56 protein-coding genes and 1 tRNA gene (1 of these 57 only partly in view) are annotated in these 55,295 nt (G+C 72.2%); 25 read left to right on the forward strand and 32 right to left on the reverse strand.

Features of this window, described 5'->3' with window-relative positions; all coding sequences use genetic code 11:
• Positions 1–195: 195 nt before the first annotated feature.
• Complete coding sequence (gene uraD, locus HAV39_RS24575; protein ID WP_191841519.1) at positions 196–693, reverse strand: 2-oxo-4-hydroxy-4-carboxy-5-ureidoimidazoline decarboxylase; 498 nt, start codon at positions 691–693, stop codon at positions 196–198.
• 105 nt (positions 694–798) lie between these two features.
• Here uraD and HAV39_RS24580 point away from each other — a divergent pair, with 105 nt between their 5' ends.
• The gene (locus HAV39_RS24580; RefSeq protein WP_191841520.1) at positions 799–2,352 is read left to right on the forward strand and encodes a PucR family transcriptional regulator; all 1,554 of its coding nucleotides are present in this window, start codon (positions 799–801) and stop codon (positions 2,350–2,352) included.
• Positions 2,353–2,496: 144 nt separating this feature from the next.
• Here HAV39_RS24580 and HAV39_RS24585 read toward each other — a convergent pair whose 3' ends face one another.
• Positions 2,497–3,483, reverse strand: a complete 987-nt coding sequence (locus HAV39_RS24585; RefSeq protein WP_191841521.1) for an LLM class flavin-dependent oxidoreductase — start codon at positions 3,481–3,483, stop codon at positions 2,497–2,499.
• A 174-nt stretch (positions 3,484–3,657) separates the two neighbouring features.
• Here HAV39_RS24585 and HAV39_RS24590 point away from each other — a divergent pair, with 174 nt between their 5' ends.
• Positions 3,658–4,263: a TetR/AcrR family transcriptional regulator gene (locus HAV39_RS24590; protein ID WP_191841522.1), complete on the forward strand. Its 606-nt coding sequence runs from the start codon at positions 3,658–3,660 to the stop codon at positions 4,261–4,263.
• 7 nt (positions 4,264–4,270) lie between these two features.
• Here the strand turns inward: HAV39_RS24590 and HAV39_RS24595 are convergent, their stop codons facing one another.
• The 4 genes from HAV39_RS24595 to HAV39_RS24610 form a co-directional block, all read right to left on the reverse strand.
• Entirely contained in the window at positions 4,271–4,963 is a 693-nt protein-coding gene (locus HAV39_RS24595; RefSeq protein ID WP_191841657.1) for an MSMEG_4193 family putative phosphomutase, read from the reverse strand.
• A gap of 1 nt (position 4,964) precedes the next feature.
• A complete protein-coding gene (locus HAV39_RS24600; protein ID WP_191841656.1) occupies positions 4,965–5,795 on the reverse strand; it encodes an undecaprenyl-diphosphate phosphatase in 831 nt (276 codons plus the stop codon).
• Positions 5,796–5,801: 6 nt separating this feature from the next.
• Complete coding sequence (locus HAV39_RS24605) at positions 5,802–6,854, reverse strand: LLM class F420-dependent oxidoreductase (protein WP_191841523.1); 1,053 nt, start codon at positions 6,852–6,854, stop codon at positions 5,802–5,804.
• Between the two features lie 85 nt (positions 6,855–6,939).
• Entirely contained in the window at positions 6,940–8,028 is a 1,089-nt protein-coding gene (locus HAV39_RS24610) for an acyltransferase family protein (RefSeq protein WP_191841524.1), read from the reverse strand.
• A 168-nt stretch (positions 8,029–8,196) separates the two neighbouring features.
• Between HAV39_RS24610 and HAV39_RS24615 the strand changes: the two genes are divergently transcribed.
• Both HAV39_RS24615 and HAV39_RS24620 read left to right on the forward strand, forming a co-directional pair.
• A complete protein-coding gene (locus HAV39_RS24615; protein ID WP_191841525.1) occupies positions 8,197–9,165 on the forward strand; it encodes an aldo/keto reductase in 969 nt (322 codons plus the stop codon).
• Positions 9,166–9,386: 221 nt separating this feature from the next.
• On the forward strand, positions 9,387–9,578 hold the full coding sequence (locus HAV39_RS24620; protein ID WP_120315679.1) for a DUF5703 family protein: 192 nt from the start codon (positions 9,387–9,389) through the stop codon (positions 9,576–9,578).
• Between the two features lie 173 nt (positions 9,579–9,751).
• On the opposite strand, the gene HAV39_RS24625 is transcribed toward HAV39_RS24620, so the two are convergent.
• Together HAV39_RS24625 and HAV39_RS24630 are read right to left on the reverse strand one after the other, a co-directional pair.
• Positions 9,752–10,402: a hypothetical protein gene (locus tag HAV39_RS24625; RefSeq protein WP_120315680.1), complete on the reverse strand. Its 651-nt coding sequence runs from the start codon at positions 10,400–10,402 to the stop codon at positions 9,752–9,754.
• A 59-nt stretch (positions 10,403–10,461) separates the two neighbouring features.
• Positions 10,462–11,784: a M20/M25/M40 family metallo-hydrolase gene (locus HAV39_RS24630; RefSeq protein ID WP_191841526.1), complete on the reverse strand. Its 1,323-nt coding sequence runs from the start codon at positions 11,782–11,784 to the stop codon at positions 10,462–10,464.
• 111 nt (positions 11,785–11,895) lie between these two features.
• Between HAV39_RS24630 and HAV39_RS24635 the strand changes: the two genes are divergently transcribed.
• From HAV39_RS24635 to HAV39_RS24660, 6 genes are all read left to right on the forward strand, one after another.
• Positions 11,896–12,561: a DUF3159 domain-containing protein gene (locus tag HAV39_RS24635; RefSeq protein WP_191841527.1), complete on the forward strand. Its 666-nt coding sequence runs from the start codon at positions 11,896–11,898 to the stop codon at positions 12,559–12,561.
• A gap of 9 nt (positions 12,562–12,570) precedes the next feature.
• On the forward strand, positions 12,571–13,305 hold the full coding sequence (locus tag HAV39_RS24640) for a GNAT family N-acetyltransferase (protein ID WP_239120684.1): 735 nt from the start codon (positions 12,571–12,573) through the stop codon (positions 13,303–13,305).
• Between the two features lie 252 nt (positions 13,306–13,557).
• Entirely contained in the window at positions 13,558–14,514 is a 957-nt protein-coding gene (locus tag HAV39_RS24645) for a phosphotransferase family protein (RefSeq protein WP_239120683.1), read from the forward strand.
• A gap of 51 nt (positions 14,515–14,565) precedes the next feature.
• A complete protein-coding gene (locus tag HAV39_RS24650; protein ID WP_191841529.1) occupies positions 14,566–15,264 on the forward strand; it encodes a hypothetical protein in 699 nt (232 codons plus the stop codon).
• A 70-nt stretch (positions 15,265–15,334) separates the two neighbouring features.
• Positions 15,335–16,510 (forward strand): MFS transporter, encoded by a 1,176-nt coding sequence (locus tag HAV39_RS24655; RefSeq protein WP_191841530.1) that lies wholly within the window; start codon positions 15,335–15,337, stop codon positions 16,508–16,510.
• A 102-nt stretch (positions 16,511–16,612) separates the two neighbouring features.
• A complete protein-coding gene (locus HAV39_RS24660; protein ID WP_191841531.1) occupies positions 16,613–17,641 on the forward strand; it encodes a DNA polymerase IV in 1,029 nt (342 codons plus the stop codon).
• A 14-nt stretch (positions 17,642–17,655) separates the two neighbouring features.
• Here HAV39_RS24660 and HAV39_RS24665 read toward each other — a convergent pair whose 3' ends face one another.
• A complete protein-coding gene (locus HAV39_RS24665) occupies positions 17,656–17,841 on the reverse strand; it encodes a hypothetical protein (RefSeq protein ID WP_191841672.1) in 186 nt (61 codons plus the stop codon).
• A gap of 29 nt (positions 17,842–17,870) precedes the next feature.
• Positions 17,871–18,800 carry a nucleoside hydrolase gene (locus tag HAV39_RS24670; RefSeq protein WP_191841532.1) on the reverse strand — a complete coding sequence of 310 codons (930 nt, stop codon included), beginning with the start codon at positions 18,798–18,800 and terminating at the stop codon, positions 17,871–17,873.
• Positions 18,801–18,911: 111 nt separating this feature from the next.
• Here HAV39_RS24670 and HAV39_RS24675 point away from each other — a divergent pair, with 111 nt between their 5' ends.
• Complete coding sequence (locus tag HAV39_RS24675) at positions 18,912–21,260, forward strand: hypothetical protein (RefSeq protein ID WP_191841533.1); 2,349 nt, start codon at positions 18,912–18,914, stop codon at positions 21,258–21,260.
• Between the two features lie 79 nt (positions 21,261–21,339).
• On the opposite strand, the gene HAV39_RS24680 is transcribed toward HAV39_RS24675, so the two are convergent.
• Together HAV39_RS24680 and HAV39_RS24685 are read right to left on the reverse strand one after the other, a co-directional pair.
• Positions 21,340–21,675 carry a cupin domain-containing protein gene (locus HAV39_RS24680; protein ID WP_191841534.1) on the reverse strand — a complete coding sequence of 112 codons (336 nt, stop codon included), beginning with the start codon at positions 21,673–21,675 and terminating at the stop codon, positions 21,340–21,342.
• A gap of 92 nt (positions 21,676–21,767) precedes the next feature.
• Complete coding sequence (locus tag HAV39_RS24685; protein ID WP_191841535.1) at positions 21,768–22,310, reverse strand: hypothetical protein; 543 nt, start codon at positions 22,308–22,310, stop codon at positions 21,768–21,770.
• A 312-nt stretch (positions 22,311–22,622) separates the two neighbouring features.
• Between HAV39_RS24685 and HAV39_RS24690 the strand changes: the two genes are divergently transcribed.
• On the forward strand, positions 22,623–23,426 hold the full coding sequence (locus tag HAV39_RS24690) for an SGNH/GDSL hydrolase family protein (RefSeq protein ID WP_191841536.1): 804 nt from the start codon (positions 22,623–22,625) through the stop codon (positions 23,424–23,426).
• Positions 23,427–23,827: 401 nt separating this feature from the next.
• On the opposite strand, the gene HAV39_RS24695 is transcribed toward HAV39_RS24690, so the two are convergent.
• The 7 genes from HAV39_RS24695 to HAV39_RS24725 all read right to left on the reverse strand — a co-directional run bounded on the left by HAV39_RS24695 (position 23,828) and on the right by HAV39_RS24725 (position 32,009).
• Positions 23,828–24,124 carry a tetratricopeptide repeat protein gene (locus HAV39_RS24695; protein ID WP_342355588.1) on the reverse strand — a complete coding sequence of 99 codons (297 nt, stop codon included), beginning with the start codon at positions 24,122–24,124 and terminating at the stop codon, positions 23,828–23,830.
• Positions 24,099–25,337: an HEXXH motif domain-containing protein gene (locus HAV39_RS24700; protein WP_191841538.1), complete on the reverse strand. Its 1,239-nt coding sequence runs from the start codon at positions 25,335–25,337 to the stop codon at positions 24,099–24,101. Before HAV39_RS24700 ends, HAV39_RS24695 begins: the two co-directional genes overlap by 26 nt.
• 36 nt (positions 25,338–25,373) lie before the next feature.
• Positions 25,374–27,530, reverse strand: coding sequence for an ATP-binding protein (locus tag HAV39_RS24705; protein WP_191841539.1), 2,157 nt, complete (start codon positions 27,528–27,530; stop codon positions 25,374–25,376).
• Entirely contained in the window at positions 27,523–27,942 is a 420-nt protein-coding gene (locus HAV39_RS24710) for a hypothetical protein (RefSeq protein ID WP_191841540.1), read from the reverse strand. Before HAV39_RS24710 ends, HAV39_RS24705 begins: the two co-directional genes overlap by 8 nt.
• A 37-nt stretch (positions 27,943–27,979) precedes the next feature.
• Positions 27,980–29,224 carry a radical SAM protein gene (locus tag HAV39_RS24715; protein ID WP_191841541.1) on the reverse strand — a complete coding sequence of 415 codons (1,245 nt, stop codon included), beginning with the start codon at positions 29,222–29,224 and terminating at the stop codon, positions 27,980–27,982.
• Positions 29,225–29,664: 440 nt separating this feature from the next.
• Positions 29,665–30,516: an AAC(3) family N-acetyltransferase gene (locus HAV39_RS24720; RefSeq protein WP_191841542.1), complete on the reverse strand. Its 852-nt coding sequence runs from the start codon at positions 30,514–30,516 to the stop codon at positions 29,665–29,667.
• 425 nt (positions 30,517–30,941) lie between these two features.
• Entirely contained in the window at positions 30,942–32,009 is a 1,068-nt protein-coding gene (locus HAV39_RS24725; RefSeq protein ID WP_373311802.1) for a LacI family DNA-binding transcriptional regulator, read from the reverse strand.
• Positions 32,010–32,102: 93 nt separating this feature from the next.
• Between HAV39_RS24725 and HAV39_RS24730 the strand changes: the two genes are divergently transcribed.
• On the forward strand, positions 32,103–33,071 hold the full coding sequence (locus HAV39_RS24730) for an ROK family protein (RefSeq protein WP_191841543.1): 969 nt from the start codon (positions 32,103–32,105) through the stop codon (positions 33,069–33,071).
• 49 nt (positions 33,072–33,120) lie between these two features.
• Here the strand turns inward: HAV39_RS24730 and HAV39_RS24735 are convergent, their stop codons facing one another.
• The 6 genes from HAV39_RS24735 to HAV39_RS24760 form a co-directional block, all read right to left on the reverse strand.
• Positions 33,121–34,251, reverse strand: coding sequence for a sigma factor (locus HAV39_RS24735; RefSeq protein ID WP_191841544.1), 1,131 nt, complete (start codon positions 34,249–34,251; stop codon positions 33,121–33,123).
• A gap of 93 nt (positions 34,252–34,344) precedes the next feature.
• Complete coding sequence (gene lexA, locus HAV39_RS24740; RefSeq protein ID WP_191841545.1) at positions 34,345–34,974, reverse strand: transcriptional repressor LexA; 630 nt, start codon at positions 34,972–34,974, stop codon at positions 34,345–34,347.
• A gap of 172 nt (positions 34,975–35,146) precedes the next feature.
• Complete coding sequence (locus HAV39_RS24745) at positions 35,147–35,758, reverse strand: nucleoside/nucleotide kinase family protein (protein WP_191841546.1); 612 nt, start codon at positions 35,756–35,758, stop codon at positions 35,147–35,149.
• 13 nt (positions 35,759–35,771) lie between these two features.
• The gene (locus HAV39_RS24750) at positions 35,772–36,884 is read right to left on the reverse strand and encodes a threonine aldolase family protein (RefSeq protein ID WP_191841547.1); all 1,113 of its coding nucleotides are present in this window, start codon (positions 36,882–36,884) and stop codon (positions 35,772–35,774) included.
• Between the two features lie 60 nt (positions 36,885–36,944).
• Positions 36,945–37,169, reverse strand: coding sequence for a helix-turn-helix transcriptional regulator (locus HAV39_RS24755; RefSeq protein WP_120315708.1), 225 nt, complete (start codon positions 37,167–37,169; stop codon positions 36,945–36,947).
• Positions 37,162–37,635 carry a hypothetical protein gene (locus HAV39_RS24760; RefSeq protein WP_191841548.1) on the reverse strand — a complete coding sequence of 158 codons (474 nt, stop codon included), beginning with the start codon at positions 37,633–37,635 and terminating at the stop codon, positions 37,162–37,164. The genes HAV39_RS24755 and HAV39_RS24760 overlap by 8 nt, the downstream gene beginning before the upstream one ends.
• 380 nt (positions 37,636–38,015) lie before the next feature.
• Here HAV39_RS24760 and HAV39_RS24765 point away from each other — a divergent pair, with 380 nt between their 5' ends.
• The 5 genes from HAV39_RS24765 (at position 38,016) to HAV39_RS24785 (ending at position 41,948) form a co-directional block, all read left to right on the forward strand.
• Positions 38,016–38,267 (forward strand): dsRBD fold-containing protein, encoded by a 252-nt coding sequence (locus tag HAV39_RS24765; protein ID WP_191841549.1) that lies wholly within the window; start codon positions 38,016–38,018, stop codon positions 38,265–38,267.
• The gene (locus HAV39_RS24770; RefSeq protein ID WP_203736334.1) at positions 38,264–38,923 is read left to right on the forward strand and encodes a flavodoxin domain-containing protein; all 660 of its coding nucleotides are present in this window, start codon (positions 38,264–38,266) and stop codon (positions 38,921–38,923) included. The genes HAV39_RS24765 and HAV39_RS24770 overlap by 4 nt, the downstream gene beginning before the upstream one ends.
• Positions 38,924–39,049: 126 nt before the next feature.
• Positions 39,050–39,964, forward strand: coding sequence for a serine hydrolase (locus HAV39_RS24775; RefSeq protein ID WP_191841550.1), 915 nt, complete (start codon positions 39,050–39,052; stop codon positions 39,962–39,964).
• A 90-nt stretch (positions 39,965–40,054) separates the two neighbouring features.
• Positions 40,055–41,293: a serine/threonine-protein kinase gene (locus HAV39_RS24780; protein ID WP_191841551.1), complete on the forward strand. Its 1,239-nt coding sequence runs from the start codon at positions 40,055–40,057 to the stop codon at positions 41,291–41,293.
• 202 nt (positions 41,294–41,495) lie between these two features.
• Entirely contained in the window at positions 41,496–41,948 is a 453-nt protein-coding gene (locus HAV39_RS24785; RefSeq protein WP_191841552.1) for a hypothetical protein, read from the forward strand.
• An 18-nt stretch (positions 41,949–41,966) separates the two neighbouring features.
• On the opposite strand, the gene HAV39_RS24790 is transcribed toward HAV39_RS24785, so the two are convergent.
• Positions 41,967–43,196 carry an aminotransferase class V-fold PLP-dependent enzyme gene (locus tag HAV39_RS24790; RefSeq protein ID WP_191841553.1) on the reverse strand — a complete coding sequence of 410 codons (1,230 nt, stop codon included), beginning with the start codon at positions 43,194–43,196 and terminating at the stop codon, positions 41,967–41,969.
• On the opposite strand from HAV39_RS24790, the gene HAV39_RS24795 reads away from it, so the two are divergent.
• The 3 genes from HAV39_RS24795 to HAV39_RS24805 all read left to right on the forward strand — a co-directional run bounded on the left by HAV39_RS24795 (position 43,195) and on the right by HAV39_RS24805 (position 48,521).
• Complete coding sequence (locus HAV39_RS24795; protein WP_191841554.1) at positions 43,195–44,586, forward strand: aminotransferase-like domain-containing protein; 1,392 nt, start codon at positions 43,195–43,197, stop codon at positions 44,584–44,586. The two genes, HAV39_RS24790 and HAV39_RS24795, sit on opposite strands and share 2 nt — an antisense overlap.
• Positions 44,587–44,688: 102 nt before the next feature.
• Positions 44,689–46,479 carry an HSP90 family protein gene (locus HAV39_RS24800; protein WP_191841555.1) on the forward strand — a complete coding sequence of 597 codons (1,791 nt, stop codon included), beginning with the start codon at positions 44,689–44,691 and terminating at the stop codon, positions 46,477–46,479.
• Complete coding sequence (locus tag HAV39_RS24805) at positions 46,476–48,521, forward strand: hypothetical protein (RefSeq protein WP_191841556.1); 2,046 nt, start codon at positions 46,476–46,478, stop codon at positions 48,519–48,521. The genes HAV39_RS24800 and HAV39_RS24805 overlap by 4 nt, the downstream gene beginning before the upstream one ends.
• Here HAV39_RS24805 and HAV39_RS24810 read toward each other — a convergent pair.
• From HAV39_RS24810 to HAV39_RS24820, 3 genes are all read right to left on the reverse strand, one after another.
• Positions 48,491–49,537: a LacI family DNA-binding transcriptional regulator gene (locus HAV39_RS24810; RefSeq protein ID WP_191841557.1), complete on the reverse strand. Its 1,047-nt coding sequence runs from the start codon at positions 49,535–49,537 to the stop codon at positions 48,491–48,493. The genes HAV39_RS24805 and HAV39_RS24810 overlap by 31 nt on opposite strands.
• A gap of 216 nt (positions 49,538–49,753) precedes the next feature.
• On the reverse strand, positions 49,754–51,052 hold the full coding sequence (locus HAV39_RS24815; protein ID WP_191841558.1) for an ankyrin repeat domain-containing protein: 1,299 nt from the start codon (positions 51,050–51,052) through the stop codon (positions 49,754–49,756).
• A 34-nt stretch (positions 51,053–51,086) separates the two neighbouring features.
• Positions 51,087–51,159, reverse strand: a tRNA-Val gene (locus HAV39_RS24820).
• 162 nt (positions 51,160–51,321) lie between these two features.
• On the opposite strand from HAV39_RS24820, the gene HAV39_RS24825 reads away from it, so the two are divergent.
• On the forward strand, positions 51,322–51,846 hold the full coding sequence (locus tag HAV39_RS24825) for a DUF4142 domain-containing protein (protein WP_191841559.1): 525 nt from the start codon (positions 51,322–51,324) through the stop codon (positions 51,844–51,846).
• Positions 51,847–51,956: 110 nt separating this feature from the next.
• Entirely contained in the window at positions 51,957–52,097 is a 141-nt protein-coding gene (locus tag HAV39_RS24830; protein ID WP_170212946.1) for a hypothetical protein, read from the forward strand.
• 41 nt (positions 52,098–52,138) lie between these two features.
• Here HAV39_RS24830 and HAV39_RS24835 read toward each other — a convergent pair whose 3' ends face one another.
• Complete coding sequence (locus HAV39_RS24835) at positions 52,139–52,615, reverse strand: cupin domain-containing protein (RefSeq protein WP_191841560.1); 477 nt, start codon at positions 52,613–52,615, stop codon at positions 52,139–52,141.
• 74 nt (positions 52,616–52,689) lie between these two features.
• Here HAV39_RS24835 and HAV39_RS24840 point away from each other — a divergent pair, with 74 nt between their 5' ends.
• On the forward strand, positions 52,690–53,184 hold the full coding sequence (locus HAV39_RS24840; RefSeq protein WP_203736333.1) for a MarR family winged helix-turn-helix transcriptional regulator: 495 nt from the start codon (positions 52,690–52,692) through the stop codon (positions 53,182–53,184).
• Between the two features lie 6 nt (positions 53,185–53,190).
• Here the strand turns inward: HAV39_RS24840 and HAV39_RS24845 are convergent, their stop codons facing one another.
• Both HAV39_RS24845 and HAV39_RS24850 read right to left on the reverse strand, forming a co-directional pair.
• Complete coding sequence (locus HAV39_RS24845) at positions 53,191–53,568, reverse strand: VOC family protein (RefSeq protein WP_191841562.1); 378 nt, start codon at positions 53,566–53,568, stop codon at positions 53,191–53,193.
• 67 nt (positions 53,569–53,635) lie between these two features.
• Positions 53,636–54,310 carry a hypothetical protein gene (locus HAV39_RS24850; protein ID WP_191841563.1) on the reverse strand — a complete coding sequence of 225 codons (675 nt, stop codon included), beginning with the start codon at positions 54,308–54,310 and terminating at the stop codon, positions 53,636–53,638.
• Between the two features lie 244 nt (positions 54,311–54,554).
• Between HAV39_RS24850 and HAV39_RS24855 the strand changes: the two genes are divergently transcribed.
• Positions 54,555–55,295: the 5' portion of a glycosyltransferase family 4 protein gene (locus HAV39_RS24855; RefSeq protein WP_203736332.1), read on the forward strand. 417 nt of this gene lie beyond the right edge of the window; 741 of the gene's 1,158 nt are visible here — the first part of the coding sequence; its start codon is at positions 54,555–54,557; its stop codon lies off the right edge, out of view.

The following is a 55,295-nucleotide window of genomic DNA, read 5'->3' on the forward strand; positions in this document are numbered from 1 at the left end:
CTCGCTACGCTCGTCGGCGGCATGAGACCTGCGACATGATTCGCTCGCTGCGCTCGTTCACGCCTTCTCCTCGCTACGCTCGTCGGCGGCATGAGACCTGCGACATGATTCGCTCGCTGCGCTCGTTCACGCCTTCTCCTCGCTACGCTCGTCGGCGGCATGAGACCTGCGACATGATTCGCTCGCTGCGCTCGTTCATGTCCCGAACAACCGATCGAGCCGCAACAAGGTGATCGCCGTGAGCTCGTCGCGTACCACCTCGCGCTCGGCGGCCTCGTCGTTGGCCAGCCGCTGCCGCGCCGCGGCGAGCATCTGTCCGGCCGATCTGCCACTGGCGAAGATCAGGAACACGTGGCCGAAGCGGTCCTCGTACGCCCTGTTGGCCTCGACCAGCGCGGCCGCGGTCTGCTCGTCGGCGGACGCGGCCCCGGACTGCTCGCGCCGCGACCAGGCCGCCTCGCGGCTCGTGCCCGCGGCCCGCTCGCCGATGCGCGGGTGGGCGTCCAGGGCCTGCCGCACGTCCGGCCAGGACAGTGCGGCGACCGCCCCGGCGGCGACCTCGCGCAGTTCGGCAAGGTCGGCGTAGGGCCGCGCGGCCGTCACCGCCCGCGCCCACGCACTCGACGCGTTGCAGGTCAGCAACTCGCGTTCGGCGTCGGGGGCGGGCAGAGCGTTGAACTCGGCCGGCGACATGGAATGAGTCAACTGCCCCGCCCTCTGGCGCTGAAGGGTGAGAAGGACCGAAACTGCAACAAAGCCTGGCTAGGCTCTTTGGAGGTTACGACAAAGGCGGTGCGCATGCGGCTACGTGACGTGCTGGAACAGCCGGGTGTCCGGCTGCCGGTGCTCGCCGGGGAGGGCGAGCTCGACCGTCCCGCCCACCTCGCCTACACGACCGACCTGCTCGACCCGGCGCGTTATCTGGCGGGCGGCGAGGTCGTGCTGACCGGGATGATGTGGCGGCGCGAGCCCGCCGACTCCGAGCTGTTCGTCGCCGCGCTGGCCGGGGCCGGGGTGGCCGCCCTCGGCGCGGGCGAGGCCCTGCTCGGCCCGGTCCCCGCCGACCTGGTGGAAGCCTGCCGGCGACACCGGCTGCCGCTGTTCGCGGTGCCCGCCGAGGTGTCGTTCCGCGAGGTGACCGAGCGGATCAACACGGTGCTCTGGGCCGAGCGCGAAGCCGGGGCGCTGGCCGCCCGCAGCCGCCGCCGGGGCCGGGTCGCCACCCTCGCCGCCGGAGCCGACCTGTCCGAGGTGTGGCCCGGCACGGGCGCCTGGGTGCTCACCAGCACCGGCCGCGTCATCGTCGGCGACCCCGACGGCACGCCGCACGACCTCGCCGTCGGGCGGCGGCTCGCCACGGCGTTCCTGCGGGCGGACACGCTGCCGACCCGCTGCCGGATCGGCGACCGCGAGTTCCATCTCGACGCGCCCGCCCCGGCCGCGACGCCGGGCACCCGCTTCATCGCGTGCGCCGACCCCGCGCTGCTCGAAGAACTCGTCGAACTGGCCGCCCTGGACGCGGCCCGTTCCGAACGCGCCCGCCGCATCGAACGCCGCCTGGCCGCCCAGCTCGCCGACGTCCTCACCACCGCCGCCGACCCGCCCGAACTAGCCGCCGCCCTCCACGCCTGCGGCCTACCCACCACCGGCCCCTACACCATCCTCGTCGCCTCCCTCCCCACCCCGCCGGTCTCCGGCTCCGGCAGTTTCGGGGAAACTGCACGAAACGGGTTGGCGGAACGTGCAGGTTCCCCGAAACTGCACGACGCGGACGGCGCTGCCGTCGCGGTGGTGGAGGAGATGGTGCCGGGGGCGGTTGTCGCGAGTGTGCGGGGCGAGGTTGTCGCGGTGGTGGCGGGGTCCGGTGGGGTCGGAGGGCTGCGGGAGGCGGCCCGGCATCTGACCGCGGCGGCCCGCGGGACGCGGTTCGTGGCCGGGCTGAGTGAGCCCGCGACGGACGTCGCCGCGCTGCCCGGGGCGTTGGCCCAGGCCCGGCACGCCCACCGGTACGCCCTCGAACGGCAGGACCGGGTGTCCGTCATCGGCAGCGACGAGCTGGCCTCGCATGATCTGCTGCTGGCGAGCGTGCCCCGAGCGACGCGGCAGGCGTTCGCCGACCGGCTGCTCGCGCCGCTGCGCGCCTACGACGCCGACCACCACGCCGACCTGGTCCGCACCCTGCAGACCTTCCTGGCCTGCGACGGCTCCTGGACCCGCTGCGCGAGCGCGATGCACCTGCACGTCAACACGCTGCGCTACCGCGTACGCCGCATCGCCGACCTCACCGGCCGCGACCTGGACCGCTTCACCGACCGCGTCGACCTCTACCTCGCTCTACGCCTCGACACCTGATCCCGCAGCCCGCGGACCGCGGACCGCCGCCATGATCGCTCGACTTGCCAGGCACCTGGGCGAATGGACGCTCAAGATACGCACGAGTGCCCGGCAAGTCGGACGATCATCGGCGGGCGACCGGGTGGGCAGGGCGGGATCTGGTCAGGCGTGGGCCGGGGACATCGCCTCGGCGAGCAGGGCGACCGAGCGCAGGCGGGCCTCGCCGGTGGCGTGGTGGGCGACGATCAGCTCGTCCGCGCCCGCGTGCCGGACGAACGCGTCGAGGTAGTCGCGCACCTCGGCGGGCGTGCCGAGCGCGGAGTACTGCAGCATCTGGTCGACGTGCGCGCCCGCGCCCTGCGCCAGGAGCTGGTCGGCCTGCTCGTCGGTGAAGGTCTGCCCGCGCCCGAACAGCCCCGTGGCGAACGCCCGCCGGGTGCCCTGGAACTGCTCCCGAGCGGCGGCGGCGGTGTCCGCGGCGACGACGTTGACCCCGACGATCACGTGCGGCCGGTCGAGCTGCTCGGAGGGCCGGAACTCCCGCCGGTACGCGGCCACCGCGGCCTCCAGGGCCTGCGGCGCGAAGTGCGAGGCGAACGCGTACGGCAGGCCGAGCGCGGCGGCCAGCGTCGCGCCGAACATGGACGAGCCCAGGATGTACAGCGGGACCTGGGAGCCCTTGCCCGGCACCGCGTCCACGCCGGGGATCCGCGACTTGCCGGCCAGGTAGGCCTGCAGTTCCAGCACGTCGTTCGGGAAGCCCTCGGCCGACTGGGCGTCGCGGCGCAGCGCGCGCATGGTGTTCTGGTCCGAGCCGGGAGCCCGGCCCAGGCCCAGGTCGATGCGCCCCGGATACATCGCGTCGAGCGTGCCGTACTGCTCGGCGATGGTCAGCGGCGTGTGGTTGGGCAGCATGACGCCGCCCGCGCCGAGCCGGATCTCGCGGGTGAACGTGCCGACGTGCGCGATCAGCACGGCCGGGGCCGAGGACGCGATCGTGGGCATGTTGTGGTGCTCGGCGTACCAGACGCGCCGGTAGCCGTGCTCCTCCGCGGTGCGGGCGAGGTCGACGCTGGCCGCGATGCTCTCGTGCGCGGTCTCGCCGGGGCCGATGCGGGCCAGGTCGAGGATGGAGAGCGGGATCGTCATACGGCTGTCCTTCTGGCTCGAACGGGCACCGGCGGGCCGGTCGGCCCGCGAGACCTGGCACGGTCTCACGGGCCGCGGCAGTGTCGCCGGTCCGGCGTGAAACGGAGCACTTGCTCCGCCTGCTTCCCGACCGTAGCACTGAACCGGAGCAGCCGCTCCGGTAGGGTGTTGTGCATGACGTCACCTCCGGCCGCCGCATCCTCGGCGACCACGCGCAGCGACGCCGCCCGCAACCGCGGCCGGCTGCTCGACGCCGCCGCCGGGCTGATCGCCGAGCGCGGCAGCGACGTCGACGTACGCGAGATCGCGCGCCGGGCCGAGGTCGGCATGGGCACCCTCTACCGCCACTTCCCCACCAAGGAAGCGCTGCTGGACGCGGCTCTCGAACACGTGTTCACGTCGTGGGCCGCGTCGGCGACGGCCTCGCTGACCGGCCGGGCCTGGCCCGACCTGAGCCGGTTCCTCGCCGACGCGCTGACCCGGCAGACGGCGTCCCCGGGACTGCTCGACGCCTACTGCCAGGCGCTGCCCGGCCAGGCCGGCAACACCGCCCGCCAGCACTGCCGCCAGCAGGTCGGCCCGCTGATCGCGGAGCTGGTGCGGGCCGCCCACGAGTCCGGTGAACTACGCCCCGACATCACCGCTGAGGACGTCTCCCTGCTGCTCGTCGCGCTCGGCCGGATCGCCCCGGTCGTGCCGGCACCCGCCTGGCGCCGCATCCTGCACGTCTCCCTCGACGGCCTGCGCGCGACCGCGGCCACGCCCCTGCCGGGCCCTTGACGGCCGGTCAGGCGCCGCCGCCGAGAACGGCGTCGCTCTCGGCGGTCTCCTCGGCGGGCGGACGGTGCTTGTGCAGCAGCGCGGAGACCGGGGTGCCGGTGTCGTTGACGCGGAGCACGAACGGGCGCTGCGGGGTGTAGCGGATCGCGGTCACCGACGACGGCTCGACCGAGATGCGCTGGAACAGGTCCAGGTGCATGCCCAGCGCGTCCGCCACGATCGCCTTGATCACGTCACCGTGGCTGCAGGCCAGCCACACCGCGTCGGGGCCGTGCGACTCGGTGATCCGGGCGTCCCAGGCGCGTACGGCGGTGACGGCACGGTTGGCCATGGCCGCCATCGCCTCTCCGCCCGGGAACACGACCGCCGCCGGATGGTGCTGCACGGTGGACCACAGCGGGTTGTCCGCGAGTTCCTTGAGCGAGCGCCCCGACCACTCGCCGTAGCCGCATTCGCGCAGCCCCTCCTCGGCCACCGGCACGACGCCGGGCAGGGCGAGTTCGAGGGTCTGCTTGCAGCGGACGAGCGGGCTGCTCACGACGACGGCCAGCGGCAGCCCGGCCAGCCGTCCCCGGGCCTGCTCGGCCTGAGCGACGCCCACCTCGTCCAGCGCGACGGGCAGGTCCCCGGCGAGGATGCCGTCGGCGTTGGCGGTGGTGCGTCCGTGCCGCAGCAGCAGTAGCGTGGCCACGATCGCCAGCCTAGGTGGCGGAGATGGTGTTCGTGGCGAGCAATGCGATGATCGCGCCGCCCAGGATCACGCGATACCACACGAAGGCCATCAGCGAGTGGTGTGCGACGAACTTGAGCAGCCAGGCGATCGAGGCGTACGCCACGAGGAAGCTGACGACCGTGCCGACGATCAGCGACGTGGCGGTCACGGTGGGGCTGCCCAGCGCCTCGGGCAGCTCGTAGATGCCGGCCGCGACGAGCGCGGGCACGCCGAGGAAGAACGACAGCCGGGTGGCGGTGACCCGGTCGATGTCGCGCAGCAGACCGGTGGTGATCGTGGCACCCGACCGGGACACGCCCGGGATCAGGGCCAGGCACTGCGCGAAGCCGATGACGATCGTGTCGGTGAGGCGCAGCTGCTTCTCACCGCGGACCTGGGTGGCGGCGTACTCGGCGAAGGCCATCACGCCGCTCCACACGATCAGCGACCCGGCCACGAACCACATGCTGCGCAGCGGGCCGGTGATGAGGTCTTTGGCCGCGAAGCCGACGATGCCGATCGGGATCGAGCCGGCGATGACGTACCAGGCGAACTTGTAGTCGAAGATCTGGCGCGCCTCGGCGGAGAACAGGCCCTTGAACCAGGCCCCGGCCAGGCGGGTGATGTCCTTGAAGAAGTACACCAGCACCGCCGCGATCGCTCCGATCTGGATCACGGCGGTGAAGGCGGTGACTGCGGGATCGTCGATCGGCAGGCCCATCAACTTCTCGGTGATGGTCAGGTGGCCCGTCGAGGAGATCGGGAGGAACTCGGTGATCCCCTCCACGATGCCCAGCACGATCGCCTGCCAGATCTCGATTTCCACTTAGTCTCCCAGTCCGCTCTCCGCGTACGCTTCGGCCACCGTACGCAAGGTCTCCTTGCCGGAGTCGGCGTCTGCCACGAACAGCGCCAGCGACAGCGTAGTCACGCCCGAATCGGCGAAGTCACGCAGGCGTCGTGCGATGCGGTCCTTGGGACCCAGCAATGACGTGCGGTCGATGAACTCCATCGGGACGGCCTCGGCGGCGTCGCGATGCCGCTTGGCGAGGTACAGCTCCTGGACCTGCGCGGCGGCCTCGCCGTAGCCCATGCGGACGGCGAGATCGTTGTAGAAGTTCTGCTGGCGGCTGCCCATGCCGCCGACGTAGAGCGCCGCGTAGGCGCGCACGAGTTCGGCGCACATCTCGACGTCGTCGCCCACGACGACGGGCACGCTGGGCACGACGTCGAACCCGTCCATGGTCTTGCCCGCCTTGGCCCGGCCCGCGGCGATCTGGCCCAGTTGCTCTTGCGCGAACTCGGGCGTGTAGAACACGGCGAGCCAGCCGTCCGCGATCTCGCCGGCCAGTTCGAGGTTCTTCGGGCCGACCGCGGCCAGGTAGACCGGAATCTCGGTGCGCTGCGGGTGGAAGTTCAGGCGCAGCGCCTTGCCGGGGCCGTCGGGCAGCGGCAGGGTGTGGAACTCGCCGTCGTAGGTGACCTGCTTGCGGGACAGGGCGAGCTTGACGATGTCGACGTACTCGCGCGTGCGGGCCAGGGGCTTGGCGAAGCGCACGCCGTGCCAGCCCTCGGAGACCTGCGGGCCGGACACGCCCAGGCCGAGGCGGAAACGGCCGCCGGACAGCGTGTCGAGGGTGGCGGCGGTCATCGCGGTGGCGGCCGGGGTGCGGCCGGGGATCTGCATGACGGCGCTGCCGATGTCGATGCGCTCGGTCTGCGCGGCGATCCAGGCGAGCAGGGTCGGCGAGTCCGAGCCGTACGACTCGGCCGCCCAGACCACCGAGAAGCCGAGCCGGTCGGCCTCCTGGGCCAGCGCCAGCAGGCTTTCAGGTGTGGACCACGGCGTCAGGTAGCCGATGTTGAGACCGAGTCGCATGGTGACCTCCGTTGGCCGGGCCGCGTCGGCGGCGGTGGGCCAAGGTTACCGAGTAGTAAGAATCTTGGGAAGGACGACCCCGGTCTCAGGCCGCGGTGGCGCGCGACGGCGTCTGGGCACCTTCCGCGGTAGGACGGCGCGGCGCGGGAACGGTCGGCACCAGCGCCGGCGGCCGCTTCGCGGCGAGGTCCTCGACCCAGCCGAAGCACAGCACCGCGCAGGCCGTCAGCACCGCCGCGACCGCCACCGTGAGCGCGGGCGGCCCGGCCAGCCCGCCGAGCAGCCAGGTGCCGAGCGCCACCATCGGCAGCTGCCAGACGTAGACGGTCACCGCCCGCGCGTTGAGCAGCGCGACCGCCCGGCGCAGTGGTGCCGCCGCGGCGAGCCAGGCCAGCCGCGGGCGGGCCCGCAGCGCCACCAGCACCACCGCGGTGCCCCACAGCACCAGCGCCAGCTGATCCTGCAGCCCTTCCGGATCGGCGGCGGCGCGCAGCAGCGCGGCCAGGCCCAGCGCCCCCGCCACGGCCAGGCAGGCGGGCCAGGCCAGCCGGTCCAGCAGGCCGGACTCGCGGGCGTAGCCGAGCACCCAGGCCGTGCCGTACGCGGCGGTGCTCCAGATCACGTCGGTGACCCGGGAACCCGGCAGCGTGAGCACGGTCGACAGGAGCACGGCCGCCCCGAGCGGGGTCAGCAGCGTGGCCACCGGCGCGCGCTGGAACAGCCACCACAGCAGCGGCGAGAGCAGCACGAACCACAGGTAGACGCGCAGGTACCACAGCGTGATGACGAAGGCCGCGCCCCACTCGCTGCCCGGCGGGTTCACCAGCGGGAACACCCACGGGATGAGGTCGCTCCAGGTGAACGGGTGCCAGCCGTGCAGCAGCATCAGCGGCACGGCGATCGCGCCCAGCATCCACAGCGGCGGCAGCAGGCGGCGCAGCCGCGAGCGCACGGTGCGCCCCGGACCGCCCCGCCGCAGCGACACCGCGGTCAGGTAGCCGGCGAGGCCGAACATGACCCACATCGCGGGCAGCAGCGCGGTCAGCGCACCCAACGGCACCGTGTGCTGCAGGAACACCCGGACTATCGCGGCGGCGCGCAGGACGTCGACGTAGGGACTGCGGGGGCGGACGGTGGCCGGCTCAGCCGGACCGCCGCCGGCCGTGATGGTCATGATGGTTCGGCGCTCCTGGGGGCTGGGGGTCGACCGTACACCTCGACCAAAGCCCACTTCCCTCAAAGCCGGCTCGGTAAACCGCTCCGGCGCCTGCTTCTCGCCCGCGCGTGGCGCGCGCCACCCACCGATCGCCGCCGCGGTGTCAAGCCGAATACAGTTCACCCCATGCAGCAACGACCGCTCGGCCGTAGCGGGCTGGTGGTCTCCCGCCTCGCCCTGGGCACCATGACCTGGGGTCTGGACACCGATCCGGATGACGCGGGCGCGCAGCTCAAGGCTTATGTGGACGCCGGCGGCACGCTGCTCGACACCGCCGACGTGTACGCCGACGGCGAGGCAGAAGCGGTGCTGGGCACGCTGCTGGACGCCATGGTGTCGCGCGACGACGTGCTGATCGTAGCCAAGGCGGGGCTGCGGGCGCGAGCCGGCCGCCGCCACGACGGCTCCCGCGGGCACCTGCTGCGCACGCTCGACACCACCCTGCGCCGCCTCGGCGTGTCCTATGTGGACCTGTGGCAGGTGCACGGACAGGACCCGGACACCCCGTGGGAGGAGACGCTGGCCGCGCTCGACCACGCGGTCAGCTCGGGCAAGGCGCGCTACGCCGGTGTGTCGAACTTCTCAGGCTGGCAGACCGCCCGCGCCGCGACCTGGCAGCGGGCCTGGCCGGGCCGGGCCCCGATCACGGCCACCCAGATGGAGTACTCGCTGCTCCAGCGCGGCATCGAGCGGGAGGTGCTGCCCGCGTGCGCGGCGCTGGGCCTGGGCGTGCTGCCGTGGTCGCCGCTGGGCCGCGGCGTGCTCACCGGCAAGTACCGCCACGGCCGCCCGGCCGACTCGCGGGCGGCCTCGCCGCACTTCGAGCGCTCGGTGCTGCCCTACCTGCAGCCGCGCTGCTCGGCGATCGTGGAGGCGGTGGCGACCGCCGCCGACGGCCTGGGCGTGTCCGCGGCCGAGGTCGCGCTGGCCTGGGTGCGCGACCGCCCCGGTGTCACCGCGCCGATCCTCGGCGCCCGCAACGTCGGCCAGCTGGTGGCCGCGCTGCAGGTCGAGGAGATCGAACTCCCCCTGGAGATCTCCCGCGCCCTCGACGACGTCTCCGCGATCACCGTCGGCTACCCCGAACTCGACTAGCCCGGCCGACCCGTCCTGCCGAGATCGCTCGATTGCCTGGCAGACGTGCGTATCTTGACCCGCCTTTCGCCTGGCTGCCTGGCAAGTCGAGCGATCAAGCGCGTGGCCGGGGTCATGGAACGGGATGATCTGCCGCAATCAGCACTCGAACGGGCTTAATACCGCCAGATGGGATCCCCACCCTGCTTGCCTGACCTGGGACGTAGGTGCACCATCGCTCTATGGACTACGAATACGCACCGCTGCGGTTACCTCCGGATGTCGATCGGTTGACCGCCGCGGTGCGGCTCGCGATCCAGGCTGAGTACGGCGGCTGGGAGCTGGCCCGCGTGCAGCTGATGAAGGACGGCACTCGCAAGGTGCTCCTCCGTCGGCCGCTGCGGGCCTTCCCCCTGCCCGGCCTCTCCGTCTGACGCCGCGGACCAGGCACGCCCGCCCGGTCTGCGGCGGGGCGGAGCCGGCGTGCGATTCGAGCGCACCGCCGGCCACCGGAACGCGCGTCCCTGCGCCCCCGGCCTGACGCCGGCGAAACGCAGGCGGCGCGCACCCTGTCCGGGTACGCGCCGCAGCCGTTGGATCGCCGACGTCAGTCCTGGTCCTCCATGATGTCGCCGTTGAGGTGCTCGTCCAGGCGGGCCACCAGCTTGTCGGAGGCGCCCAGGGTGAACGGGCCGTTGGCGTCGGTCTCCTCGAAGTCGTCGGGCTCCAGGGACTTGTCCACCTCGGCGACCGTGACGATGCCGTCCAGCGGCTCCAGCTCCGGGATGTCCAGCGCGGCGAGCGAGCCGTCGGAGCTCTGCAGCAGCTCCAGCACCGCGTCGGCGACCGAGGCCACCGGCTCGGAGTCGGCGTCGCTGAGACCGGCCTCACGGCGGGCCAGCTCGGCGGCGCTGATCAGCGCGGACACGCTCGGGATCAGGTAGTCGCGGCGCTGCCGGACCGAGATCACCTTCGGGTGCGGGTCGGTCGGGGCCTGCTCGGCGGCGACGAGGTCGGCCATGAACCGGTCGGCCTTCTCCAGGTCGATCGGCTCCACCTCCCAGGGCAGCGGCTCGCCGTACGTCTCCGAGAGGGCGTCGTCATAGGTGACGGCGGCGTTGTTGAACGCCACGTAGGCACGCCAGACGTCATCGCTGTCGACCTCACCCTTGGCGTCGCGTACAGCGGCCAGGTGCGCCCGGGCGGCGGTGATCATCTCTTCCAGCGCGGCCTCGACGGCGGCGTGGTTGTCGCTCATTACTCGGTTACTCCTTCATACGACGAGACAGGCCGGTTCCCGGCCGCGCACGACCGGGCCTAACTCTGCCGCAGGAACCTGTCCAGTACCCGCACGCCGAACTGTAGTCCCTCCACCGGCACGCGCTCGTCGATGCCATGGAACAACGCGGAGAAGTTCAGGTCGGGCGGCAGGCGCAGCGGGGCGAAACCGAAGCAGCGGATACCGAGCCGGGCGAACGACTTGGCGTCGGTGCCACCCGAAAGCATGTATGGGACGGCGTGTGCGCCCGGGTCCTCGGCCTTGAGCGCCAGCGCCATCGCATCCACCAGCGCCCCGTCGAACCCGGTCTCCAGCGCGGGCTGGCGGTGTATCGACTCTATCTCCAGATCCGGGCCGAGCACCTCCACCAGCTGCTCGCGGAACAGCTCGAACTGCCCCGGCAGGGTCCGGCAGTCGATCGTGGCGCTTGCCCGGCCCGGGATGACGTTGTCCTTGTATCCGGCGTTCAGGCGGGTCGGGTTGGCGGTGTTGCGGATCGTCGCGCCGATCATGGTGGCGATCGGGCCGAGCTTGGCGATGGCCGCCTCGGGGTCCTCCGGGTCGATCTCGATCTGCAGCGCCTCGCCGACCTCCTCCAGGAAGGCCCGCACGGTCGGGGTCACCACGACCGGGAAGCGGTGGCGGCCGACCCGGGCGACGGCCTCGGACAGCGCCGTCACGGCGTTGTCGTCGTGCACGAAGGAGCCGTGGCCCGGGCGGCCGGTGGCGTGCACGCGCAGCCAGTCGATGCCCTTCTCGGCCGTCTGGATCATGTAAAGGCGCAGGTCGTTGCTGACCGTGTAGGAGAAGCCGCCGACCTCGCCGATCGCCTCGGTGCAGCCCTCGAACAGGTCCCGGTGCTCGTCGACGAGGAACGCCGCGCCGTAGTCGCTGCCGGCCTCCTCGTCGGCGGTGTAGGCGAGCACGATGTCGCGCGGCGGCACGTAGCCGGTGCGCTGCCAGTCACGCACCACGGCCAGCGACATGGCGTCGAAGTCCTTCATGTCGACCGCGCCGCGGCCCCAGATACTGGGCCCACTGGAACCATCGTCCTTGATCTCCCCGGAGAACGGGTGCACCGACCACTCGCTCGCGTCGGCCGGCACCACGTCCAGGTGCCCGTGCACCAGCAGCGCCCCGCGCGAGGAGTCCGCGCCCGGGATGCGGGTGACCACGCTGGCCCGGCCCGGCCGGCTCTCCAGCAGCTGCGGGTCGAGGCCGACCTCGCTGAGCTTGGTCGCGACGTACTCGGCGGCGCCCCGCTCCCCGGCGCTGGTGGCCAGATCACCCGTGTTGGTGGTGTCGATGCGGATCAGGTCGCGGCAGAGGTCGATAACCTCGTCAGTGGCGGGCGTACGCATAAGGATCTTCCTACCAGGTCGGGGCGGAATGTCCCAGCGCAGGACGCGGCCGCTTCCCGCCCGATACAGAACAGGCTAGGCTCACCTAACCCGACGACCGCTGGAGCACACGTGACCGCCACCCGGCCCGACCCCGCCGGTGAGAGCTTCGCCGAACTGCTCGGCGGACGCCGCGCCGCGCTGGACGCCACGCTCGGCCCGCTGGCCTTCGGCATCGCCTTCGTGGCCGGCGACCGCTCGATCGAGTGGGGGGTGGGCGCGGCGATCGCGGTCACCGTGGCCATCGGGGTGTGGCGAGTGCTGCGCGGCGACAAGCTCAGCGCGGTGCTGGTCGGCCTGCTCGGCGTCGTCGTCGCCGCGCTGATCGCGCTGCGCACCAACCGCCCGGAGGACTTCTTCTTCATCCGCATCGCCACCAACGCCGCCAGCGCGCTGGCCTGGGCGGTCAGCATCATGCTGCGGTGGCCGCTGCTCGGCGTGGTCGTCGGCGCCGTGCTCGGCCAGCGCGGCTCCTGGCGGCGCGACCCGGCGCTGCTGCATGCGTACAGCCGGGCGAGCTGGGTGTGGGTGATGCAGTACGTCGTGCGGCTCGCGGTGTGGCTGCCACTGTTCTGGGCGGGCCAGACCGAGGCACTGGTGGTCAGCACGATCGCATTGACCTGGCCGGTGGTCGCGGCATGCCTGGCCGTCAGCTGGTACGTGATGCGCCGGTCGCTGCCCAAGAGCCACCCCGGCCTGCGCCACCCCGTGCTCGACACCGCGCCCGCCGGCGTCTAGCCTCGCCCGGTGAATTTCACCGCGGAGCCCATGCACGCCCGTCCCCGCCCGCAGGAGCAGCTCGAACGGCTGTTCGCGGGCGGCTGGCCGGAGTTCATCTTCCACGACCAGGAGACCAAGCTGCACATCGGACGCGTCCGCGAGCTGTTCGCCGACCTGGAGCTGGTGCTGCTGGACGGTGACGAGCCGGTGGCCGCGGGCTGGGCCGTGCCGCTGTGCTGGAACGGCGAGGTCGACGACCTGCCCGCCGGGTACAACGACAGCCTCGCCCGCGCCCTGGCGGCGTACGACGCCGGGCGGACGCCGGACACGCATGCCGTGCTCGCCGCCCAGGTGCACCCCGACCGGCAGGGCACCGGGCTGGCGGCGAAGCTGCTCACCGCGCTGTGCGAGGACGCCGCGCGGCTCGGCCGCACCCGAGTGATCTGCCCGGTCCGTCCCACGCACAAGTCCCGCTACCCGCTCGCCCCGATCGAGCGCTACCAGACGTGGACCCGGCCGGACGGGCTGCCGCAGGACCCGTGGCTGCGCACGCACGTCCGGATGGGCGCGCGGGTGCTCGCCGCCGCGCCGCGCTCGCAGGTCATCGCCGGTTCGGTCGCCGAGTGGGAGAGCTGGACCGGCATGCCCCTGCCCGACTCGGGCGACTACGTCATCCCCGACGGGCTGAGCACCCTGCGCGTCGACCGCGCGGCGGGCTCCGCCGTCTACACCGAACCCAACGTCTGGGTCCGCCACCGCTGATGCGATTACCTTCTGCCATCGACCCATAACACAACGTTCATATAACATCCACGCGGATGCATGCGCGATCTCGCATATTGCGTGCTTCACTGGACTTTGTGGACGTCGAGCCGACTGCGCCGGCTGCCCCTCCGCCGTCGGCAGTCACTCCGGACGGCGCACCCGGCTCGGCACGCGTGTTGCGCAACGCGCTGGTCGGCTCGACGTTCCACGGCACACCCCGATGCTCGGCCCCGTGGCACAATCTCGCGGGTGCGCAGCCCCACGCAGCCCGAACTAACCCCTGACGACGTCATCGCCAAGGTGCGGGCGGCCTTCGGGCCCGACCTGACCGTCGCGGGTTGCGCGGAGCTGTCCGGCGGCGGGTTCGCGGCGGTGTGGCGGGTACGCCTGTCCGACGGTCGCGAGGTCGTGCTCAAGGTCGGCCCGTCCCCCGAGGTCCCGCTGCTCACCTACGAGCAAGGCATGATCGCCTGCGAGGCGGCGTACTTCCGGCTGGTCGCCGGCCAGGTGCCCGACGTGCCCACCCCGCGCGTGCTGCACCACGGCGACGGCTGGCTGTTCACCACGCTCCTGCCCGGTGTGCCGCTCAGCGCCGACCGCGACGGCGACCACGACGCGGTACGCGCACAGCTCGGCGCGGCCGTGGCCCGCGTGCACACGGTCACCGGCGACCACTTCGGTTACCCCGGCCCGCGGCCGCAGGCGGCCACCTGGCACACGGCGTTCACCGCGATGGTCGAGGCGATGCTCGCCGACGCGGCCGCCTGGCAGGTGGCCCTGCCCGCGCCCGCCGACGTGATCCGCCGCGTGGTCGCGGACAGTCCCGAGCTGGCCGAGGTCGAGCGGCCCGCCCTGGTCCACTTCGACCTGTGGGACGGCAACGTGCTCGCCGCGGACGGCCGGCTCACCGGCCTGGTCGACGGCGAGCGCTACCTGTACGGCGACCCGCTCGTCGACTTCGTGTCGCCGCTGCTGCTGCGCCGGGTCGAGGACGAGCCGGCCCATCCGTTCGTGCGCGGCTACGCCGCCGCGACCGGCGCGCCGGTGGTCTTCGACGCCGCGGCCCGGCGCCGGCTCGCGCTGTACCGCCTCTACCTCTACCTGCTCATGACGGTGGAGGTGCCCAGCCGCGGCATCACCGACCGGTGGCGGCAGACCGGCCTGGCGCGACTGCTGACCGAAGAGGTGGAGCTGCTCGGCCGCTGACGTGTCAACACGGCGTTGACACCACCCTGGTCAACCCGCGACCATGGCGCCGTGACCCCCTCCTCCACCGACGACCTCGGCCCGCACCGTTCCGGCTCGCCTCCGTCCGTCGGCGACCTGGACCGGCTCCGTCGCGGCAGGCCGGCTCCGAGCGGAGACCCGCATCGCCGTCACGCCGGCACGGTCGGCCTGGACCAGCACCGGCGCGTGCTGGCGGCCGTGCGCGGCGACGCGCAGGAGATCGTCGGCGCGCTGGCGGAGCTGCGCGACCTGCGCGCCGCGATCGACGACGCGGAGCGCGACCTGCTGGCCGCCGCCCGCCGCAAAGGCGTGAGCTGGGGGCGGGTCGCGGCGGCGCTCGGCCTGCGTTCCCGCCAGGCCGCCGAGCAGCGTGCGGCCCGGCTCGCCGAGCAGGCCGCCGCCACGGACCATCACGATTGTCAACACTGCGTTGACACCGAGCCGGTCGCCGCACTGCGCGCCGCGGCCCGTTCCGCGGCGGAGCAGATGGCCGCAGACCCGTCCTGGGACGGCACGCGACCGCGCGCCGCGCTGGCTCGGACGGGTCTCACCGAGGCCGCCGACGCCCCGGCCGGGGCCCTGTATTCGCTGGTCGAGCACGCTGTGGAGGATCTGGCCACGGTCGACCTGGACGGTCGTCCGGTGCTGCTGCGGGTGGCCGTGACCGAGCTGCGCCGGGCCTACCGCGAGGCCACGCCGGGTGCCGCAGCCGGGAACCGCGCCCGCTGACGTCCACATTGACAGCCCATCGCGGGCCGCCCATGATGAGCCGCTCAGACTCAACTATGGGGAGGAACTCATGGGCGGCGGACCGACGGCGGTGCTCGGCGACCGGAACGCCAGGCTTTTTCTCGGGGTCACCCTCGCTTCGGGATTCGGCAGCACGGCCATGTCGCTGGCCGCGTCGGTGTGGGTGCTCACGCTGACCGGATCGGCGGGCCTCGCCGCGCTGTGCGGCCTGTGCGTCTACCTGCCGTCCCTGGCCGGTCCGGTGCTGGGCGCCCTGGTCGACCGGCTGCCCCGGCAGCGGCTGCTGGTGACGACCAGCATCGCCATGGCCGCCCTCCTGCTGACCCTGCTCGCCGTACGCGGACCCGCCCAGACCTGGCTGATCTTCGCCGTGATGCTCGGGTACGGCGTCAGCTTCGTGCTGCTCGACGCGGGCGAGGCCGTGATCCTCCAGGCGGCCGTGCCCGCCGACCGGCTCGGCGGGGTGAACAGCCTGCGGATGAGCGTGCAGGAGGGCCTGAAACTGGTCGCACCGCTGGCCGGCGCGGCGCTGTTCACGCTGCACGGCGGCCCGTCGGTGGCCGTGCTCGCCGCGCTGACGCTGGGCCTGGCCGCCGCCTGCTACGCCGCCATCCGGCCCGGCACGCTGCCCGCGACCAGGCCCGGCACGGGCTCGCTGCTGCGGCACACCCGCGAGGGCATGGGCTTCCTGTGGCGGCATCCGGAACTGCGGGCGCTGGTGGCGACCGGTTCGGCGGCGGTGGCGATGTCGGGGCTGTCCAACGCGGCGGCCTACCTGGTCATCCTCGACGACCTGGGGCGGGCGCCCGAGTTCGCCGGAGTGCTGGCCGCCGCGCAGGGCGCCGGGTCGGTCGCGGGCGGGCTGCTGTGCGGGCGGCTGCTGGACCGCCGCGGCGAGCCCGCCGCGGCCTGGTGGGGCGCCGCACTGTCCGCCCTGGGCCTGGTGCTGCAGTGCGTGCCGTCGACACCGGTCGTCGCCCTGGGCCGGGTGCTGCTCGGGGTGGGTCTGCCGTGGACGGTCGTCGCCGCGATGACGGCCGTGCAGCGGCACACGCCCGCGGAGCTGATCGGCCGGGTCGCCGCCACGGCCGGCACCGCCGTGTTCGCGCCGACGGCGCTGACCATCGCCGTCGGCGCGGGCGCGGTCGAACTGCTCGACCACCGCGCCGTGCTCGACATCGCCGCGGCCGTCACCTTCCTCGCCGCGACGACGCTGCGTCGTTGACGCCGGGCCAGGTTGGCGGCCAGGATCGTGCCGAGGGTCCTGCCTGCACCGAAATCAGCCGGTTCGCCGCGCTCGGCACCCCGGCCGGGCGACGATGGGGCGGTGAGCGGCTGGGTGCTGCACGTGGACCTGGACCAGTTCGTGGCCGCGGTCGAGGTGCTGCGCCGGCCGGAGCTGCGCGGGCGGCCGGTGGTCGTGGGGGGCGACGGCGACCCGACCAAGCGCGGCGTGGTCAGCACCGCCTCGTACGAGGCCCGGGAGTTCGGCGTGCACTCGGGGCAGCCGTTGCGCGTCGCCGCCCGCAAGTGCCCGGACGCGGTGTTCCTGCCCGTCGACTCCGCCGCGTACGAGCAGGCGTCGGCGCTGGTCATGGCGGCGTTGCGGGACAACGGGGCGGTGGTGGAGGTGCTCGGCTGGGACGAGGCGTTCCTCGCCCTGGACACCGGCGACCCGGAGGCCGCCGCCCGCGACGTCCAGCGGCGGGTCCGGGACGCGACCGGCCTCGACTGCACCGTCGGCATCGGCGACAACCGGCTACGCGCCAAGCTCGCCACCGGGTTCGGCAAGCCCGCCGGGGTGTTCCGGCTGACCCGGGCGAACTGGGGCGAGGTGATGGACGCCCGGCCCACCGACGCGCTGTGGGGCGTCGGCGCGAAGACCGCGAAACGGCTGGCCGCGCGGGGCCTGCACACCGTCGCCGAGCTGGCCGCCGCCGACCCGCAGGAACTGGCCGCCGGGCTCGGCCCGGCCACCGGCCCGTGGCTGGTGCGGCTCGCGCACGGCGAGGACGACACGCCGGTCACGGGAGCGCCGTACGTCGCGCGGTCGCTGAGCAAGGAGACGACGTTCCAGGCCGACCTCGACGACTGGGCCGAGGTGCGCCAGGAGGTGCTGGTGCTGGCCGCACGGGTCGCCGACGCGGTGGCGGCGCAGGAACGCCGGGTGGGGCGGGTGGTGGTGAAGGTGCGCTACGCCCCGTTCATCACCCGCACCCACGGCCACACTCTGGACGCGCCCACCACGGATCCGGCGGCCGTCGAACGGGCCGCCCTGGCCGCCCTCGCCGCCTTCCCCACCGACCGCCCGGTCCGCCTCCTCGGCGTGCGTGCCGAGTTCGCGACGGAGACCTGACGCGGCAGCGGGTGCTACTCCGCGGCCTCCTGCGAGGTGCGGCGTTCCGTGTAGAGGTCGGGGCCGTGCGCCGCGCGCAGGGTGCGGATGTCCGACTCGGCCAGGATCGCCTCCGCCTGGGCCTGGGGATCGTCGCTGCCGACGGCCAGCTCCTCGGGCAGCAGCTTCTCGGCTCGTGAGGTGGTGCGGTCCTCGTCCATGACTGACGGCTACCTCGCCGGAGCCGTCCCTAAACCCGCCGGTCGAGGCTGGTCACCCGATCGAGCAGGGCGTCGACCACGGCGCGGTGGTCGGCGTCGACGACCACGTCGACGGTCGGTCCGGTGCCGGGGTGCAGGTCGATCACCGTGTTGCCGCGGCTGGGGCCGTCGCCCGCGTCGACCTGAATCCGGGCGGGCCGCGTGGTCATCAGCTCCGGGTGCAGCAGGGCCAGCACCGCGACCGCGTCGTGCACGGGGGTGACCGCGCCGAGGCCGTGGCGGTAGCCGCCCAGCGCCCGCGCGGTCAGCCCGCCGATCCGGCCGGACCCGGCGAGCGCGGCGAGATCGGCGTCGCCGAGGCCGGTGCGGCGGGTGACGTCGAGCGGCACCAGGGTGGTCGGCACGGGCACGCCCGGGTCGGTCAGCACCCGGTGCGCGGCCTCCGGGTCGAACCACACGTTGAACTCCGCCGCCGGGGTCATGTTGCCCTCGCCGATCGACCCGCCCATCACCACGAGCCGTTCGAGCCTGGCCGCGACCTGCGGATACATCGCGTAGAACAGGGCCACGTCGGTGAGCGGCCCGACCGCGAACAGGGTGACCGGCTCGGCGGAGGCGGCCACCGTCGCGGCGAGGAACTCGGCCGCGGGCCGGGGGTCGGGCGCGCCGGGCGCCTCGGGCAGGGTGATGCCGCCGAGCCCGTCGTCGCCGTGGGCGCCCTTCTTCTCGGTGACGGGTACGCGTACCAGCGAGCGGGCCGCGCCCGCGGCGACCGGGACGTCGCCGCGCCCGGCCAGGGCGAGCACGGATCTGGCGTTGCGGGTGGTCAGCTCGATGCCGACGTTGCCGCCGACGGTGGTGACGCCGCGCAGGTCGAGTTCGGGGCTGGCGCAGATGGTGAGCAGCGCCATCATGTCGTCGATACCCGGATCACAGTCGATCATCACAGCGCGCGCCATGCCGCCATCCTCCCCCATCGGGTGATCGGTCGCCGTCCTGTCGCGCTCGCGACCCCCGGTATGCCGATTCGGACGGTTGCCAGACCCGTTGCCCGGCAACAGGGTGTCCCCATGCCCGTGCCCCGCTACGACTCCGCGCCGGTGGACCGCCCGTCCGGCCTGATCCCTCCTCCTGTCGACCTGTCCGGGGTGACCGAGCTGCGCCTGCACGGCGTCGGCGGCACCACCGCGGAGGACCTGCTCGGCGACCTCGCCCCGCAGCAGGTCTCCGGCGACCGCATCGCCGGCTTCTACCGCACCGCCGACCTGCCCGCCCGCCACGTCGAGGCGTACTCGTGGGGCGGCCTCACCTCCCGCAGCGGCTCGCGCGTGCTGTGGCTGCTGCTGCTGCCGTTCGCGATGGCCAACCTGGCCGGGTGGATGTGCACGCCGAAGACCCACGGCTCCGGCTGGCGGTTCCGCCTGCACCGCACCTTCGTGCGCTGGACCGCGCTGGGCATCACCGTGAACGTGGTGCTGGTCATGGCGATGGGCACCATGGAGCTGCTGGCCTACCAGTGCGGCGGGCGTGACGACTGCGCCGGTGACAACTGGCTGCTGAGCTGGCTGCGCGGCCCGCTGCTGGCCGAGCACGCCGGGCGGCGGCTGCTGATCGGCGCGCTGGTGCCGGTGCTGTTCGTGGCCTTCCTGGCGGTGCTGACCCTGCGCAGCATCAACCGGTACGAGGAGGTCGACCCGCCGTACCAGGTGGGCGACAAGCCGCCGCGCGCCGCGACCAGCGCCGCCCAGCCCAAGCTGACGCTGGCCGACCGCACCTTCTGGGACGGCCGCCGCAGCGCCTTCGACCTGGGCTGCGCGCACGTCGCCGCGGCGCTGGCCTTCATCGCCCTGGCCCTGGCCTACACGGGCCACGGCATGGTGTCCGGCAGCGACCTGCCCGGCCCGGCCGCCCGCTGGGCGCTGCTCGCCGCGCTCGGCCTCGGCGGCGCGGCGGTGCTCGGCGCGCTGATCGTGACCGCGCTGGACGCCTGCCGCCGGTGGGCGGCCGGGCTGCTGATCGCCCTGGCCGTCGCCGCGCTGGCCGCCGCGGCCGTGTTCCTGCTGGCCCAGCCCGAGCTGGGGCACCCGTGGGGCTACCTGCCGAACATGCGGTACACCATCAACATCGCCTTCGGCGGCATCTTCGGCGCGCTGGGACTGACGCTGGTCTCCACACTGCTCGGCGGCTGGAAGCGGGGCATCTTCTTCATCTTCGGCCCGTTCGTGGTGCTCGCGGTCAGCATCGCGCTGCTCAACGCGGTGATGCTGGGTGCGATGCTGCGCATCACCGACCTGTTCGGCGAGGTGAACTCGCTGTCGCTGGTGCCGGTTGTGCCGGCCGCGCCCGGCGAGCTGTACGTCTACCCGATCATCACCACGCTGCACCAGTACCTGACCCTGGTCCCGCTGGCTCTGATCCTGCTGTTCGGCGTCTTCGAGCTGATCGCGTACTGGCGCGCCGGTGCGAGCCGCAAGGCCCGCGCGCAGGCCGAGAGGTTCTACGCCGTCGACCGCTACCCCCAGCCCGACGGCGAGCCGCACTGGTACGACAACGCGGCCGCGCAGCGGCGCTGGATCGCCGGCGTGGTGCGGGCCCGGGTGGTCGCGCAGATGCCGCGCCACATCGATCGCCTGCTGACCTCGATGGCGGTGGCCGGTGTGGTCCTGCTGATCGCGATCCAGATCCGCTACTGGGTGTTCCACCAGCTGCCCTGGGGCACGGCGTGGACGGTCACCGCGGGCAGCTACCTCACCGCGGCGCTGCCGATCCTGGTGGTGCTGCTGCTGCGGCGCGGCTGGACCAACCTGGCCAGCCGCCGCCGCATCGGCGTGATCTGGGACGTGTGCACGTTCTGGCCGCGGGCGTTCCACCCGCTCGCGCCGCCGTCCTACGCCGAGCGGGCGGTGCCCGAGGTGCAGCGGCGGCTGTGGCGGCTGCACAGCAGCGGCGGCAAGGTCGTCGTAGCGGCGCACAGCCAGGGCAGCGTCATCGCCGCGGCCGCCCTGCTGCAGCGGGACAACCTGCCCGCCGACGGCCGGTACGCCCTGGTCACCTTCGGCTCGCCGCTGCGCACGCTGTACGGGTGGGCGTTCCCGGCCTACTTCACCGACAAAGTGCTGCGCTCGCTGGAGCCGCGGCTGCACGCGTGGCGCAACTTCCACTACGACACCGACTACATCGGCGGCGCGGCGCTGGCCGCCGAGCCGGAGTCGCCCGTGGACGTGCTGCTGCCCGACCCGGAGACCTGCTGGTACATCTACGGCCAGCCGCTGCCGCTGGCCCGGCGGCACACCGGCTACTGGGACGACCCGGCGGTGTGGCGGCAGGTCGACGAGCTGGCCGCGGCGCTGGCCGCCGGGCCCCAGGTGCCCGTGCAGCCCGGCCCGCCCGTGACCGAGAGCGAGATCGGCCTGTCCTGACCGGCGACGTGCCCGTGCCGTCACCCCGGCACGGGCACGGGCACGGTCCCGCTCCCGAGGCGACGCGTCGGCGCTGCACTCAGGCGCCACCGCGCGAGCCGTAGGCGGGCCCGAAGAACACCAGCAGTGCCAGGTCCTCGGTGACGTCGACGAACCGGTGCTCCTCCCCGGCCGGGACGAAGACGACCGCGCCCGGGCCGACCTCGGCCGCACCACCGGGCGTCACGATCCGGGCCCGGCCCGCGGTGACCACGTAGACCTCGTCCTCGGTGTGCGGGCTCTGGTCGTCGACCCCGCCCGCCGGGATGCAGTAGGTGCCCACGGACAGGTCCGGCACCTTCAGGTGCTCCACCCAGTCGTTGGCCGTGCCGGCCGGCGGTGGCGTCCACCGTCCCGCCCCTTCGATGATCTGCATGGCGGCCAGCGTAACCATCCGTCCGGCGCGGACGGTGCCGACAGACCCCCGCCCGGCCTTCGCCGTCGGCGGCGGGGCCGCACCCGGGCACGTCAGCCGCCCAGTTCGGCGCCGGCAGCGACCGCCAGCTCGTAGATCCGGTCGGCGTGGCGTTGCACGCGCCGCTCCGTCGTGGTCGCCAGCCAGCGGAGATTGACCGTCCGGTACTCCACGGCACGAGGTGACCCGGCCTGCGCCGGCAGCTCGAACGATCCATCGCGGCCGGTCCGCGCCGGAGTGACCACGTAATCGAGCGCGGGCGCGTAGTAGCGCCCGCCTGCGCCATGGGAGCCTTCGCAGACACGCACGGCGCGCAGGCTCTGCCAGGGAATGCGCCGGGTGCACAGCAGGCCGCGTACCAGCAGGTGTTCCTCACGGGAGTACACGCCCTGCGATGCGGCTCGCACGGCCAGGGTGAGCCAGAGCGCGCACCACAGTGCCAGGCCGAGCCCCGCCACCAGCAGACCCGCCGCCGAGACGGCCTCCTCCCGCCGCACCGCGGCGACGACGTTGCCGCCCCCGCACAGCGCCATCCCCAGCATGCCCACGGCCACCAGCGCGTTCTGGCCGGGGCTGACGACTGCCCCGTTACTCATCCGGCCACGTTAACGACGCCTGTCGAGGCCGCCGGTCGCTACTCGTCGCGCTCTGCAAGAAGTTGACCGCCGGTGGCGCTCACCGTGCCGCTTCTGGGGCGGGATGTGCTGACATGGCGGTTCCCCGCCACGCCAGTGGCGAGCCCGGCAACCATGCACGCTGGCTGGGCAAACGGATCCAATGTAGCCATCCGCATGCGGTCGCGCCAGACCCTCGAAACATCTTGCAACACTTGCGAATTGAGATCTTCACAACCGGGGTTTCAACTGATATCTATATGCGATCGATCGACCCCTGACCCGGAGGACGACTTGACCCGATCGCGCCTGCTGACCTTCACGGCGAGCCTCGCCACCGCCTTCACCGTGCTGGTCACCCTGGCAGCCACCCCCGCCCAGGCTGCTTCCACCGTCCGCTACGTCGCCCTCGGCGACTCCTACTCCTCCGGCGTCGGCGCCGGCAGCTACACCTCCGAGAGCGGCGCGTGCCAGCGCAGCACCAAGGCCTATCCCGCCCTGTGGGCCGCCGCCAACGCCCCCGCCTCGTACGCCTTCGTCGCCTGCTCCGGCGCGACCACCACCAGCGTCACCAGCTCGCAGCTGTCCGCCCTCAGCAGCTCCACCACGCTGGTCAGCATCACCGTCGGCGGCAACGACGTCGGCTTCGCCAACATCATGTCGACCTGCGCCCTCCAGGGCACCACCCAGTGCGTCGCCGCCGTGCAGACCGCCGAGGACAAGGCCCGCGCGTCCCTGCCCGGGCTGCTCGACAACGCGTACAACGCGATCCGCTCCCGCGCCCCCAACGCCCGCGTGGTGGTGCTCGGCTATCCGGTCTTCTACCAGCTCGGCACCGTGTGCGTCGGGCTCAGCGCCACGTCCCACGCGAAGATCAACGAAGGCATCAACCTCGTCGACGACCTCACCCGCACCGCCGCCGGACGGCACGGGTTCACCTTCGCCGACGTGCGCTCCATCTTCGTCGGCCACCAGCTCTGCAGCGGCGACAAGTGGCTGCACGCCCTCAACTTCGCCAGCCTCGGCATCTCGTACCACCCCATGGCCACCGGACACTCCGGCGGCTACTTCCCCGTCTTCCGCACCGCCGCCGCCTGACGCACGAAGGGCGCCTTCACCCGCCAGGTCGGGTCGAAGGCGCCCTTCCAGGTGCGGTCGAACGGAACGAGAACACCTGACAGCTCACCAAATGAACGCGGAGAGTGAACATCGCGTTGCTCAACATTACTTTGACCTCCATGTATCAGCGGGGGCCAGGTTCTCCCGGTTCTTCTCGGTGAGCGCCTCCAGCTCCCGCTCGGCGCGGGCGTTCTCCTCCTACACCAGCAGGCTCAGCGCGAGGCTGAGCCGGCAGGTGAGCGTGTCCGGGTTCTCCGGGCCGACCCGCTCGTTGAGGCGTTCGTACGCCCGCTCGTGCAGCTCCAGCGCCTCGTCGTGTGTCCGGCGCTGCGCAGCGAGATCGCCAGGTTCGACTGTGCGATCAGGACCCCCTTGGCCTCCTAGCCGTGTACGGCGACGTACGACTCGTGCACCGTGCGCAGCATCGCCACCGAGCGCTCGTAGTCGCCCGCGTCCCGCACGTCGCAGGCGATGTTGCCGAGCGTGTTGAGGGTGTTGAAGTGGCTCTCCCCGCGCACGATCCGGCTGAACCGGTACACCCGCTCGTCGCGCTCACGGGCGGCGCGGAAGTCGCCCATGAGCCGGTAGGTGGAACTGATTGTCGCGTGCCATTCCCCGAGGGCGAAGCCGCAGAGCGCGACGGCCGCGCGCTCAGGCCGCCCACCCCGCCACCCCAGCCGCCATCACCTGCACGAAACGCCGGCCGGAGACGGTGAGCACGTCGGGGTGCCGGAGCAGGACGTCGAGCCCTACCTCGCTCCAGTCCCGGTACTGACGGTAATGCTTCCGTGCGGTCATCTGTTGTGGACCCGATTGGTCCGCACGTCGGCGCCACATGTCGGCCACCGCCACGTGCGCGTACGTGCCCTGCAAGACACCTTCGTGGGGCCGCGGATCAGTCCGCCAGGGGACCATGAACATCTCCGTGCTGCTCGGATCGAGCAACTGGCACAGGTCGAGCAGCGCGCCCAGCTTGCCGTGCTGGAACTCATGGACGAGGATCACCGCCAGCGCCGCCGGCTCGGCGAGCACCGATGCCACCGATCCGAAGGCGTCGCGCGACGTCGATGCCCTCATCAGTCCGCCTGGGTCGGCCGCCAGCGGTGCCACGGTGCGCAACCCGGCGAGCAGTCCGGGCACATAGTCGGCCGCGTCGCCGCGGATGAGCCGCCACGCCGCCGCCACGTGCTCCTGCCAGCGGGCCCCGTCGGTGGATGAGGCGCGGCCGCTCGGCGCCCACTGATGGCAGTCGCGGTAAGGGTCACCGTCCTCGATCAGCAGCGAAAGCCCGTCGCACTCGATCCGGCGGGCAGGCTGCCACGACTCACCGGCGGGTGCGTCGAGCCCGTCGACGGTTACCAGCGTCGCCCCCACCCGAAGCGTGAACCCGCGGCCGACCGACCAGAGTTCCGCCACACTCGCGTTCGCCCCGGGTAGGTACACGGTGCCGACCGTCGGCAGGTGAACGCGGTCGCCGACGATCGGCACGCGCAGGTCAACGGCCCGGTCAGCGCGCAGCGCCGCGGCGGCCGCCAGCGAGTTCACATAGCCGACGTGGTCACGGCAGTCATCGCCCGGCTGCAGGCAGCGCATTGCCCAAGCGCGCACGTACGGATGGGCGAGCACCTCGCCTACGGCGGCGAGAGCCTCGCCGTCGAGCCGCTCCAGCATCACCCAGCCGTCCGTGGCGAACGCGTGACGGCCAACGGCCCGTTCCCTCACCCGCGACAGCAGGTTGAGTGTGATCAGCAGCTGGGCGTCAGCCAGGTGGCCCATGGCAGCGTCGTCGCCGAAGCCGGAGGCGATCTGATCGATCAGGCCGGATGGCAGTGCAGTGTCAGCAGGCTCGGCGTCCACCACGGGCGTCGATGGCACGACGGATCTGTTCATGCGACGATGATCGTCTCTGAAATTGCGCGCCGCCGTTCACGCCAACCCGGCGTCGCGCAGGGTGCTTTCAGCACGGTCACGCAAGACAACCTCATTGATCACCACGAAGATGTCCCGTGCCGACCGCCAAGCGGCACCCGCCTCGGCCCGATGACCAGAGTTCAACTCAGCCGCTCCAAGACCCATCAGCGTGTCGGCTTGGCCGCGCTGGTCACCGATCGCCTGCTGGACACCCAACGCAACCTGGTAGGTGACCACAGCCTCCGAGTCGCGCCCGACCTGACGGTAGACATCTGCCAGAAAGCAGAGGGTCTGCCCCTCGGTGTGCTGATCCCCGACCTGACGGTGCAATACGAGTGCACGCTGAAAACACAGTATCGCCTCGTCGACCTTCGACATCGCGCGGTAGGTCTTTCCCTGCCCTTGCAACGATGCTCCGGCGATCTTGTCGTCCCCGACATGCTCCGCAATAGCCAGACCGGCCGCCTCGAAGGCCAGCGACTCGACAAGTCTTCCGACTTCGCGATACGCGTTGCCCAAATTGTGCAAGGCAAGCATCTCACCCCTCTGGTCACCACAGGTGCGCCAGAGCCCCAGTGCCTCCTCGTAGCACTGAAGCGCCTGCGCCCAGTCCAGGGCGATCTCGCGGGCACCGCCAAGGCCTATCAAGCTCCACGCCTCTGCGAACGGGTCTTGAAGGACGCGCGCAGATGCGACGCCGATGGTCGCTGTTTCTATCCAGTTCGCGACGTACCAGCGAACGTAAAAGAACGTGTTGAACAAGAGGGGAAGCTTCCACGCGATGTCGTGGAAGCCGATCGCTGCCGCGTGGCGCACCATCGCAACGCAATTGAGCCGCTCAGCCTCACACCATTGCAGGGCATCGTCTCGGTTAGCGAACGGGCTCGGGCTCCACGGGCCTTCGAGAACGTCGGGGACGACCCGCCGGCGACCCGGGTTGAGCAGCAGGTCGGCGTGGCTTGCCGCGTGCAGGTACCAGGTGAGTTCCCGACGCTGCGCCGCAGCGACCTCGTCGGCAGAGCAGTCGCGTTGAGCCAGTTCCGCGGCGTAGACCTTCAACAAGTCGTGTAGTTGGTACCGGTCTCTCTCCACGGAATCCACAAGGTGGACACCGAAGAGGGCATCAAGCCGTTGTCGCGCGTCGGTGACGGTGGTGTCCGCCAGTGCCGCAGCGGCCGACGCGGACACATCGGGGCCGAGGTGTAGACCAAGCATCCGAAACATCCTCGCCACAGCGGGCGGCAGGTTGTCATAGGACCACGAAAACACGGCACGGACCGACGTCAGCTCGTCGTCCTCAACCGCCAACAGATCGAGTCGATCGCTACTCGCACGCAACTCTGCGACGACGTCACGGATCCGAGTGTATGGTCGTGACCGCGCTCGCTCCGCTACGATGCGAAGTGCGAGCGGCAGGTAGGCACACAGCCTCGCGAGCTCCGCCGTTTCGTCCACCTCGGTTTCGGCCTGCCGACCGATCAACTTCGTGAGCAGCAGCACCGCCTCGTCTGCTGGTAGCAGTTCAAGATCCACGCTGGCCACCCCGTCTCGTATCGAGAGCCCAGCAAGCCGGCTGCGGCTCGTGATCAGGACCGCACACGAGCCCGAGCCGGGCAGCAGCGGCCGGACCTGACCAGCCGTCGCCGCATTGTCGAGCACGATGAGCACGCGTCGGGTAGCGAGCACCGCCCGATACAGCCCCGCGCGCGCGTCAGGCCCCGCAGGCACCTTGTCTGGCGGGATGTCGAATGCACGCAGGAAGCCGTCGAGCACATCCGACGGGTCAGCTGGACCCTCTGAATCGTAGCCGCGCAGATTGACATAGAGGTCACCGTCGGCATACCCATCACGTGTCCCGTTCGCCCACTGCAGTGCGAGGGCAGTCTTGCCGACGCCGGCAGTGCCGACCACCGCCACAGCCCTCGTCCCGCCACGGCGATCCGAGGAGAGCAGAAAGTTGAGTCGCGCGAGATGCTCCTCGCGATCGACGAAGTCACCGGCGCCGGACGGAAGCTGTCGTGGCACCGGAAGCGACTCGCCGGCTCTGGTGTAGATGTTCTGAACGAGATCACGTCCCGCCTGATTGACGTCCCCCTTCCCGTCGTGCCGCGAGGACTCAAAAGTTACCTTTATAACGTTTGGGGCCGACTCCGGTACCCGGTCCTCAGTCATCTAGCCGCCGAGGGCTGCGATTGACGGTGATGTCCCGTCCCGCCTGGTTGATGTCGCCGAAGCCGTGGTGGCTCACATTGCCGAATCGAACCTCGCTTATGAGCTGGCGATCGAGTTTGAACACTTCGGCCAGCTCATCAGCAAGTCCGGGATGCGCGGCCAGCAATCCGCGAAGCTTCGACTGCCATTCGGCGACAAGCTCCGCCTGCGCCGACTCCACGGGTTCGGACCCGGCGACGAGCTCTTGCCGGGACTGTTCCAATGCTGCTTCGACTCTGGTGACCTGCTCGGCCGAGTCACGGCGCCAGAGTCGGGCGACGGCGGATTTAACCCCCTCCCAACCTTCTTGCGCCATCGCTGTGACCAGCGTGGTAGCCGCGGCAGAAGCGAGCACTGCGATGTCCAGAGTCATATGAGGACCTCCACCTGAGGTTGTCGGCGCGCAAGGATCACCGGGTGGCCACGCTCGCGCCAGCGGAAACCGCGTCTATGCGGTCTCCACGCCACTGCGTGAGGGCATCCTCGACATGCCTGATGAACATGGCGAGATCGGTGCAGTACACGGAGCGGTTGTCGTACTGGCGAGAGGCGCTGTATCGATGAGCGACAAGACCGCCACCGCAAACCGAGAAGAGCGGGCACTCAAGGCAATCCGCTGACGCCGCTGTCGCCTTGTCGGTGTGGGCCAGCACCATGGGATGGGTAACGAGCGATCGGATGGGCTCGTTCAGCACAGACGCCCCGGTGATGGTGGCGCCATCGAAAGTGGCCTTCAGCGCGTCATGCGCGTGGTAGTCGCCGTCGGTGTCGATCACCAGCGTTCCGAAGCTCCGCGGTCCGAGAATGTCGCCACCATATGGTGCGCCGAGCAGCAGGCCGACGAGCAGCTCAATACTGCGGACACGCATGGGCCGGTCGATCCGGCGGAGCTCCTCGTAGAGCTCGATAAGCCAGGCTCCGAAGGTGCCGAGGGGCCATTGTGCGTGCGGGTACGAATCGTGGTTGACATCCGGGAGCTGGAAGTCGACGTGCTCGACGCCGAGTCCCAAAAAGTGTTCGACGACGTCCCGGGGCCTGGCGGCGGGATCGATGACCGCCGTGACTGCGGGCGGCGATCCCCGGTCACCTGTGGAAGACAACAGCCGGCGAAGCCCTTCGGCCGTACGCTCGTAGGTGCCTGCGCCGACCTTGTCGCGTCGCTTCGCATCGTGGACGTCTGGTGGGCCGTCCAGACTGAGCCCGACATGAATCCCGTTGCGGTCGAATACATCGAGCCAGGCGTCGTCCACCATGGTTCCGTTGGTCTGTAGGGCGAGTTTGGCATCGACCCCACGTCGACCGCACTCAGCGCGAAGCCTCTCGGCGAACCTCTCGATGCGCTGGGCTCCGTAGAGTAGCGGTTCGCCTCCATGCAGGATGACAAGCGCCTGCTGGTTTCCCAGCTCGGCAAGATACTCACCTATTCGGGCAATTGTCGCCAGCTCGATCGCATCCGACATTCGCCTCGGTTGCGTGATCCATGTGCGGTCGGCTTGCTCATAGACGTAGCAGTAGGTGCATTTTATATTGCATCTGCTCGCCACTTTGACCACGAAGTGAGCAAATGGCATCGGGCCTGGGCCCAATTCAGATGCGTTCATGCTCATCTGCAGGTTGTACGCGTTGAACGACTGGAATGCGTATGTGCTCGTCATCCCAACATAATGGCCGCGCAGAGCCTCCGCGATGAACCAATCGAGACTGTTCTCGCGCCGTTTGGAAGGATCATGGCGGCACCCGTCTGGCGAGTTGCAACCACTGCAGGAGAGGATGCCTTTCCGCGTACTGTCGGGCATGCCATCAGTACACTACATCTCTCACGCGAAGAGCAACCCCATATGGACCGCACTCCGCCTATTTGGATGCTAGATCAGATACGGACGTCCACCGTGCATGGACATTTCCCGCACGCCGGCCGAGCGCCGCCGCACATCATTTAAGTCTGATCTCCAAGCTGTGAAAAAAGGCACGTGTAGATCATGAGTCAGCCCGCATCCGTCGTGGCGAAGTCGATCTGCCGGCGGAGGCTCAGAAGAACGCCGATGTCGTGGGCTCCGTGCCGCCGGTGCGCGAGCGACACATCGCCGCACATTCCTCAGCTCCGGTCACCTTGCGCCGTGCGCCGTCCGTGTCGCCGCATATCCAGCGTGTCGTCACGGTCGTTCATCCAGGCCGCGGCGAAATCCACCGCGTCACGGACCGCGACGAGCCTCGCCTCGGCAGCGCCGACCCGCCCCAGGGAGACGCGCGCCGTCTCCTCCAGCGCCCTGCCGATCTGCGGAAACACACTGTCGTCCAGGTCGGCTGCTTCAAATTCGCATAGCCGACGGTGCCCGTCGACCTCCAGATAGCATCGATAACGCCGCTCGGGCCTCGGTGAGCGGAGACGGTACTCCGCAAGGTGAAGGGCAGTGCACACCGCGAATCCCACGCCGAGTAGCAGTACGGCCGCGTTCGACTCATACAGCTTTGCCAGCGGTGACTGCTCACCGAGGTGGCTTCGCAGGTCATGTCCGTCCATCAGTCGGGCGGCCCGTGGTCCGTTGGCGGCAAATGATGTCTGCGGGTGACCGCTACGCACCGATCCCGGAAGCAGGCGGACGTACTCCGCGAACCAGCCCATACGGTAGGACGGTGTCGAGGCGGGATTGAATCCCTTCATCCGAGCCTCGAATGCATCGAGATCGGCCTGACCGAGCGACCGGGTAGCTTCCCGAAAAGCAGGGCTCGTCGTGGAGTTGTCGGACGTTTGCGCAGGTACCACAATCGTCGCACCAGGACCTGTCACCTGTCGAACGGCGTCGAAGAGCGTGCCCGCACCACCCTCGACGTAGCCGATCCGGCGCATTGAACAGTGCACCAAAACGTCGCGTCCGGACGGCAGGCCGAGCCTGGCGAGGTCCGCCGTCAGCGCATCGAGGTCTTGCATCCCGCGCGGCGGGATCATCGCGTCCGCCCGACTACATCCACCAGTTGCGGACAGCGCCGACCACTCTCCACGAGGCACCGCCGTCCGATGAGCCCTCGGACTGTTGTCCACGATGGAACTCCCGCGTAGCGGCGGGCAGGCCAGGATGCTGGAACGTCGGGCGCTTTCACCGTCATCCTCCGACTCTGCCGCCGTTACCACTGCCGACAATCAATCGTGACATCGACATAGTAGGTTTTCAATGTCTTGCCCGACGTTCACGGACCTCCGGAGCGCTGACAGCCCGCACCTCTGGCACCACCACGGCCGTGCTGTCCAGGAACTGCCGACCGGGATCGGGGAGTGCACCGAGGATCGCAGCAGGCAATGCCGCCACGCTGTTGGACACTCAGCTACCTTCGAGAACCCGACCGGTGGATCTCGAGAGATGGCTCGCCGCGCGCTCAGCGAGCGTGTCGCGCACTCGGTGAAGCGGGCTTGTCCAGCAGCGGGACGAGCCCGCGCTCCAGCAATTCCGTGGGCAGCACGACGGTACGCGGCCGCGACCTGTCCCCGTCGATCCGTGCGAACAGCAGCTGCGCTGCCCGTCGGGCCAGTTCGCGGGTGTCGTACCCGATGACCGTCAGGGGGCGCGGCATGAGGTGCGACAGCTCGAAGTCGTCGAAGCCGACCAGGGCGGCGTCGCTGCTCCTGCGCCACAGCTCCTGGACCGCGCCGACGGTGATGCGGTTGTTCAGGGCGAGGAACGCAGTCGGCGGGTTCGGCTGGGTGAGCATGTCGGCGACGGCCGCCGCGGCGGTGGCCGGGTCGCGTACGCCGCCGCGCACCAGCGCGCCGTCGTAGCCGATCCCGGCGTCGGCGAGGGCGTCCTGCGCACCGGCGAGGCGTTCGCGCATGGTGTGCACGTCGACGGAGTCGAGCAGCACCCCGATGCGCCGGTGGCCGTCGGCGACGAGCCGGCGCACCCCGCTGCGCGCGCCGCCGCGGTTGTCGAGCAGCACCGCGTCGGCCTCGATGTTGGTGCCCGGACGGTCCAGGAACACCACCGGGATACCCATCTCGACCTGCGAGTTGAGGAACGAGTGGTCGCAGCCGGCGGGCACGACCAGCAGCCCGTCGACGCGGCGCGAGCACAGATCGCGCAGCAGCTGCTCCTCGCGGACCGGGTCCTCCTCGGACGAGGCCGACAGCAGCAGGGTGTCGCGGTCGCGGGCTATCTCGGCGGTGACGTGGGCGATGGTGGAGTAGAACGGGTTGGCCAGCTCTTCGATGATCAGGCCGATGGTGGCGCTGGCCCGGCCCGCGCGCAGCGCGCTGGCCATGTGGTTGCGCTGGAAGCCGAGTTCGGCGACGGCGGCCAGCACCCGGTCGGCCATGGCCCGCTGCACGTGCGGCTCGCCGTTGACGACCCGCGACACGGTCTTCAGGCTGACCCCGGCGAGCCGGGCGACGTCGACCATGGTGGGCCGGCGGCCGGCCCGGTGCGGGGGTTCGCTGTGCTCGCTCGTCACGGCACGAACGGTACCCGGTTGCCGAGGGCGGGGCGGCAGTGGTCGGACAACGTTGTCATACTCTTTCCAACACCCGCCTCCACAGGAGCCCCCATGCCGCACCGCGCTGCCGGACCGCTCGCTCTCGCCGTCGACATCGGCGGCACCAAGATGGCCGCCGGGCTCGTCGACGCCGACGGGACCGTGCTGGCCGCCGACCGCATCCCCACGCCGCGGCCGCTGCCGGGCCCGGACGCGGGCGAGCAGGTGTGGGCGGGCCTGTCGGCGATGCTCGACGGCCTGCTCGACCACACCGCCGGCCGGCCGATCATCGGGGTCGGCACCAGCACCGCCGGCCCGTTCGACCTGACCGGCGCCACGGTCAGCCCGGTCAACATCACCGCCTGGCGCGGCTTCCCGCTGGTGGACCGGCTTGCCGCGCAGGTGCCCGGCGTGCCGGTGCGGCTGGCCGGCGACGGGGTGTGCGCGGCGATCGGCGAGCACTGGCGCGGCGCCGGGCGCGGCCATGACGACCTGCTGGTGCTCGTGGTGTCGACCGGGGTCGGCGGCGGCCTGGTGCACGGCGGGCGGCCCTTCACCGGTGCGTCCGGCAATGCCGGGCACGTCGGCCACATGGTCGTCGACCTCGACGGCGACGACTGCCCGTGCGGTGGGCGCGGCTGCGTGGAGGCGATCGCGAGCGGCCCGAGCATGGTCCGGTACGCGCTGCGCGAGGGCTGGCGACCGGCCGGCGACGGCACCGCCCGCGACCTGGCCGACGCGGCGCGCGTCGGCGACCCGGTTGCCCTGCGCGCGTTCACCCGCGCCGCGGACGCCCTGGCCGCGGGCATAGTCTCGGCCGCCGCGATGTGCGACCTGAACCAGGTGGTGATCGGCGGCGGCGTCGCCAACGCCGCCGACCTGCTCTTCCCGCCGTTGAAGGAGGGCCTGGCCCGGTTCGGCCGCCTCGGCTTCCTCTCCGACATCGGGGTACGCGCCGCCCACCTCGGCGGCGACGCGGGCCTCATCGGCGCAGCCGCCCTCATCCACTCCCCCGACCCGTACTGGCCGCCCCGCACCTAGTCGATCATGAAGTTATGGCAGGGACATGCCGTCGAACACGTCCATAGGTTCATGATCGACCCGGCTCAGGGGGGTCGAAGATGGCCAGGCGGGGGTCGGCGGTGAACTGGGTCACGGACATGCCCAGGGCGGGGTTGCGCTGGCTGGAGGGTTGGGCGGCGAAGGGGTCGGGGGTGTTGGTGATGGTGACCATGACCAGGGAGTGTCCGGTGAAGACGGCCACCGTCCACAGTTGGGCGTCCGGGCCCAGCGCGAAGCCGGCGCGGCGGTCCTCGGGCTGCTCGCGGACGCCGTACTGCTCCAGCACCGCGCCGCTGTCCAGCTCCGCGCTGAACCCGCACCAGGTCAGCCGCTCGCAGTGGCTGAGGTCGGGCACGTAGGTCGTGGGCGCGACCGAGATGGTCAGCGTGCCGTAGCCGTTGCCGTTGACCAGTTGCAGGCTCACCGTCAGCGCGCCGGGGGCCAGCGCCGGGTCGGGCAGCGGGGCGAGTTCGCGGGTGTCCCCGCCGTCGGCCAGGCCCAGGTCGTTGCGGTGCAGGCCGAGCGGGTTGACCCGGGTGAGGACCAGCTCGGCCATCAGGCAGGTGTAGCGCTCGATCAGCGCCTTGTCCGCGGTGACCGGCTCGGCCTGGGGCAGCGGCAGGGCGCCGGACAGCACCGCGAACCGGTCGACCCCGGCTCGGCCGCCGGCCTGCGGGGGCGCGGGCGGCACCGGTGAGCGGGTCAGCGACGGCAGCGGGGTCGGCCCGGGGACACCGGCCATGCAGTCGACCTCCTCGGGCGGCGGCGTGCCACCGGGATCGGGCCGCAGCACGATCACCGCGAACCCGACGCCGGCCGCGAGCGCGACCGTGAGCAGGGTGCTCATCGCCAGGTCGCGGCGGCGCAGCCGCCGTCCGGCGCTGACCAGCTCCGCCGTGGCCAGGCCGAGCGGCGGCTCAGGCCCCTCGTGCGGCTCGCCGGGACGGTGCCGGCGCAGCGCCCGCAGCAGGAAACGCTGGGCGTACGCCTCGGGCGGCTCGAAGCCCAGCGCCGGCCAGCGCCGGTACAGCCGCAGTAGGGTGCGCCGGACCAGGTCCTCGGCCACCGCCCAGTCGCCGCACCGCTCCCGCGCCTGCCGCCGCAGCGCGGGGGCCAGCGCGGTGGCGAACTCGGCGTACTCGTCCTCCCAGGCCCGCATCCCGACAGTTAACACAATGGATGCGTCCGGCCGCAGGTCCTCCCGGCTGGTGGGTGGCAGCACGCCGCCGAGCACGCCCGCCTGGGCGGCTGGTCAGCGCACCCGGCGTACGACCGCCACCACCTTGCCCAGCACGACGGCGTCGTCGCCGGGGATGGGGTCGTACGCCGGGTTGCACGGCACCAGCTCGACGTGCCCGCGGCTGACCCGGTACACCTTCACCGTCGCCTCGCCGTCGATCATCGCCGCGACGATCTCCCCGCTGTACGCGGTCGGCTGCTGGCGGATCACCACCACGTCGCCGTCGCAGATCGCCGCGTCGACCATCGAGTCGCCGCGCACCCGCAGCGAGAACAGCGTGCCGTGGCCGACCAGGTCCCGCGACAGCGTCAGCGTCTCCTCCAGGGACTCCTCGGCCAGGATCGGCCCGCCCGCGGCGATGGTGCCGAGCAGCGGCACCTGGACCGTCGCCGCAGTGCGCTGCCGCGGGATGCCGTCGTCGTCCAAGGACAGGCGCACGCTCAGCGCCCGCGGTCGGCCCCGATCCCGCTGCAGCAGGCCCTTCTCCTCCAGCTCGCGCAGGTGGTACGCGACCGACGAGGACGCGGCCAGGCCGACCGCCCGGCCGATCTCCCGCAGCGTGGGCGGGTAACCGCGGCTGGTCACGCCGTCCTGGATCACTTCGAGGATGCGCCGCTGCCGCTCGCTGAGCTTCGAATGCACCCTGGCAGGCTAGCGGAACATCTCCACATAAGCCGCATATCGTGCCGCACGCCCTGCATGATCGCCCGACTTGCCAGGCAGGTGGTCGAATGCGGGCTCAAGATACGCACAGGTGCCAGGCAAGTCGAACGATCATCGCGGCAGGAGGCGCGCCGCGCCGGGCGGTGGGTGGTCAGGCGCGGTGCAGGCGCAGATCCGCGTGGGCGGCGGTGGCCTCGACGACGCGGGCGTTGGCCTCGTCGCTGCGGTAGACCCAGTCCCGGGCCGCGTCGGGGTCCAGGCCCTTGGCGTGCTGGCGGGCGAGCAGCCCGTCGACCCGGGGGCCGTCGTCGGCCGACAGGTAGACCGCGAGGTCGAGCAGCCGCCGGACGCGGTCCCACGGCGGGGTATCCAGCAGCAGGTAGTTGCCCTCGGTGACGATCACCTCGGTGTCCGGCGGGACGGGGATCGACCCGGCGACGGGCTCGTTGAGGACGTGGTCGAACGTCGGCGCGTACACCGTCTCGCCGGTCGTCTCGCGCAGCCGCCGCAGCAGGGCGGCGTAGCCGGCGGCGTCGAAGGTGTCCGGGGCGCCCTTGCGGTCGGCCCGGCCCAGCCGCCGCAGCTCCACGTTGGCCAGGTGGAACCCGTCCATCGGCACCGTCACGGCGTGGTCGAGCTTCGCGGCCAGGGCCAGGGCCAGGGTCGACTTGCCCGCGCCGGGCGCGCCGGCGATGCCGATCAGCACCCGGCCCGGCCGGGCCGCGCGCAGCCGTTCCACCTCGTCGAGCAGCGTCGTCAGCATCACGGCCAGTCTCTCAGCCCGCTGCCGCGGCGGCCAGTTCCAGCAGGGCGAGACCGGCCGCGGTGACGTCGGCGCCGCTCCACTCCAGCGCCGGGGCGGCCACCGTGATCTCGGCCATCGCCATGCCCGGGGACCGGTCGGTGAACGAGTTGGCGAACCACGTCTTCTGCTGCTCGGCCAGGGTCAGCACGGCCTGGTTGAGCGCCGCGGCCGGGCCGGGCAGCCACAGCTGGAACTGGTGGGTGTGCGGCTCGTGCGGGAACACCCGCGCGCCGGGCAGCGCGGCCAGCGCCGCGGCCACGGTCTTCGCGTGGGCGACGTACTCGGGCAGGCGGGGCAGCTCGCGGTCGAGGCCGCCCAGCGCCGCCAGCACCGCCGGCCACTGCTGGAACAGCTGCCCGCCGTAGCGGTGCCGCCAGGCGCGCGCCTGCGCGGTGAAGTCCTCGGCCCCGGCCAGCAGCGCACCGGAAAGCCCGCCGAGGGTCTTGTACAGCGAGACGTAGACGCTGTCGGCCAGCCCGGCCACCGTCGGCAGGTCCCGGCCCAGGTGGAACACCGACTCCCAGAGGCGGGCCCCGTCGAAGTGGACCTTCGCGCCGCGCGACCGCGCGGCCGCCACGAGGGCGTTCAGCTCGTCCCAGGTCGGCAGCAGGAAGCCGGCGTCGCGCAGCGGCAGCTCGACCAGCAGAGTGCCGAACGGCTCGTCGAGGTCGCGCACCTCCTGCGCGGTGGGCTGGCGCGGCTCCGTCGTCGGCCACACCCCGCGCAACCCGGTCAGCGTCTGGTACGCCTTGCGCTCGTGCACCTCCAGGTGCCCGAGCGGGTGCAGGGCCACGGCCCGGTTGCCGGTGCGCTCGGCCCAGCAGCGCAGCGCCACCTGCTGGGCCATGGTGCCGGTCGGGAAGAACACCGCATCGGGTTTGCCGAGCAGCCCGGCGACGCGCCGCTCCAGCGCCGCGACCGGCCCGCCGCCGTAGAAGTCGGGCCGGCCGTCGAGACCGTCGAAGTCGACGGCGGCGAGGTCGGCGAGCCGTTCGCGCAGGGACGGCGTGCGGTGCCCGGACAGGATCCGGTCGCAGCCGCGCATCGTCCGCCAGCGGCGTTCCGCGGGATCCTCAGCAGCCATCGGGCCATGATGCCATCACCCGGCACGTGCCGGGCCGGGGGCCGCCGGCCCGCGGAGCAGCTACGCGGCGTCGCCGGGGTACTGGAACACGTCGTCGAGGGGCACCTTGAAGACGTGCGCGATCTGGAAGGCCATCTCCAGCGACGGCGAGTAGCGGCCCTGCTCGATGGCGATGACGGTCTGGCGGGTGACGCCCACCCGCTCCGCCAGCTCGGCCTGCGTCATCTCGCCGTGCTCGGCGCGCAGCAGCCGGATGCGGTTGGTGACGCGGGTGGGCTTAACCATGGAACGCCCCGCGGTACGCCCGGATCTTCGCGATCGCGCCCCAGGTGGTGCCGACCGCCCCGATCAGGAACAGGACGTTGCCGATCCAGAACTGGTCGGCCCGCACCATCGCCAGCACCAGCACCGCGGCGGCGCCGAAGGCCATGACGCCCTGGGCGATCCGGTCGCCGTGCCGCACGATCTGCTTGTCCCGCACGTCGGATTCGGTGTGGCTGTCGCGGGCGACCATCGCCGACACGATCGAGCCGAGGATCGTGCCGACGAACGTCACGCCGATCGCCCACAGCATCGGCGTCACCCAGGCGACCTCGGCGGCGGGCCGGCTCCACAGGCGCGGGATCACCACGGCGCAGTACGCCAGCGTGGTCGCCGGCACCAGGATGGCCACCCACCAGGTGTTGCGTTCCTCGAAGGTGGTCGGGACGCGGTCGGTGTCGGCGGCGGGCGCGGGTTTGCACGAGGTCATGGCAGATCCTCTCGGTCGGCCGGCGATGTAAAGAATCCTTGACATCGCCGGTACGACCGAGCGTACACGATGTCAGCTATTCTTTACATCCGCGCTTCACCGCTTGCCGAACATCCAGCGGATGGCGGCCACGAGCAGCGCGATTCCGAGGACGGTGCCGAAGACACCCGCGTACACCTGTTCGCTGGACACACGCACACCATAGTGAGCACGGGCCCGCCGCGCCGCCATCACGGTGCCGGGCGCGGCGGGCGCGCCCTGGGACAAAACGCCTTTGTGCAGGCCAACCGGCCCAACCCGAGCGCCGCGGGCGCGACAATGGCAGGGGCGGCACGCGACCTGACGGCGTGTCGGCGCGTGACTGCCGGGAGGCCGGGCCGATGAGCACGAAGCACTGGACCGTCGACATCACCATCGACGACGACGGCTCCGGCCGTACGCAGGCGCACGCCCGCCTCGACACCGGCGCCACCACGCCCACGATGCGCGGCGACGGCCGCGCGGCGCGCAGCCGGTTCGACGAGGACGTGCCGGCGATCGGCGACGAGCTGGCCGCCGGCCGGGCGCTGGTCGAACTCGGACAGCGGCTGCTCGCGCAGGCCGACGCCGACCTTGAGCGGACCCCCGCATGACCACGGCCCCCGCTCCCGCCGCCGCCCCGACCACCGCGCCCCCGCTGCTGGAACCGCCACTGCAGCGCCTGGTCATGGCGCAGCTGGAGGAGCTGCCCGAGGCGCTCACCGGCCAGACCGGCCCGCCGCGCCGGGTGCTGGTGGCGGCGGCGTCGAAGTACGAGGCGACCGCGGAGATCGCCAACGCCATCGCGAAGGTCCTCACCGAACGCGGTTTCGACGCCGAAGCCCACGAGATCGACCCGTCGGTGCAGGCCGACGGCTTCGACGCGTTCGTCATCGGCAGCGCGGTGTACTCCGGGCACTGGCTGCAACCGGCCCGCTGGTTCGTGCAGAGCCACGCCGCGGTGCTGTCCTCGCATCCGGTGTGGCTGTTCTCCAGCGGCCCGGTCGGCGACCCGCCGATGCCTGACGAGGACCCGGTCGACGTCACCGCCATCGCCGAGGCCACCGGAGCCCGCGAGCACCGGGTGTTCGCCGGGCGGCTGGAACACAGCCGGCTGAGCATCGCCGAGCAGGCCCTGGTCGTGGCGCTGCGCGCGCCCGAGGGCGACTTCCGGGACTGGGACGCGATCCGCGGCTGGGCCGGCGGCATCGCCGACGCGCTCGCCGCGCCCGGCCCCACCACCATCACCGGAACGATCAGCCTGGACTGACCCGGACCGAGGACTGCGTGAAGCCCCGGCGTCGGGCATCATCGACGGCATAACCACACCCTCGCCCTGAACGCCGACGGCACCCCTGCCGACGGCCACCGCTCCGCACCCCCCGGAGACCCCCTCATGACCGAGCACACCCGTCGACGTGCCCTGCTGGCCGGCGGCGTGGGCGTGACCGCGCTGGCCACGGGCGGCCTCTGGCTCGCCGGCCGCGGCAGTGCGGACCCCGGCGCGGCCGCGGTCTGGCACGACCCGCCCACGCCGGGCGGCGCCACGCCGGGCACCGTGCCCGCCCAACCCGGCCCGCCGGGCGTGGAGCGGGCCGGCACGCTGAGCGCGGCCAACGCCGGCGACCTGGTCAAGGTGACCACCAGCGGCTGGTACAACTGGGCGCTGATGGACCGCACCACGGGTGAGATCGTCGGCTCGAAGAACATGCACGAGACGAACATGACCGCCTCGATGATCAAAGCCTGGCTGGCCGCCGACTACCTGCGCCGCGCCGCCGAGGACGGCCGGACCCCGAACGCGGCGCAGCTGGCCGACGTCCGCAAGATGATCCGCGACAGCGACAACGCCGTGGCCTCGGCGCTCTGGAACGAGCTCGGCGGGCGCACCACGATCACCCGCCTGATCTCCATCTGCAAACTGACCGACTCCCAGGCCGGGCCGGACTGGAGCAAGACCCTGCTGTCCGCCCGCGACACCTGCCGCATCGCCCACGCCATCGGCACGGGCACCGCGGCCGGCCCGAAGTGGACCGGCTACCTCATCGACGAGATGCGCGCGGTGCGCGGCGAGGGTGACTTCGGCATCCGCCGCGTCTTCCCCGCCGCGGAGCAGCCTGCCATCGCCATCAAAAACGGCTGGGTGCAGCGCGGCGAGCTCGGCGTCTGGAACGTCAACTGCATGGCGCTCGGCGACGACTGGACCATGGCCGTGCTGACCCGATACCCCATCGGCCTGGCGATGTCACACGGGGTGAACATCGCCAAGTCGGTCACCACCCAGGTGCGTGCCCTGTCGGGCCTGATCTGACGCGGTACGTCCGCGCGCACCTGTCCGCCGCCCCAGGTGACACGGCCGTCTATATTGTCGTCGGGCTCACGCCGCGACAGGGGGATGGCCGTGTACGACAACCGGTTCGGCGACCAGTCCTATCTCGACTGGCTGGCGCTCAACCCGTACGAAGGGCTGTCGCACCGGCTGCGGGCGCTGGCCGGGACCGCCGCGGTCCTCGACGAACTGCACTCGGGACGCCGCACGGGTGTGCCGGTGGCCCACGGCGACGTCAAGCCGGCCACCGTCGTGGTCCGCCCCGACGGCTCGTCCAGCCCCGCCGACCTGGGCCAGCTGTGGACCGTCGACGGCTCCCTCGTGGCCGCCCGCAGCGCCCCGTACGCCGCCCCGGAGCTGTTCCTGCCCGGTGCGGTGACCAGTCCCGCCGCGGACCGCTTCGCCTTCGCCGCGACCGTCGCGCACGCCGCGCTGGGCGCGCCGCCGCCGGTCCGCGCCGCCGGCCAGGGCCCCGATCTGCGCCAGCTCGTCGACCAGCTGCGCGCCCACCCGCTGTGCGCCGCGTTCCCCGCCTTCCAGCACCGGATCCTCAACGCGCTGTCCGCCCCGCCCGCCGACCGCCCGAACAGTCTCGCGACCTGGCTCGAAGCGCTGCTCAACGACCTCGCTCCGCCCACCTTCGCGATGACCGGCACCCTGCCGCTGGCCCCCGGCCCGTACCCGCCGCCGGGTGAACCGCTGCCACCGTGGTCGCCACCCGCGGCGAAGCCCGCCGCCGGCTCGTCACAGCCGCTCACCTGGGTGCTCGCCGGGGTCGCGGCCCTGGTCGCGCTCGCCCTGCTCGCCGGCGGCGCGTGGTATCTGATCCAGCAGATCGACGAACCGTCCGACGGGGATCTCGTGGTCGCGCCCACGCGATCGGCGTACGCCTCGGCCGCGCCCTCGCCCAGCCCCGCCGCCACCTCGGACGACCTCACGGCGGCGCGGGCCTTCCTGTCCGGCACCTGGGAGGGCACCTACCGCTGCCGGCAGGGCCTGACCGGGCTGAAGCTCACCGTGTTCGTGGTCGACGACCACGAGGTGGAGGCCCTGTTCGAGTTCTCCCCGGTGAGCAGCAACCCGGACGTGCCACGCGGATCGTTCGTGCTGGAGGGGACCTACACGGCGAGCGGCTTTACGCTGCAGCCGGGCCACTGGGTGAAGCGGCCGGGCGACTACATCATGGTCGGGCTCGAAGCCTCGTTCTCACCCCGGGCCGGGCAGAGCATCCGCGGCGAGGTCGCCGACTCGGGTTGCGACGACTTCCAGCTGAAGAAGACCTCCACCGTCACCCGGCGGCCCCCGGTCTGACCACGCCGGAGGTTGTGCCGCCATCAGCATAAGGCGGTTCCGCGCGATCTTCACTCGGCCGTTCGACCGTCGCGACCCCCGAACTGAGCTGCCTAAGCTTCCCGCTCGTGCCCGTTCTCGAGGTGGCGCCCCTCGAGATCGGACACGCGACGCCCGCCGCCCCGCGGTGGGCGTCGCGTTCTGTCCACAGAGCCACGGAGGCATGTTGATCGAGCTTGAGCTCATCGCGCGGAACGTTCTCCTCTCGTCCGCCGGACCGGACCTGGTGACCGAGGTATGGGCCTGCCGCGCGCTGGCGGCCCGCACTCCCGGCTACCGCAGCCGGCTGGTAAGCGCGCTGCTGCGCCTGGAGCGCGTCACGGACTCACCGGCGGCCGCACTGCGGCTGGCGGAGGAGGCGGTCGCGAATGCTCGACAGATCGATCCCGTCCACGACCATCACGCCACCGACCTGCTGATCTGGGCGCTGCACGCCCTGCAGGGCCGCCTCTTCGCCGTCGGCCGCACGGTCGAGGGCCTGGCCGCACGCCAGGAGATCATCGCCCGCTACCACCCCGGCCTGCACACCACGCTCGGCTGCCGGGTCACCGCCTGCTACGCCGACCGCGAGCCGCCGCCGGTCGCCGACTGGGCGGCAGACTCCACCCTCTCGTAGTCCTCGCCGCCGCCGCGTTCACCGGTCCAGGATCTCGGCGACCGCGGCGGCGGCGAGGTCCACCTCCTCCTCGGTGTTGTAGTAGTGCGGGGACAGCCGCAGGCACCAGTCGACGCCCTTGTCACCGAAGTCGAGCTGGGCGAACTCGCGGAAGCTGAGCGCCGAGTTGATCCGGCGGGCGTCGAGGGCGGCCTTGAACTCCTGCGGCTGCCACCCCTGCACGGCGAACGTGACCAGCGCGCCGAGCTGCGGGCCGCGGTCGAGCACGCGTACGCCCGGCTGCTCCTGGAGCTTGTCCCGCAGGTGGGCGGCCAGCGCCGGAGTGCGCGAGGCGACCGCGTCGACGCCCACCGCCAGCGCGTAGCGGGCGGCCTCGGCGCAGCCCAGCAGGGTGGCGTACGGGAACTCCCAGTCCTCGAACCGGGCCGCGGTGTCGACCGGGCGGTAACTGTCCGGGCCGGTCCAGCGCGCACCGTGCATGTCGATGAACAGCGGCTCGTATCCGGCGCGCAGCACCCGGTCGGCGACGTAGAGGAAACCGGAGCCGCGCGGCCCGCGCAGGAACTTGCGGCAGGTCGCGGTGAGCAGGTCGCAGCCGATCTCGGCGACGTCGACGGGCAGCTGGCCCACCGACTGGCAGGCGTCGACGAGATACAGCAGGTCCAGCTCGCGACAGTGCCTGCCGATCTCCGCGACGGGCTGCACCAGGCCGGAGTTGGTGGGGATGTGGGTGACCGCGACCAGGCGCGGGCGGTGCGCGCGCATCAGCGCGGCCATCGCCGCGACGTCCACTCCGCCGCCGGGCAGGTCCGGCGCATGCACCAGGCGCACCCCGAACCGCTTGCCCAGCGACAGGAACGCGAGCTGGTTGGACACGAAGTCGTCGCGGGTGGTGAGGATGACGTCGCCGGGCCCGAACGGGATCGCCGACAGCGCGGTGGAGTAGGCGTGGGTGGCGCTGCCCGCGAACGCGATCTCACCCGGCTTGGCGTTGATCAGCGCCGCGGTCTGGGTGTAGAAGCCGGTGACCGCGTCGGCGCGGGCCGCCGCGGCCTCGTAGCCGCCGATCCGCGCCTCGAGCTCCAAATGCTCCACCACGGCGGACAGCACTGACCGGGGCGTCAGCCCGCAGCCGGCGTTGTTGAGGTGGACCACGTGCTCGCAGCCGGGGGTGTCGGCCCGCAGCGCGGTGACGTCGAGCGGTAGCGGTGCTCGGGTCGGCGCAGTAGCGCTATCATGCTGATTCATGTCGGAGAGTAGCACTTACGACGGTCTGATCGCGACACTGCGGGCACTGCTGTCCACCATGGCACCGGGAGAACGGATGCCGAGCAGCCGAGATCTCGTGGAACAGCACCGGATCAGCCCGGCGACCGTCGCCCGCGCGATAGCGCTTCTCGCCGCCGAGGGCGCCGTGGTGACCCGGCCCGGCAGCGGCACCTACGTCGCGCCCCGGCCGCGGCAGCCCACCGCCCGCGCCGACACCGGCTGGCAGACGGTCGCGCTCACCGATCGGACCGTGGACACCCGGTCCGTCATCGACGACCTCGGCCCGCCGCCCGAGGGCACGATCCGCTTCGACGGCGGTTACCCGCACGCCTCGCTGCGCCCCACCGCGGCGCTGAGCGCGGCGCTCGGCCGCGCCGGGCGCCGCCCCGGCGCGTGGGACCGCGCCCCGGCCGCCGGGCTCGGCACGCTGCGCAGCCTGTTCGCGACCAGCGCCGGCGGCACCGTCACCGCGGACGACGTCCTGGTCACCGCGGGTGGACAGAGCGCGCTGTCGATGGCGCTGCGGGCGGTCGCCGCGCCGGGCAGCCCCATCCTGGTCGAGTCGCCGACCTATCCCGGTGTCGTCGCCGCGGCCCGCGCGGCCGGGCTGCGGCCCGTCCCGGTGCCCGTGGACGGCGACGGGCTGCGGCCCGGCCTGCTCTCCGACGCGTTCGCGATGACCGGCGCGCGGGTGCTCTACTGCCAGCCCAACTTCCACAACCCGACCGGCGCGGTGCTGCCGCCGCAGCGCCGCCGCGAGTTCGTCGACATCGCCCGCGCCGCCGGGGCGTTCGTGATCGAGGACGACTTCAGCCGGTTCCTCACGCACGGCCGTGCCGTGCCCGCGCCACTGGCCGCCGACGACCGCGACGGCACCGTCGTGCAGGTGACCTCGTTGACCAAACCCGCCGCGCCCAGCCTGCGCATCGGGGCGATCGTCGCGCGTGGCCCGGTGATGGCCCGCATCCGCGCGGTACGGCTGGTCGACGACGCGTTCATCGCCCGGCCCCTGCAGGAGGCCGCGGTCGACCTGCTCACCTCCCCGGCCTGGGACCGCCACCTACGCGGCCTGGCTGCCGCGCTGCGGGACCGCTGCCGGGTGCTGGCCGACGCCCTCGGCCGCGAGTGCCCGGAATGGACCGTGACGCTCCCGGAGGGCGGGCTGCACCTGTGGGCCGCGCTGCCGTCCGGGAGCAGCGAGCAGCGGCTCGCGCTGGCCGCGCGGGAGCTCGGGGTCGCCGTCAACCCCGGCCGCAAGTTCTTCGCCGCCGAGCCGCCGGGCGCGTTCCTGCGGCTGTCCTTCGCCGCGGCCGCCGACACCGCCGAACTGGTCACCGGAGCACGCCTTCTGGCGCAGGCCGACGCCTGAAAACCCGCCCGGCGAGGTGCTCCCGAGCTGAAAACCGCTCCGCGAACGTCGGTCACGGACGGTAGGGTCGGCGACCGCGCACACCCCACCACGGAGGACCACGTGTCGTACACCTTCCATGTCGACCTGCGCGGCATCGTCGACCTGCTGAGCCACCATCTCTACGCCAGCCCGCGGGTCTACGTCCGGGAGCTGATGCAGAACGCCGTCGACGCGATCACCGCGGTGCGGACGACCCGGCCCGAGCACGCCGGCTCGATCGAGATCAGCACGCCGCCGGAGCCGGGGCAGCCGCTGACCATCACCGACAACGGCATCGGCCTGACCGAGCCGCAGGTGCACGAGCTGCTGGCCACCATCGGCCGCAGCTCCAAGCGCGACGATCTGGGCTTCGCCCGGCACGAGTTCCTGGGCCAGTTCGGCATCGGCCTGCTGTCGTGCTTCCTGGTCGCCGACACGATCCAGGTCCGCACCCGGTGCGGCGACCAGCCCACGGTGGAGTGGCTGGGCTCCTCCGACGGCAGTTACCAGGTGCGGGTGCTCGACGGCGCGGACGCGCTCGCCGAGCCGGGGACCGTGGTGACGCTGCGGCCGCGCCACGGCGCGCAGGAGTGGCTGCTGCCGCAGACCGTGCGCGAGCTGGCCGGGCTGTACGGGTCGATGCTGCCGATCGGGGTGCGCGTCGACGGCGAGCCGGTCACCACCGGGCTCGCCCCGTGGGAGACCGGCGACGGCGAGGCGCGGGTGGCCCGGCGGGCCCGGCTGCTGTCGTACGCCGAGGACGCCTTCGGGTTCACCCCGTTCGACGTGATCGACCTGCACGTGGCCGAGGCGGGACTACGCGGGGTGGCGTTCGTGCTGCCCATGCCGTCGAACCCGGCCACCCGGGTGGCGCACCGGGTCTACCTCAAGCAGATGCTGCTCAGCGAGGGCGTGGAGGGCCTGCTGCCGGAGTGGGCGTTCTTCGTGCGCTGCGTCATCGACACCACCGAGCTGCGCCCGACCGCCAGCCGCGAGGCGCTGTACGACGACGCGCTGCTGGCCCAGGTGCGCGAGTCGCTGGGCGACCAGCTGCGCGGCTGGATGACCCGGCTCGGCACGGTGGACGAGGCGAAGCTGCAGCATTTCCTGCGCATCCACCACCTCGGGGTGAAGGCGCTGGCGGTGCACGACGACGACATGCTGCGCCTGGTCGAGCAGTGGTGGCCGTTCGAGACCACGGTCGGACCGATGACGCTGGCCCAGTTCCGCGACACGTACGGCGTGGTGCGGTTCGTGCCGTCGCTGGACGAGTTCCGGCAGATCGCCGCAGTGGCCTCGGCACAGGGTCTGGCCGTCGTCAACGGCGGGTACGTGTACGACGCCGAGCTGCTGTCGCGCCTGCCCACCCTCGACGACAAGATCACCACCGAGGCGCTGTCCGCCAGCGACCTGTCGACCCGGCTGGAGGAACTCGCTCCGGACGAGGAGCTGCGGCTGCGTCCGTTCCTCGTCGGGGCGCAGCGGGCGCTGGACCGGTTCGGCGTGGAGGTGCTGATCCGCGCCTTCGACCCGGCCGGCCTGCCCGCGCTGTACCTGCTCGACGGCGACACCGCACTGCACGTGGACATGCAGCGCGGCCAGGAGGACGTCGACGACGTGTGGGCCTCGATCCTGGGCTCGTTCACCGCCGGGCGCACCGACCGGCCGCAGTTGGTGCTCAACCACCGCAACCCGCTGATCCGCCAGGCCGGCACGGTCACCGACCCGGACCTGACGGTGCTGGTCATGGAGGGCCTCTACGTGCAGGCGCTGCTGCTGGGCCGCCAGCCGCTGCGACCGGTCGACACCGCCGCGCTCAACCAGTCGTTCCTCGGCCTGCTCGGCCGCGCCATGCACGGAGGAGCCGCATGATGATGTCCGAGCAGCAGCTGCGCGAGGCGTTCGCGGCGGCGCGGGCGATGCCGGAGGGCCCGGCCCAGCACCTCGCCCTGGACGGCGCGATCCGGGCCGCCGACGCGGCCGGTGAGGCGAAGCTGACGTTCGAGTTCCGGCACGAGTCCATCGAGAAGTTCGTGTTCGGCGGCGACGACCGGCGCGCGTTCCTGGCGTTCTCGCTGTCGCTGGCCGCCTACGACCGTGATCCGGAGATCGGCGGGTCGCACACGGAGCACTCGATCCTCTGGCAGTTCAAGTGGATCGTGAACGCGCTGCCGGAGTTCCCCGACGTGCCGCTGGACCGCACGTACGCGGTGCTGGACGACATGCGGGCCCGGTACCTGCGCGGCGGGCACAGCCTGCACGCCGTGCACCAGGCCCGCTGGCAGATCGCGCTGCACACCGGCGACCTGGACCAGGCGGCGGCGTCCTATCACGACATGGTGACCGCCAAGCGGGACAGCCTGGCCAACTGCGCGGTCTGCGTCCCGTCGGCGCAGGCCTGGTATCTGATGACGCTGGACCGGCACGCCGACGCGATCGAGGTCGCCAAGCCGTTCGCGGACAGCTGGTGCCGCACCCAGCCCGAACGCATCCGCACCAACCTGATGCTGGCCCACCTGCACACCGGCGGGCACCGCAAGGCCGCCGAGCTGCACCGGGCGGCATACCGGGTGATGCGCACCGACCGGCTGCACCTGCCCGCCCTGGGCACCCACCTGACGTTCCTGGCCCGCAGCGGCAACCAGGCCCGCGGCCTGGAGCTCCTGGAGCGGCACCTGCCCTGGCTGGACGGCACCCCGAGCCCGCACGACGTGCTGGCGTTCGCCGCCCCGGCGGTGCTGGTGCTGACCCGGCTGGCCGACGACGGCCACGGCGGCTCCCCGGTGCAGGGCCGCACGAACCCGGACGGGCGCCGCGCGGTGACCACGGTCGACGCCCTGCGGACGGAGCTGACCGCCCTGGTCGAGGACCTTTCGGCCCGGTTCGACGCGCGCAACGGGACCACGTTCCAGAGCGAGCTGGCCCGGCAGCGGATGACCGCGCCGCCGCTGGTGGACAGCCTCCCGCTGAGCGTGCTGGACACCGCCGGCCGGCGCACGCGCAACCGGATCGCGCAGGTGCAGGAGCGGATCGCCGCGCACACCGCGGCCGGTGACCCGGCGGCCGCGGCGCTCGCCCGGCTCGACGCGGCGGTCCTGCTACGCGGCCACAGCGACCGGGAGACCCGGTTCGGGGCGGCCGAGGAGGCGGTGCTCGCGCTGGAGCGGGCGGGCCTGGCCGAGCCGCTGTTCCGGGCGCGGGAACTGCTCTGGCAGCTCTACCGCGACGGCGGACAGGGCGACCAGGCGGTCGCCGTGCTGGACCTGCTGCTGGCCGAGCCGTCACTGACCGCGGCCCGTCGAGGGCAGTTGCTGGACGAGTCGGCGCGGCTGTTCTGGGGCGCCGATCGGGCCGGGCGCAGCCTGCTGGCCGCCGACCAGCACCTCGCGGCCGATGACCGCCTGGCCGAGCTGCGCTCGCTGACCGACGCGATGGCCAGTGCCCGGCACGCCGTGTGGGCGCCCGCCGAGCAGGTGCTGGCCAGGGCCGACACGCTCGCCGCGGAGCCGCCCGCCGACGCCGACCCGGCGGTGTGGGACAGCGCCCGCGGGCGCATGCACCTGGTCGTGGCCTGGTGGTACGACAGCGAGGACCGCGACGACGAGGCCCTCGCCCGCGCCGAGCTGGCCGAGCAATGCCGCGACGGCGTGGTACGTGGCGAGGCCGCGGTGTTCACGGGCTGGCGACTGCTGCGCCGGGACCGGCCCGCCGAAGCCGCCCAGCACGCCCGCCGCGGCCTCGACGGCGCGGACGAGTCGGACACCCGCCAGCTGCACGCCGTCATCGCCGTGTCGCTACGGGCCCAGGGCGACCCGGTCGCCGCCGACGCGCTGATCGCCGAGCACAGCCTGCAGCCGTGGGAACTCGACGACGACTACGCCGACTACGACGACGAGGAGGACGAGGACGCCTGACGCGGCCCGGTTGACGGTGCCGACTCCCGGATGACCAGCCGGAACGGGGGCTGGAACGCGGCCGGCGGGCCGGCCGGGCGGCCCTCGATGCGGTCGAGGAGCTTCTCCACCGCGAGCCGTCCGATCATCTCCTTGTCCGGCGAGATCGTGGTGAGGGTCGGGATGCTGAACCGGCCCTCCTCCACGTCGTCGATCCCGATCACGGACACGTCGTCGGGCACCCGCAGCCCGTGGTCGTGCAGGGCCCGGATCGCCCCCAGCGCGATCAGGTCGTTGAACGCGAACACCGCGTCCGGGGGCTGCGCCAGCGTCAGCAGCGCCCGCATGCCCGCCGCGCCGTCGCCCCGGCCGAAGCCGCTGGTCGTGACGGTGAGGTCGGGGTCGAACGGCAGCCCGGCGGCTGCCAGGGCCTCGGTGTAGCCGCGCAGCCGCAGCAGCGAGGGTGCCCGGTCGGCCTCGATGTGCGCGCCGATGAACGCGATCCGCCGCCGGCCGAGCGCGATGAGGTGCCGCATGGCCTCGCGGCTGGCGGCGAGGTTGTCAATGACCACGTGGTCGTACGGCGCGTGGTAGATCGCCTCGCCGACCAGCACCATCGGGGTCTCGCTGGTGCGGCTGGCGATGTCGTCGCGGGTGAGGTGCACCGCGGACAGGATCAGCCCGTCGATGATCTGGGCCCGGAACCCGTCGGCGACCAGCAGCTCCTTGTCCCGATCACCGTCGGTGTAGTCGAGCAGCAGGATGTACCCGCGTTCGGTCGCGGCCCGGATCGCCGCGTCGGCCAGCTCCGCGAAGTACGGGTTGTTCAGCTCGGGGATGGCCAGCGCGATGATGCCGGTGCGGCCCCGCCGCAGGTGCCGGGCGCTGAGGTTGGGCGTGTAGCCCAGCTCGTCGATCGCCTGCTGCACCCGGGCGCGGGTGGCCTCGCCGACGGGCCGGTAGCCGTTGACGACATTGGACACCGTCGCCTGCGACACGCCGGCCCGCTTGGCGATGTCCTTGAGACTGACCGCCATCGGCGGGTTTCCTCCACTCACCGCTCATTGTCACCACTGCCGGGACCGTCACGTCAACGCGGGTGTCACTCGCCGCAATGTGATTGACCTCGCTCTATAACGTTATACAGACCGCGTCCGATGACGACAAGATCTCGTGTCGGCGCCGTCGAACCACCGATGCCATCGGATGCGCCGACTCCGGTCCTTCCAGCAGCCGCGCCTCGATGCCCGTGTTCACGTTCGCTCGCCGGCACCGGACGGCCACGCCGCGTCACGGCGGGCCCGGTACAGCACGCGCAGCCTGCGGAAGAACGACGGCAACGGTGTCGCGCGCACCTCCGCCACCAGCTCGTACCGCGGCTTCGGGCGCAGCGCCGCCGGCAGCCGCCCGGCCTGGTCGGTCAGGCCCGGATCGGCGCCCGCCTCATGCAGGGCCGCCACCACGTCGTCGGCCAGCGCGCGCTCCGCGTGGTGCAGCGGCGTCGCGCCCTCCTTGTCCCGGCCGTTCAGGGGCAGCCCGGCGGCCAGCAGCCGGGGCAGCAGCCGCCGGTGGTCGAGCTCGGCCAGCAGGTGCAGCAGGGTCACCCCGCCGGGGCCGACCACGGCCGGGTCGAATCCGGCGTCCAGCATCGACAGCACCAGGTCGGTGCGGCCCGCCCGCGCCAGTCCGAACAGCCGGTCGCGCTGGCGGCGCAGCCCCTTGGGCAGGCGGCCGTATCCGGTCCGCCAGCCGCGCAGCGCCGCCGCACAGCCCTGCACGGGACCACCCAGCGCCCCGAGCGCCAGCTCCCGGTCGATCTCCGCGTCGGTGTGCGCCAGCGCCGCCAGGCCGCCCGCCCGCACCTGCATCTCGTGCCACACCCCCGCGCAGCGCACCCGGACCGCGGGGAACTCCCAGCCCGGCTCGGCGGATGCCTGGACCGCACCGGGACGCAGCGCCGCGAAGACGAGCGGGTGCAGGTCGTGGACGGTCACCGCGCCCGAGCGCAGGACGCCCAGGTCGCTCTCGGCCTGCGGCTGCCCGCTCGCGTACGCCTCGGCGCGGTCCGTGACCGCGTCCGCGCGCCAGCACCAGTTCGGCAGCGCCCGCCAGTAGCGCTGCAGGCGGTCCGGGGTGGTGACGGCCAGGTGCACGCCGCGCCGCTCCTGCGGCGACTCCGGCGGGGTGAGCACGAGCACCGGCCCGTCAGGCAACCGCACCGGCGCGATCTCGAATCCGGCCGGGGTCGCGGCGAGCTCGGTCAGCACGACATACCGGGGCCAGGAGGGCCAGCGGTGGAAGTCGGTGCGCAGGTAAGTGCGCAGCAGGTCCGGCGCGAGCTGGGCCAGCGCGGCCGCGATCCGGCGCGCGGCCGGCGCACCGTAGGCGACCTCGACCTGGATCAGGTCGACGGCGGGGGTCAGCCCGGCCGCGCGGCAGGCGCCCGCCCAGTCGCCGGCCTCCCGCAGCCGGGTGCACTCGGCGACCGCTGACGGGGCCAGATGATGGTGCAGCAGCAACGGACCGCGCAGGCCGTCCCACACCTGCCCCATGCCCGGCGTCCTCCCCGCGTGCTGATGTCGGGAGCGGGACCGGCCGGATTCGCACCGGCGTCCTCTCGCTTGTTAGTCGAGCGCGACGACTTCTGCGCTACGGCCCCGCCCGCGGGGCATTCTAATGCCGGAAGATCACCCTGCGATCGCCCGATCGGCCGGGCAGGTGTCGACAATCGCGTTCGTGGGTACTGACCTGGGCGCAGGCGGCCGTGCGCCACCCGCGGCAACAGGCTGCGCCGCGCGGTCCGGGGGATGGAGGCTTCGTCATGAACCGGAGCAGAGGGCTGTTCGTCGTGCTCGCCACGGTGGTGATCGCGCTTGGCGCGGCCGCGCCGGCCGCCGCGGTGCCGTCACCGCAGGACGCCTCCTTCCTGATCGGCATCCACCAGGCCAACCTCTACGAGATCGCGGCCGGCAACCTGGCCGCGCAGAAGGGCACCTCCGACGAGGTACGGCGGCTCGGGCAGCTGATCGCCGAGGACCACACGAAGTTCGACGCGGCGGTGGTGGCGGTCGCCGACCAGGTCAAGGTGGCCCTGCCGAAGGTGTCCTCCCCGGAACGGCAGGACGTGCTGAAGGAGCTGGCCGCGATGCCGACCGGATCCTCCTTCGATCAGATGTGGATCACGCGGGAGATCGAGACGCAGGGCGAGAGCCTGCAGTCGGCCCGCACCGAGCTCAACTTCGGCTTCGACCCGCGCGTGAAGGAGCTGGCCCGCCAGGCCGACGACATGCTCATCACGCACGTCACCGAGCTCAACCGCGCCGACGCGGACGTGAACGCGGGCTGAGCCGCGGACCCGGCGGCCACGCACGGAGTGTCAACTCGCGTGGGCCTGACCGCAGCGCTCTAATCGAGCTGTCACCACTGTTCACTGACCGTGAAAGTGCAGGCCGCACCGTGAGCGAACCACAGCAGGCGGACAACCCGTTCCTGATCGACGACGACGAGCTCGAGGAGTTCGTGGCCTCGGCCGACGACACCATCGACCTGACCGCGGCCGAGGACTTCGCGCCGTACGACGACGACGAGGACTACTGACCTGTCGGCACCATGTCGGCGTATGTCGTCATCGGGCCTCCTCAGGCGCGGTACTGGTCGTGGCGGGCGAACAGGTCGGTCCACTCCTCCTCCGACAGCTGCCGGCCGGTGGCGGCGATGTCGGCGAGCTCGCGGAAGTAGGTCTCCCGGGTGATGCCGGGTGCGAACAGGATGAGCATCGAGGCGGCCGCGCCGCTGTCGTTGCGGAAGCCGTGCATGCCGCCCTCGGGCACGTGCAGGAAGTCGCCTGCCGGGGCGTCGACCCAGCGCGCCCCGTCGAAGAGCCGCACCGTGCCGGTCATGACGTAGAAGGACTCGGAGAAGGTGCGGTGGAAGTGCGCGTCGGCCCCGCCCGCCCCGGCCGGCATGTGCCACTCGTAGAGGCCGAACCGGCCCTGGGTGACGCTGCCCGGCGCGACGAACCGGGCGGTCGAGCCGGAGCCCATGACCGACTGCTCCGCGGCGGCGGACGGGTGGTACTCGGCGCTGACCGCGCCCGCGTCGGCGATGTAGGTCATGGCTGCCCCTCTCGACAACTAGCTTACAAGTAACTTACCACTAAGCTAGTTGCCGTCAAGCTAGCATGTTCGGCATGACCGAGGACGCCGTCGACGCGATCATCGACCAGTGGCGTGACCAGCGCCCCGACCTCGACGATCTGCTGCCGATGGAGGTCTTCGGGCGGGTCTACCGCGTCGCCGCGGCGATCGGCGACCGGGTGGAGCGTGCCTACCAGCGCCTCGGCATCGGCCGCGGCGAGTTCGACGTGCTGGCCACGCTGCGCCGGGCCGGGGAGCCGTTCAACCTCTCCCCCAAGCAACTGTCCGACACCCTGATGCTCACGACCGGCGGCATGACCGGGCGGCTGGACAAGTTGGCGAAGGCGGGGCTCATCACGCGTACGCCCGATCCGGGTGACCGGCGCTCCCTGCGCGCACAGCTCACTCCGGCCGGCCGCGAGCTGATCGACGAGGCCGTCGCGGCCGGGCTGGCGGTGCAGCGCGAAGCACTGGCCCGGCTGGACCCCGCCGACGCCCGCCGCCTGGGCGATCTGCTGCGCGAACTGGCCGCCGCGGTCAGCCGCTGACGCGGATCAGTGCCGCACGAGGCAGAACGGATGACCGGCCGGGTCGGCGTACACCCGCCAGCTCTGGCCCGGCGAGCCCGCGTCGAGCACGGTCGCGCCGCAGGCCAGCGCCTCCTCCTCGGCGGTGTCCAGGTCCGGCACGCCGAAATCGAGGTGGAACTGCTGCGGCCTGCTGGGGTCCGGCCACTGCGGCGCCTGGTATTCGGCGACCCGCTGGAACGCGAGCACCAGGCCGTTCGCAGCGTGCAGCGTCGACCAGTCGTCGCCGAGCGACCAGCGCCGGTCCGGCTGGTTGACCACACCGCCGAGCAGCGACCGGTAGAACTCGGCGAGCCGTTTCGGGTCACGACAGTCCAGCACCACGCACTGCAGTTCAGCCAGCATGGCCCGATCCTAGGCGGTCGCGCCCACGCGGGCTCCGCTCAGCGCGGCAGGGCCTGCCCTCGGCGGCTCAGCGCGGCGGCGTGCGCTGCCAGCGGCGCAGCACCGCGTAGCCGACCAGGAACAGCACCACGGCGTTGAGCACGTGCCAGACGAAGTGCGTGCCGACCGGCGCGGTCGCGCACAGCGGCAGGTCGGCGGTGCGCAGTGTCAGTGACGCGGCGAACACGCCCGTGGCCGCCAGCAGCAGGTTGCCGAACCCGGCCACGCTGGCCGGCGTGGTGAGCCGCACCGCCAGCCCGAACAGCGCCAACCCGACCAGCGCGGGCAGGTAGCCGCCCAGCGTGGCCCGTTCCCCGCCGAGCCACTGCGCCAGCGCGCCGATCCCGACGGACAGCACCAGGTAAACGGGCGCGGCGAGCCAGGCCCACCGCCAGCGCACGCCCCACATCCAGTGCACCAGGCTCACCACCGCGACCAGAATGAACACCGCGATCGCGGCGGAGTCGGCGCCGCTGGTGGCCCGCGTGGCGAAGGCGTGGAACGACGCGCTGGCCAGGCCGACGACACCGAGCAGCACCGGCAGCAGCCAGACACTGAACGGCACGGGCCGGACCTGTCCCGCCAGCAGCCACAGCAGCAGTCCTGACGCGACGAGGAAGGCCAGGTTGCTGAACAGATTCAGCGGCTCGCCGAACAGGCCGGGCGCGAGCCGCTCGCAGTAGAGGTCGACATACTCGGACATCGCCGCCATGGTGCCGGGTCCGGGCGGGCGCTCGGGTGTGGACGCGGTGAACGGTCGCCGTACATCACACGTCCGGCAGCCCCGGTGGGACCCGGCGACGAAGGGCTCGGCGGCCCAGTATCGGCGCAACCCGTGACGGGGTGGCCGGGCACCGGCCCGGAGCAGGCAACAGTTCCCCTGCGCTTCGCCGGGGCGACGCCCGCTCTTCGTCTCGGCTCCCGGCGGCGAACCTAGCGTGGCGGCCATGCGCGTGGCGATCATCACCGAGTCGTTCTCACCGGACGTCAACGGCGTCGCGAACTCCGTCGCGCGCGTCGCAGACCATCTGCTGGCGCGCGGTCACCAGCCACTGGTCATCTCACCGAAGCCGTCGCCGCGGGCGAGCCGGGCCATCACCGACAAGCCGTACCCCGTGGTCCGGCTGGGCTCGCTGCCGATGCCCGGCTACGGCAACGTGCGGCTGGCCTGGCCGACCCGCCGCATCCGCGAGGCGCTCGCCGGGCACCGGGCGGACGTGGTGCACCTGGCCAGCCCGTTCGTGCTCGGCGCGTGGGGCGCGAAGGCCGCCGCCGAGCTCGGCGTCCCCGTCGTCGCGATCTACCAGACCGACGTGCCCGGCTACGCCCGCGCCTACAAGGTCGCCACCGGTGAGGCGCTGGCCTGGCGGTGGATCCGCCACGTGCACGGCCGCGCCGAGGCGACCCTGGCCCCGTCGTCGACGACCGCCGCGGAACTCGTCGCGCACGGCGTGCCCAACGTCGGCCGGTGGGGCCGCGGCGTCGACACCGAACTGTTCCACCCGTCGCGCCGCGACGAGGCGCTGCGGGCCGAACTCGCGCCGGGCGGCGAGCTGATCGTCGGCTACGTCGGCCGGCTGGCCCGGGAGAAGCGGGTGGACCTGCTCGCGCAGACCGCCGCACGACCCGGCGTGCGCGTGGTCGTGGTCGGCGACGGCCCGACCCGGGACGCGGTGCGCCGCGCCGTG

The sequence above is a fragment of the Catellatospora chokoriensis genome (assembly GCF_011297315.1).
Taxonomy (GTDB): Bacteria; Actinomycetota; Actinomycetes; order Mycobacteriales; family Micromonosporaceae; genus Catellatospora; species Catellatospora citrea.

Excerpts from the sequence above, each read along its gene's own strand:
- uraD (WP_191841519.1), bottom strand. The coding sequence starts at position 693 with ATGTCGCCGGCCGAGTTCAACGCTCTGCCCGCCCCCGACGCCGAACGC.
- HAV39_RS24580 (WP_191841520.1), top strand. The coding sequence starts at position 799 with ATGCGGCTACGTGACGTGCTGGAACAGCCGGGTGTCCGGCTGCCGGTG.
- HAV39_RS24585 (WP_191841521.1), bottom strand. The coding sequence starts at position 3,483 with ATGACGATCCCGCTCTCCATCCTCGACCTGGCCCGCATCGGCCCCGGC.
- HAV39_RS24590 (WP_191841522.1), top strand. The coding sequence starts at position 3,658 with ATGACGTCACCTCCGGCCGCCGCATCCTCGGCGACCACGCGCAGCGAC.
- HAV39_RS24605 (WP_191841523.1), bottom strand. The coding sequence starts at position 6,854 with ATGCGACTCGGTCTCAACATCGGCTACCTGACGCCGTGGTCCACACCT.
- HAV39_RS24610 (WP_191841524.1), bottom strand. The coding sequence starts at position 8,028 with ATGACCATCACGGCCGGCGGCGGTCCGGCTGAGCCGGCCACCGTCCGC.
- HAV39_RS24615 (WP_191841525.1), top strand. The coding sequence starts at position 8,197 with ATGCAGCAACGACCGCTCGGCCGTAGCGGGCTGGTGGTCTCCCGCCTC.
- HAV39_RS24620 (WP_120315679.1), top strand. The coding sequence starts at position 9,387 with ATGGACTACGAATACGCACCGCTGCGGTTACCTCCGGATGTCGATCGG.
- HAV39_RS24625 (WP_120315680.1), bottom strand. The coding sequence starts at position 10,402 with ATGAGCGACAACCACGCCGCCGTCGAGGCCGCGCTGGAAGAGATGATC.
- HAV39_RS24630 (WP_191841526.1), bottom strand. The coding sequence starts at position 11,784 with ATGCGTACGCCCGCCACTGACGAGGTTATCGACCTCTGCCGCGACCTG.
- HAV39_RS24655 (WP_191841530.1), top strand. The coding sequence starts at position 15,335 with ATGGGCGGCGGACCGACGGCGGTGCTCGGCGACCGGAACGCCAGGCTT.
- HAV39_RS24665 (WP_191841672.1), bottom strand. The coding sequence starts at position 17,841 with ATGGACGAGGACCGCACCACCTCACGAGCCGAGAAGCTGCTGCCCGAG.
- HAV39_RS24670 (WP_191841532.1), bottom strand. The coding sequence starts at position 18,800 with ATGGCGCGCGCTGTGATGATCGACTGTGATCCGGGTATCGACGACATG.
- HAV39_RS24675 (WP_191841533.1), top strand. The coding sequence starts at position 18,912 with ATGCCCGTGCCCCGCTACGACTCCGCGCCGGTGGACCGCCCGTCCGGC.
- HAV39_RS24680 (WP_191841534.1), bottom strand. The coding sequence starts at position 21,675 with ATGCAGATCATCGAAGGGGCGGGACGGTGGACGCCACCGCCGGCCGGC.
- HAV39_RS24685 (WP_191841535.1), bottom strand. The coding sequence starts at position 22,310 with ATGAGTAACGGGGCAGTCGTCAGCCCCGGCCAGAACGCGCTGGTGGCC.
- HAV39_RS24700 (WP_191841538.1), bottom strand. The coding sequence starts at position 25,337 with ATGAACAGATCCGTCGTGCCATCGACGCCCGTGGTGGACGCCGAGCCT.
- HAV39_RS24705 (WP_191841539.1), bottom strand. The coding sequence starts at position 27,530 with ATGACTGAGGACCGGGTACCGGAGTCGGCCCCAAACGTTATAAAGGTA.
- HAV39_RS24710 (WP_191841540.1), bottom strand. The coding sequence starts at position 27,942 with ATGACTCTGGACATCGCAGTGCTCGCTTCTGCCGCGGCTACCACGCTG.
- HAV39_RS24715 (WP_191841541.1), bottom strand. The coding sequence starts at position 29,224 with ATGACGAGCACATACGCATTCCAGTCGTTCAACGCGTACAACCTGCAG.
- HAV39_RS24720 (WP_191841542.1), bottom strand. The coding sequence starts at position 30,516 with ATGATCCCGCCGCGCGGGATGCAAGACCTCGATGCGCTGACGGCGGAC.
- HAV39_RS24730 (WP_191841543.1), top strand. The coding sequence starts at position 32,103 with ATGCCGCACCGCGCTGCCGGACCGCTCGCTCTCGCCGTCGACATCGGC.
- HAV39_RS24735 (WP_191841544.1), bottom strand. The coding sequence starts at position 34,251 with ATGCGGGCCTGGGAGGACGAGTACGCCGAGTTCGCCACCGCGCTGGCC.
- HAV39_RS24745 (WP_191841546.1), bottom strand. The coding sequence starts at position 35,758 with ATGCTGACGACGCTGCTCGACGAGGTGGAACGGCTGCGCGCGGCCCGG.
- HAV39_RS24750 (WP_191841547.1), bottom strand. The coding sequence starts at position 36,884 with ATGGCTGCTGAGGATCCCGCGGAACGCCGCTGGCGGACGATGCGCGGC.
- HAV39_RS24755 (WP_120315708.1), bottom strand. The coding sequence starts at position 37,169 with ATGGTTAAGCCCACCCGCGTCACCAACCGCATCCGGCTGCTGCGCGCC.
- HAV39_RS24760 (WP_191841548.1), bottom strand. The coding sequence starts at position 37,635 with ATGACCTCGTGCAAACCCGCGCCCGCCGCCGACACCGACCGCGTCCCG.
- HAV39_RS24765 (WP_191841549.1), top strand. The coding sequence starts at position 38,016 with ATGAGCACGAAGCACTGGACCGTCGACATCACCATCGACGACGACGGC.
- HAV39_RS24770 (WP_203736334.1), top strand. The coding sequence starts at position 38,264 with ATGACCACGGCCCCCGCTCCCGCCGCCGCCCCGACCACCGCGCCCCCG.
- HAV39_RS24775 (WP_191841550.1), top strand. The coding sequence starts at position 39,050 with ATGACCGAGCACACCCGTCGACGTGCCCTGCTGGCCGGCGGCGTGGGC.
- HAV39_RS24785 (WP_191841552.1), top strand. The coding sequence starts at position 41,496 with ATGTTGATCGAGCTTGAGCTCATCGCGCGGAACGTTCTCCTCTCGTCC.
- HAV39_RS24795 (WP_191841554.1), top strand. The coding sequence starts at position 43,195 with ATGTCGGAGAGTAGCACTTACGACGGTCTGATCGCGACACTGCGGGCA.
- HAV39_RS24790 (WP_191841553.1), bottom strand. The coding sequence starts at position 43,196 with ATGAATCAGCATGATAGCGCTACTGCGCCGACCCGAGCACCGCTACCG.
- HAV39_RS24805 (WP_191841556.1), top strand. The coding sequence starts at position 46,476 with ATGATGATGTCCGAGCAGCAGCTGCGCGAGGCGTTCGCGGCGGCGCGG.
- HAV39_RS24810 (WP_191841557.1), bottom strand. The coding sequence starts at position 49,537 with ATGGCGGTCAGTCTCAAGGACATCGCCAAGCGGGCCGGCGTGTCGCAG.
- HAV39_RS24815 (WP_191841558.1), bottom strand. The coding sequence starts at position 51,052 with ATGGGGCAGGTGTGGGACGGCCTGCGCGGTCCGTTGCTGCTGCACCAT.
- HAV39_RS24825 (WP_191841559.1), top strand. The coding sequence starts at position 51,322 with ATGAACCGGAGCAGAGGGCTGTTCGTCGTGCTCGCCACGGTGGTGATC.
- HAV39_RS24835 (WP_191841560.1), bottom strand. The coding sequence starts at position 52,615 with ATGACCTACATCGCCGACGCGGGCGCGGTCAGCGCCGAGTACCACCCG.
- HAV39_RS24840 (WP_203736333.1), top strand. The coding sequence starts at position 52,690 with ATGACCGAGGACGCCGTCGACGCGATCATCGACCAGTGGCGTGACCAG.
- HAV39_RS24845 (WP_191841562.1), bottom strand. The coding sequence starts at position 53,568 with ATGCTGGCTGAACTGCAGTGCGTGGTGCTGGACTGTCGTGACCCGAAA.
- HAV39_RS24850 (WP_191841563.1), bottom strand. The coding sequence starts at position 54,310 with ATGTCCGAGTATGTCGACCTCTACTGCGAGCGGCTCGCGCCCGGCCTG.